Source organism: Stutzerimonas degradans (assembly GCF_024448505.1).
GTDB classification, from domain to species: domain Bacteria; phylum Pseudomonadota; class Gammaproteobacteria; order Pseudomonadales; family Pseudomonadaceae; genus Stutzerimonas; species Stutzerimonas degradans.
The window spans coordinates 167,635-221,452 of the sequence record NZ_JAMOHV010000001.1 but is presented as its reverse complement, the minus strand read 5'-3'; the positions used below and the strand labels follow the sequence as shown (position 1 = coordinate 221,452).

Here is a 53,818-nt window from a genome sequence, read left to right as displayed (position 1 = left end):
CCTGCCTCGGCGGCATGGTCGGCGACAAGCCAGTGAAGACGCTGATGGCCGCGCTGATGGGCCTGGCGCTGGCCACGGTGGGCGTGGATTCGACCACCGGTGTCTACCGTTTCACCTTCGACAGCGTCAGCCTGTCCGACGGCATCCAGTTCGTCATCGTGGTGATCGGCTTCTTCAGCGTCAGCGAGATCCTGCTGATGCTGGAGAAGACCCACAGCGGCCAGCAGGTGGTCAAGGCCAGCGGGCGGCTGCTGTTCAACTTCAAGGAATTCTGCCTGACCTTCTGGACCATGCTGCGCAGCGCCGTGGCCGGCTTCATCATTGGTACGCTGCCGGGCGCCGGGGCGACCATCGCCAGCGCCATGACCTACATGAGCGAGAAGCGCATGGCCGGTGCCAAGGGCCGCTTCGGTGATGGCGACCTGCGCGGCCTGGCGGCGCCGGAAGCGGCCAACAACGCCTCGGCCTGCGGCTCGCTGATCCCCATGCTGACCCTCGGCGTGCCGGGTTCGGGCACCACCGCGGTGATGATCGGCGCGCTGACGCTGTACAACATCACCCCCGGCCCGCTGCTGTTCGAACAGCAGCCGGACGTGGTCTGGGGCCTGATCGCTTCGCTGTTCATCGGCAACGTGATCCTGCTGGTGATGAACATCCCGCTGGTCGGCCTGTTCTCGCGCATGCTCGCCGTGCCGAACTGGGTGCTGGTGCCGGCGATCACGGTGATCAGCATGGTCGGCGTCTACTCTGTGCACAGCACCACCTTCGACCTGGTGCTGATGGTCGGCCTCGGTGTGTTCGGTTACCTGCTGCGCAAGCTGGACTTCCCGCTGTCGGCGCTGATCCTCGGCTTCGTGCTCGGAGAGATGATGGAAGACAACCTGCGCCGTGCGCTGTCGATCTCCAACGGCGAGCTGGGCATCCTCTGGGGCAGCCCGATCACCCTGGCGTTGTGGGCGCTGACCGTGGCGATGCTCGGTATGCCGGCGCTGCGCTGGTACCTCAAGCGCCGCCGCGGCAGCGTGATCGAGGCGCAGGCCTGACATGCGCCAGCGGCTGCCGGCCTGGTGGGCGACGCCGCTGATCGGTGCCGTCGGCGGCTGGCTGGCGAGCCTGGCCGGCTGGCCGCTGCCGTGGATGGTCGGCTCGCTGCTGGCAGTGATCGCGGTGCGCTGCAGCGGCTGGCTGGTGGCAGAGATGCCGCGCGGGCGTCAGGCCGGGCAATGGATCGTCGCCAGCGCCATCGGCCTGCACTTCACCGGCGAGGTGCTGGGCGAGGTGCTGGCGCACTTCGGCGCGATCCTCGCCGGCGCGCTCGGCACCCTGGCGCTGAGCCTGATCGGCATGTTCATTCTCTCGCGCGGCGGCTGCGACCGCGCCACCGCCTACTTCGCCAGCATGCCGGGCGGTGCCAGCGAGATGGTCAACCTCGCCAGCCGCCACGCCGCCAACCCCGGCCGCGTCGCCGCCGCGCACAGCCTGCGCATGCTGCTGGTGGTGCTGGTGATTCCGGCGTTCTTCACCTGGAGCCTGCCGCCGGTCCAGCCACCTGCGCCGCTGCCGGTCGACGGGTTCTGGCTGGCCGTGCTGCTGCCCGCCGGCGGTCTGCTGGCGCTGCTCTGGCGGCGGTGCGGCCAGCCCAACCCGTGGATGCTCGGCCCGCTGACCGCCTGCGCGCTGGCCAGCTCCGGATTCGACCTGCACGTCGGCCTGCCGGACGGCTTGGGGCAGGTCGGCCAATGGCTGATCGGCTCGTCGCTGGCCTGCCACTTCGATCGCGCGTTCTTCCGCACTGCGCCGCTGTTTCTGTTGCGCGTGCTGCTGTTCACGCTGACGGCCATGCTGGTCGCCGTGGCGCTGGCCGCCGGGCTCGGCTGGGCGACGGCGCTGGATGAGACTTCGCTGATGCTGGGGATGATGCCCGGCGGCATCACCGAGCTGTGCCTGACCGCCGAGGCGCTGCAGCTGTCGGTGGCGCTGGTAACTGCGGTGCAGGTGCTCAGGCTGTTTCTGGTGATGTTTCTCGCCGAGCCGTTGTTTCGGCTCTGGCAACGAGCCACGCTTTAGCCCGCCGCCAGGCGGGCTCTTTTTTGGCACCAAGCGCAGTCATTGCGTTTGCCACCGATGCGGTTTCAGCCGAAGAACCAGTAGCACACCAGAATCGCCGCGATCACACCGGCCAGATCCGCCAGCAGCGCACAGCCCACCGCATGCCGCGCGCGCTGGATGCCGACGGCGCCGAAGTACACCGCCAGCACATAGAAGGTCGTCTCGGTGCTGCCCTGCACCGTCGCCGCGACCAGCGCCGGGAAGCTATCGACGCCGTGGTTCTGCATGGTTTCGATCAGCATGGCGCGCGCCGCAGAGCCGGAGAACGGCTTGACCAATGCGGTCGGCAGCGCATCGACGAAACGGGTGTCCCAGCCCAGCGTCTCGACCAGCCAGCGAATGCCGTCCAGGCCGAAATCCAGGGCGCCGGATGCGCGCAGCGCACCGACCGCCACCAGCATGGCGACCAGATACGGCAGCAGGCTCTTGGCCACGTCGAAGCCTTCCTTCGCGCCTTCGACGAAGCTCTCGTAGACCGGCACCTTGCGCAGCGCGCCGACCACCACGAAGACCACGATCAGGCCGAACAGCGTGAGGTTGCCCAGCAGCGAGGACAGCGACGCCAGCGCGGTCGCCGACAGGCTCGCCAGCAGCGCCATGAATGCGCCGAGCAGCAGCGCACCGGGAATCAGGTAGGCCAGCACCACCGGGTCCCACAGGCGCAGGCGCTGCATCAGCGCCACCGACAGCAGCCCGACCAGAGTCGAGGCGCTGGTGGCGAGCAGGATCGGCAGGAACACCAGAGTCGGGTCCTCGGCACCCTGCTGCACGCGGTACATGAAGATCGACACCGGCAGCAGTGTCAGCGACGAGGCGTTGAGCACCAGAAAGAGAATCTGCGCGTTGCTCGCCGTGGTGCTCGACGGGTTGAGCTCCTGCAGCGAGCGCATCGCCTTGAGGCCGATGGGCGTGGCGGCGTTGTCCAGCCCCAGGCCGTTGGCGGCGAAGTTGAGGGTGATCAGCCCCAGCGCCGGATGCCCGGCCGGCACCTCGGGCATCAGTCGACGGAACAGCGGGCCGAGCAGCCGCGCCAGCAGTTCCACCAGTCCGGCCTGCTCGGCAATGCGCAGAAAGCCCAGCCACAGCGTCAGCGTGCCGAACAGAAGAATCATCACTTCCACGGCCAGCCTGGCCATTGCGAACAGGCTTTCCACCAGCGCGGCGAACACCGCCGGATCGCCGCCAAGCAGCCAGCGCGCCAGGGCGGCGGCGGCGGCAACCAGGAAAAAGCCCAGCCAGAGGCCGTTGAGCATGTGCATCCCCCTCTTTCGACAGGCAGCGATGATAGCCGCGTCATGCCGGGAGGATAGAGCGACAGCGAGGGAAAAATCCGCGAAGTGGACAAAGCGACGATAGGGCCGCGCGCCGGAGCGATGACCATGCTCCGGCGCGCAGCACCAGCCGAACCCGGACCGTTGCCGAAGGTACTCCCTGTACCCCTGGGTCACGCCGCCATGCAGAGCAACCCGTCCCCCTGGTTCACCCCTTGTCGGGGCTGCTTCCCTCGGCGCCGAGCGTTGCGTCGGCGCCGCTGTTGAGGCGCGCTACGCGCACCTCGAAAGAACTCTGGCGTCCTGTGCCGTTTCCGCTCCTCGGTGTGGAGCCGCCCGCTACGGGCGGCTTCATCCCGTCAGACGCGCGGACCGCGTCCTCGCCCGAAGATCAGCGATGCCACGAACAGCACCAGGAAGACCACAAACAGGATCTTGGCGATACCTGTAGCGGTGCCTGCGATGCCACCGAAGCCCAGTACCGCGGCGATGATGGCGATGATCAGGAAAGTGATAGCCCAACTCAGCATGGTGCGACTCCTCTCGGTTCAGGATCGGTTCTCGACGGACCGGCCAGGGCACGATCAACTACGAGTTTTTTCTACGCATCCCTGCCGGTTCGCCTGCAAACTCCCTGCTTCAGAAGACCCAGCGCTGCTCCGAGCGCGGCTGGTGCAAGTCGAGTGATTGCGGTGCCCGGCCGGTCAGCGTGATCTCACTAGGTTGAGCGTCATACAGCTGGATTCGTTCCGCGGCGTCCGGCTGCTGCTGGCTGAGCGGTTCGTCCATCGGCTGTTTGGCTCCCATGATCAAGGTCACCACTGCGGCGCCAAGCAATCCTTTGCTGGCCAGGGACAAGCGGGCTTCGCGGTTCATCCTCAACTCCTTCTAAGCATGTCGTAGGCGATTTGCCCTAGACATTGCAGCCCGCGTGCCAGCCTCACATCAAAAAATAATCCTTTATATTCAATAACTTATAAACAGCAAACGAGAATCCTTCCCTTGATTTTGCACGAGCCGCCTCGCCGACCCGTGCGTTTTGCATGATCGGCTCCGCTCAGGAGCGCGCCTCCTGCAACTGGCGCATGCGCGCATGGCAGGCACGCAGCTTCGGCAGTTCCACCGCCAGCAGCGCGCGCACGTCCGGCTGGGCATCCGGCAGCGCATCCTCAAACACGCGCAGGATGCGCTCCTCGGTCTGCAACAGCTGCTCGACATAGGCACCATCGGCATTGCCCAGGTGTGCGCGGGCATCGGTGTACAGCTCGTTCAGGCGCCCGGTGAGCGTGCCGCCCTGCGCCGGCTGCTCGTGGCAGGCCGCCACCTTGACCGCCAGCGCCTGGATTACCTGAGTCTTGGCCTGTGCCATATCGCGGAACAGATGCTGCAGATCGACATCCTTTACTTCGTCGATCGCATGCTGGTAGAAACGCTGCCCGTCGCGGGTTATCTCGATCAGTTCATTGAGTTGCTGCGTGGCTGGATTCATGGCGGATTGCTCCTGTGACCGGCGCCGGGCGTCGGTGAAAGATGATCGATCGCAGGCCACGTACCGGCGCTGCCGCGCCGCCTGCGTCCTCTAAATCAGAGGCTGGCGCCCGCCGCCCGTTCCGCGCCACACCGGCTGCCGGAACGACGACGGCGCACCGTGCAACTTGCAAGACTTTTCATAGACTAAAGAACTCGCCTTCGGCACCGCACGGGCGCGTCCCGCCAGTGCCGCTTGCCGCATCAATATCGCGACCCGGAAGGAGCATTCATGGAGCAAACGACGGACACGGGTGGGCGAATCCTGCTGGTGGATGACGAAGCAGCGATTTTGCGGACCTTCCGCTACTGCCTGGAGGATCGCGGTTATACCGTGATGACCGCCGCCAGCGCCGCGCAGGCGGAGGCGATCCTGCAACGCCAGGTGTTCGACCTGTGCTTCCTCGACCTGCGCCTGGGCGAGGACAACGGCCTCGACGTGCTGCAGCAGATGCGCACGCTGGCGCCGTGGATGCGCGTGGTGATCGTCACCGCGCATTCGGCCGTGGACACCGCGGTCGACGCGATGCAGGCCGGCGCCGCCGACTATCTGCTCAAGCCCTGCAGCCCCGAGCAGCTGCGACTGTCGGCGGCCAAGCAGCTGGAAGTCCGGCAGATGGCCGCGCGCCTGGAAGCGCTGGAAGGCGAGATGCAGAAGCGCAGCGATGCGCTCGGCTCGCATAGCCCGGCGATGATGGCGGTGCTGGAGACGGCGCGGCAGGTCGCCGACACCGACGCCAACATTCTCATCCTCGGCGAATCCGGCACCAGCAAGGGCGAACTGGCGCGCGCCATCCATACCTGGAGCCGGCGTGCGAAGAAGGCGTTCGTCACCATCAACTGCCCGTCGCTGTCGGCCGAGCTGATGGAGAGCGAGCTGTTCGGCCACAACCGCGGCGCCTTCACCGGCGCCACCGAGAGCACCCTCGGGCGGGTCAACCAGGCCGACGGCGGCACGCTGTTTCTCGACGAGATCGGCGATTTCCCGCTGGCGCTGCAGCCCAAGCTGCTGCGTTTCATCCAGGACAAGGAATACGAACGCGTCGGCGACCCGGTGACCCGCCGCGCCGACGTGCGCATCCTCGCGGCGACCAACCTCAACCTCGAGGAGATGGTGCGCGAGGGCAAGTTCCGCGAGGACCTGCTCTACCGCCTCAACGTCATCACGCTCAACCTGCCGCCCATGCGTGAGCGCCCGGAAGACATCCTCGCCCTGGCCGAGCGTTTCCTCGCCTCCTTCGTCAAGAGCTACGGGCGCCCGGCACGCGGCTTCAGCGACGCCGCACTCGCCGCGCTCAAGGCCTACCGCTGGCCGGGCAACGTGCGTGAGCTGCGCAACGTGATCGAGCGCGCCAGCATCATCTGTCCGCAGGCGATGATCGAGGTCAGCCACCTCGGCCTCGGCGAACAGGCCACCGGCAACGCGCCGCGCATCGGCGAGCCGCTGAGTCTGGAGGCCCTGGAGAAGGCGCACATCGCCGGCGTGCTGAGTACCAGCGATACCCTCGAGCAGGCCGCGCGGATCCTCGGCATCGACGCCTCGACGCTCTACCGCAAGCGCAAGCAGTACGGTCTATGAAGCTGCAGATGAAGCTGAGAACCCGGCTGTTCCTGGGTTTCTCGGCGCTGATGACGGTAGCGCTGCTCGGCCTGCTGCTGGCGCTGGTCAGCGTCATGCAGATGGCCAAGAGCCAGGAGCACCTGATCCGCGACAACTTCGGCATCATCGAAATCAACCAGCAGCTGCGCCAGGCGCTCGGCAACCACCTGATCATTCTGCTGCGCGACCACCGCGATCACGAGTCGCTGGGCGCGGCGCGTGCGGCTTTCCAGTCGTCGCTGGAACGCGGCATGCAGAGCGCGCGCAACGACGACGACCGTCAGGCCTTCCAGAGCATCGCCAGCGCCTACGCGAGCTTCCTGCTGGTGCTGGATGCGCCGCGCAGCGAGGGCTGGACGCTGCTGGAGGAAAACGAGCTGAGCCAGGCCTTCAATCAGGTCCGCACCCTGATGGTGGACATGCAGCAGAGCGCCTACGCGACAATCCGCGACACCGAGGTACGCAGCCGCGAACGCGCCATGCTGCTGGCCGGCCTGCTCGGCCTGACCGGCATCGCCGTACTGCTGATCGGCTTCATCACCGCGCACAGCTTCGCCCGGCGCCTCGGCACGCCGATCGAGCAGCTGTCGGCAGCCGCCGACCAGATCGGGCGCGGCGACTTCGGCATCGAACTGCCGACCTCGCCCATCGCCGAGCTGTCGTCGTTGAGCCGACGCTTCGGCCTGATGGCGCAGGCGTTGTTCCAGTTCAAGCAGACCAACGTGCAGGCCTTGATGAACGGCCAGCAGCGCCTGCAGGCACTGCTCGACAGCATCGACGACGGCCTGCTGATCATCGACCGCCACGGCTGCCTGGAGCACGCCAACCCGGTCGCTCAGCGCCAGCTGGCCTGGGAAGGCGAGCATCTGGGCCGCAGCCTGGGCGAAGCGCTCGGCTACCCGGAACTGGACGAGGCCGCGCGCCTGGTGCTCAGCGACAAGCCGCTCGCCGGGCCGCCGCAGGATCTGGTGATCGAGGCCGATGGCGAACGCCGACTGCTGGCCTGGCGCATGAGCCCGGTCAACCACCACGACGGCAGCATCAGCGGCGCTGTGATGGTGCTGCACGACGTCACCGACCAGCGCACCTTCGAGCGCGTGCGCAACGAATTCGTGCTGCGCGCCTCCCACGAGCTGCGCACGCCGGTGACCGGCATGCAGATGGCCTTCAGCCTGCTGCGCGAACGTCTGCACTACCCGCCCAACAATCGCGAATCCGACCTGCTGAGCACCGTGCACGAGGAAATGCAGCGGCTGGTACGGCTGATCAACGACCTGCTGAATTTCTCGCGCTACCAGAGCGGCCAGCAGAAGCTGGAGCTAGAGTCGTGCGACGTTCCGCAGCTGCTCGAAGACGCGCGCCAGCGCTTCGTGGTCGCCGCTGCCGAGCACCATGTCGAGCTTAAGCTGGAGCTGCAGCAGCCGCTGCCCAGCCTGCTGCTCGATCGCCAGCAGATCGAGCGGCTGCTCGACAACCTGCTGAGCAACGCCCTACGCCATACGCCGGAGGGTGGCGAGGTGCGCCTGCTGGCACGCCATCACGGCGAGCGGATGATCATCAGCGTGGAGGACAACGGCGAGGGTATTCCCTACAGCCAGCAGGCGCGGATCTTCGAGCCGTTCGTGCAGATCGGCCGCCGCCGCGGCGGTGCCGGGCTCGGCCTGGCGCTGTGCAAGGAGATCGCCCAGCTGCATGGCGGGCGCATCGGCGTGCATTCGCGCATCGGCCACGGCACGATCTTCTACATCGCCCTGCCGATCTGACGGTCGGCTTCAGCGCGTACCGTTAAGCACCTGCAGCAGCGCGGCGGTTTCGGCGTCCGGCTCGCCGTCGTAGCGCGTCGGGCGGTACTTCATCTGGAACGCCGCGAGCACGTTGCGCGTCGCCTCATCCAGCTCACCGTGGCGCGGCACCTTGTAGCCCTGCAGCTCCAGCGCCAGCTGGAACCAGGCGATATCCGGCGGCGCCGCGGCAAACGCCGCACGCTGCGCCGCCACCGCCGCGGCATCCGGCCAGGGCACCAGGCCGGCATCGGCCAGGCGCTTCCAGGGGAACAGCGGGCCGGGATCGACCTTGCGCTGCGCCGCGATGTCGCTGTGGCCGACGATGGCACCGGGCTTGAGCCCGTGGCGCTGCATGATGTCCTTGAGCAGCAGCACCAGCGCGTCGATCTGTTCATCCGTATACGGATACCAGAGGCGCCGGCCATCCTCGCCCTCGACGTAGCCGCGATTGACCAGTTCGATGCCGATGGAGCTGGAGTTCAGCCAGGTGCGCCCGTTCCACTCGCTCTGCCCGGCATGCCAGGCCCGGCGATCCTCGTCGACCAGGCGATAGATGGTCGCCGGCGCGGCGCCGATCAGGTAGTGGCTGCTCACTTCGCCCTCGGTCAGCAGCGCCAGCGAATGCTCCAGACCGCTGGAGGTGTAGTGCAGCACGATGACCTGCACCCGGCTGTCCTGGCCGACCGCGCGGTAGCGGTCGTCGATCTGCGGCCCGCTGGCGCAGCCGGCCAGCAGCAGGAAGAGCGCGACAAGGCTGATGATTCTCATGGGGGACCTCGGGTCGACGGCTGGGTGATCCGCGGCGGCGCGCGAGGGCGCGATTATACGCAGCGGCGACGAGCGCTCACAGACCGCCCGGTCAGCCACGCTCGACGCGGTTGCGCCCGGCGTCCTTCGCGCGGTAGAGCGCCAGGTCGGCGCGCTCGAAGACCTGCTCGGGCGTGTCGCCGGCTGCGAACGCGCTCATGCCCGCCGAGACGGTGATCTGCACCCGCTCGCCCTTGAAATGGAACGGGCAGACGTCGATGCCGCTGCGCAGCGCTTCGAGCACCTGCAGCCCGGCCTCGGGCGCGGTAGACGGCAGCAGCAGCACGAACTCCTCGCCGCCGAAACGGGCGATGAAGTCGGTGGCGCGCAGACGCTTGCGCAATTCCCCGCCGATGATCTTCAGCACCCGATCACCGGCCAGGTGGCCATAGCTGTCGTTGATCCGCTTGAAGTGGTCGACGTCCACCACGGCGAGCAGCAGCTCACCGCCATAGCGCTCCCAGCGCGCCGCCTCCAGCGCCAGCCGTTCGTTCCAGGCCGTGCGATTCGGCAGGCCGGTGAGGCCGTCGAGCAGGGCCTTCTGCCGCTGCTCCTCGAGATGACCACGCAGGCCCTGCGCCGCCTGTTCCAGGCTGCCGACACGACCGACCAGCTCCTGCAGACGCGCGCCCAGCGCCTGCTCGTGCTGGCTGCGCTGCTGCTGATATTCGCCGACGGTATGCAGCAGGCCATCCAGCCGCGCCTCGACCACGCGCTTGAGGCTGGCCAGATCGGTGGCCTCGCGCATGCTGCTCTGCAGCACGTCGACCTGTTCGCGCAGCTCGTGGTCCAGCGCCTCGGCAGTCCGGCGCGCCTCGGCATGGCCGTCATGCGCAGCGTAGAGGTTCTGCTGCATGGTCACCAGCCGCTCGCTGAGCGTCTTCAGGTAGCTTTCGAACTCGCGCTGGTCCTGATCGCTGGCTGCCAGCAACAGGCTCGCCAGATCGTCCAGCACCGGAACCAGCTCGTACCAGTTCAGACCGTGGCGAATGCGCTCATGCAGCGCCTCGGCCCGCGCCTGTTGCGCTTCACCCAGGCGCAGGCTGCCAACCAGCCCGCGCAGCGCCGCCTCGATACGCTCGGCCACCTGGCTGTACGGTGGCTCCGGCGAATCGGCCAAGGCTGGCTCGCAGTCGCCCGCCGGAGCATCGCTGGACGGAACGTCGCCCTCCAGCTCATACGCCGACAGCGGCGTCGACTGATCCGCTTGCGCCTGATCCGCCTGCGGCGGCACCTCGGCAGCGACCGGCGGCGCGGACACGGGCGTACTGTCCTCGGCGTCCAGCGCCACGCTCTCGCGGCCAGCGAACAGGCGGCGCAGAAAACCACCGCCGGGATTGTCGGCGACAAGCGGCGCGCCGAGGGCCTGACGCTGCAGCTCGCCCAGTTCGCCGAGCAGCGCCGGTAGTTCGCGCGCGCGACCGATGCGCTGTTCGAGCTTGCGGGCGAAGCGCTTCAGGCGCCGGCGCACGTCCGCCGGTGGCGACATCGCCAGCAACGGGTTCACCAGTCCGTGCAGCGCCTCGATCAGATGCCGAGTGCGTTCCTGGCGCTGGCGATCCGAATCCAGCACGGCCTTCTCCAGGCGCGGCACCAGCGTGCTGAGGCCGTCGTCGAAATCGCCGTCGCGCAACACCTCGCGCATCTGCCGCAGGCAGTTTTCCACCGCCGGATCGGCACCTTCGACCGCCATGCTGCTGCGTACCAGGCTGCGTCGCAGCAGATCGACGCGCTGCTCCCAGCGCTGCTCGATCTGCTCCTGCTGTTCGAGCAGGCGCAGGTATTTTTCCTTCCAGCGTTCGGTCTCGACACTCACGACGACGGCTCCAGCGTGGCCGGCAGCGCGTTGCCGTTGAGCGCCTCGGGCAGACGGATTTCCATCGCCACCGGCAGGTGATCGGAAATCGGCAACGGCAACACCTCGACACGCTCGAGGGCGAGGCTCGGGCTGAGCAGGATGTGGTCCAGGCAGCGCTGCGGCCGCCAGCTGGGAAAGGTCGCCTCGACCTGCGGTGCGAGCAGGCCGAGATCGCGCAGCGGGGAATTTTCCAGCAGATCGTTGGCATGGGTGTTCATGTCACCCATCAGCACCTGATGCCGATACCCGCCGATCAGCTCGCGAATGTAGGCCAGCTGACGCACGCGCGTGCGCCCGCCCAGCGCCAGATGCATCATCACCACCACCAGCGCATCCTCGCCCTCGCCGAAACGCAGCAGGATCGCACCGCGGCCGGACGGACCGGGCAGCGGATGGTCCTCCAGCTGCTGCGGGGCAAGACGGCTGAGCACGCCATTGCTGTGCTGGGCGAAGCGCCCGAGGTTGCGGTTGAGCTGCTGGTACCAGTACGGAAAGGCGCCGAGCTGCGCCAGGTGCTCGACCTGATTGATGTAGCCGGAGCGCAGGCTGCCACCGTCGACCTCCTGCAGCGCGACCAGATCGTAGCGACCGATCAGCTCGCCGATGCGCTGCAGGTTCAGCGCCCGCCCCGGATGCGGCAGCAGATGCTGCCAGCTGCGGGTCAGGTAGTGATGGTAACGCTCGGTGCGGATCCCGACCTGGATATTGAAGCTCAGCAGGCGTAGTCGTCCGTCCAGCGGCAGACCGCTCTGCGGCGCGCAGTGCACGTTGGTCTGCGGCTGCCCTGCAGCAGCCGGACGCGACGGATACAAGCGCCGCAGCATCGTCGGTTACCGTGCGGCGCGTTCTTTTTCGATGAGGAAATCAGCCACGTCCAGCGCGCCCTGCGGCCCACCAGCCGAGCCGAGATCGAAACGGTACTTGCCGTTGACGATCAGCACCGGTACGCCGCTGATCTGGTAGGCCATGCCCAGCTTCTTGGCCTGTTCGACGCGGCTCTTCACGCCGAAGGAGTTGTACGCCTTGAGAAAGGCATCCTTGTCGACTCCCTGGCCAGCGAGGAACTCAGCCATTTCTTCGGGCGTCGCGAGCTTCTTGCGCTCCTGGTGATAGGCGGCGAACACCGCGTCATGCACCTGTTTTTCCACGCCCATCGATTCGAGCGCAAGGAACAGTTGTCCATGGGTGTTCCAGATGCCGCCGAACATGGCGGGGATGCGCCGGAAGGCGACATCGGCCGGAAGCTTCTCGACCCACGGGTTGATCACCGGCTCGAACTGGTAGCAGTGCGGGCAGCCATACCAGAACAGCTCGACCACCTCGATCTTGCCCGGCTCGGCGACCGGCACCGGGCTGCTCAGCACCTCGTACTCCTTGCCCGCCTGGTAGTCGGCGGCCACGGCAGGCAGGCCGAACAGGCTGGCGGCAGCAAGGACGGCGGAAATGACGAGTTTGCGCATGGAGGACTCCTGTAAAACGTCTGGCAAGGCATGACAGGCTGCCGCAAAACGACAGGTCTCACCAGCGTTTTGCGCCTTCACCTGCAGCGGTGAATGGCTATTCTAGCGGCGCCGTAACGAAAAAAAGGCGACCGACCTTACGGCCGGGCGCCTTTTCAGCAGATCACCTGTCAGCAGGCGATCAGTGCAGGCCCTGGATGTAGCTCGACAGCGCCTGAATGTCCTTGTTGCTCAGCTTGGCCGCGATACCACGCATGATCATGGTGTCGCCGTCGTTGGTGCGGTTGCCTTCGCGGAAGTCGGTCAGCTGCTTGGCGGTATAGGCGGCATGCTGGCCACCCAGTTGCGGGAAGCCGGCCAGATCGTTACCCACACCGTTCGGTGCGTGGCAACCGGTGCACGCCGGCATGCCCAGGTCCAGCTTGCCGCCGCGGAACAGTTTTTCGCCCTGCGCTACCAGCGCCGGATCGGCCATGCCGACGGTCGGTTTCTGGCTGGAGAAGTAGGCGGCGATGTCGGCCAGGTCCTGATCGCTCAGCGGATCGAGCATGGCGGTCATTTCCAGTACCTTGCGGCCAACGCCCTCAGCCGCACCCGGAGTGCTGCCAGCCTTGATGTCCTGCATCTGTTTGAGCAGGTAGCGCTCACCCTGGCCGGCGAGTTTCGGGAAGTTCGGGGCCGGGCTGTTGCCGTCCACTCCGTGGCAGGCGCCACAAACGGCAGCTTTGCTCTGACCCGCTTTGGCGTCTCCAGCCGCGTGGGCCATACCGGTGATGCCAAGGGTCAACAGCAGACTCACGAGTACTTTGTTCATCAGCTCATCCAACTACGGCTAGGGGTTATAAGGAAATCGATCGGTCGGGCCGCTCGCGTCCGTGGACTACGGCGACGCTCGTTATGCATGGCGCGCCAGATTCCCGATGGGATAAGACCAAAGCGCACATAAAATCTGCGGCATTATATACTCCCGTTCCTGAAACGGAAACGAACCATTGCCGCACCCCCCGCGCACGCACCGGACCGCCCATGCTCCCCAAGAACCCGATTCTCGGCCTCTGCCAGCAAGCCACCTTCATGATCAGCGCCGCCAAGGTCGATCAGTGCCCGGCCGACGAGGGGCTGGAAGTCGCCTTCGCCGGTCGCTCGAACGCCGGCAAGTCCAGCGCGCTGAACACCCTGACCCATGCCAATCTGGCGCGCACCTCAAAGACGCCGGGACGCACGCAGCTGCTCAACTTCTTCCGCCTCGACGACGAGCGTCGTCTGGTCGACCTGCCCGGCTACGGCTATGCCAAGGTACCGATTCCGCTCAAGCAGCACTGGCAACGCCATCTGGAAGCCTACCTGGGCAGCCGCGAGAGCCTGGCCGGGGTATTCCTGATGATGGATATCCGCCATCCGCTGACCGAGTTCGACCGCATGATGCTGGACTGGTCGAGCGCCAGTCAGATGCCGCTGCACATCCTGCTGACCAAGTCCGACAAGCTCGCCTTCGGCGCCGCCAAGACCGCCCTGCTGACGATCCAGCATGACGTGCGCAAGCAGTGGGGCGACGCGGTGAGCGTGCAGCTGTTCTCCGCACCCAAGCGCCAGGGCGTGGAACAGGCGCAGCAGGTGCTGGCCGACTGGCTGGGACTGCTCGAGGAACAGCCCGAAGCCTGAAACCGCTGCCGGCCGCATGCGCACAAAAAAGCCCCGACAAGGCGGGGCTTGTGCGACCGGCGAAGCGGTTCAGGCGTCGCAGGACGCCTGATAGGCCGCCGCGTCGAGCAGCTTGTCCAGTTCCGCCTTGTCGCTGGGCCGCAGACGGAAGAACCAGCTGCCGTACGGATCGCTGTTGACCTGCTCGGGCGAATCGGCCAGCGCCTCGTTGATCGCGATCACCTCGCCGGAAACCGGCGCATAGATGTCCGACGCCGCCTTCACCGATTCCACCACGCCGGCTTCCTGGCCCGCCGCAAGCTGGCCGCCGACTTCCGGCAGCTCGACGTAGACCACGTCGCCCAACGCCTGCTGGGCATGATCGGAGATACCGACGGTGACGCTGCCATCCGCTTCGAGGCGGGCCCACTCATGGCTGGCGGCGTAACGCAGGTCGCTTGGGATTTCGCTCATTCGTATTGTCCTCGAGGCTGTCCAGTGCAGACACGCTAAGCCATCGCGCGAAGCGGTCGCCAGAATTTACACCAGTACCTTGCCGTTGCGCACGAAGGTCGGCTGCACGACGCGCACCGGATACCATTTGCCGCGGATTTCCACTTCCGCACGCTCTCCGGTGGCCGCGGGAACGCGTGCGAGCGCGATCGACTTGCCAAGCGTAGGCGAAAAACTGCCGCTGGTGATCTCGCCGTCACCCACCCCAGTCACCCGCACCACCTGATGGGCGCGCAGCACACCACGCTCCTCCATGACCAGGCCGACCAGCCGCGGCAGGTCATCGCTGGACTTCTGCCGTTCGAGCGCAGCGCGCCCGACGAACTCGCGCGCCGTCGGCTCCCAGGCGATGGTCCAGCCGAGGTTCGACGACAGCGGCGAAACCTCCTCACTCATGTCCTGACCGTACAGATTCAGGCCCGCTTCCAGGCGCAGGGTGTCCCGCGCGCCCAGGCCGATCGGTGGAATGCCGGCGCCGACCAGCTCGGTGAAGAAGCCGGTGATCTGCTCGGCCGGCAGGATGATCTCCAGGCCGTCCTCGCCGGTGTAGCCGGTGCGCGCGATGAACCAGTCGCCCTGGACCAGGCCGTGAAATGGCTTGAGATCCTGAATCAGCGCGGCACGCGGCTGATCGACCAGCTCGGCGGTACGCGCGCGCGCATGCGGGCCCTGGATCGCCAGCATCGCCAGCTCGGCGCGCTCGCGAATTTCCACATGGAATCCATCGGCCTGCGCGTGCAGCCAGGCCAGGTCCTTGTCGTGCGTGCTGGCATTGACTACCAGGCGGTAACCCCAGTCGGTGAGGTAGACGATCAGGTCGTCGACCACACCGCCACGCTCATTGAGCATGGTGCTGTACAGCGCCCGACCGACGTGCCGCAGGCGCGCCACGTCGTTGGCCAGCAGTCGCTGCAGATAGAGCATGGCCTGCGGCCCGGCGACATCGATGACGGTCATGTGCGAGACATCGAACACTCCGCACTCACGCCGCACCTGCTGATGTTCCTCGACCTGTGAGCCGTAATGCAGCGGCATGTCCCAGCCGCCGAAATCGACCATCTTGGCGCCGAGCGCAAGGTGCTGAGCGTAGAGGGGAGTACGCTGACCCATAGGTTTCTCCTTCCGGGCAGGTCGCCGAAACGGCCTTGTAAAGCCTGACTGAGCCGGTTGCGCAGCGAGCTGCCGGCGTTCGAATGGCGCGCATTGTAGCCCCAAGGTTGTGACAGGTCACGGCAGCCCGACGCCGTGTCGGGCGTGCGCGCGAACGCCCGGCAGGACGGCGTTCTAGCCCCTGGCCGAGCGGCGGATCAGCAGGATCACCGGCAGCAGGCCGACCAGCACCAGCGTCAACGCCGGCAGCGCGGCGCGCGCCCACTCGCCCTCGCTGGTCATCTCGAAGACGCGCACTGCCAGGGTGTCCCAGCCGAACGGACGCATCAGCAGCGTTGCCGGCATTTCCTTGAGTACGTCGACGAACACCAGCAGCGCGGCACTCAGCGTGCCGGGCAGCAGCAGTGGCAAATAGACTCGCAGGAACAGCCCCGGACCACCTACGCCGAGGCTGCGCGACGCCTGCGGCAGCGACGGACGAATGCGCGCCAGACTGCTTTCCAGCGGGCCGAAGGCCACCGCCATGAAGCGCACCAGATAGGCCAGCAGCAACGCGCCGAGGCTGCCGAGCAGCACCGGCTTGCCGGCACCGCCCAGCCAGTCGGACAGCGGAATCACCAGATGCCGATCCAGATAGCTGAACGCCAGCATGATCGCCACCGCCAGTACCGAGCCCGGCAGCGCGTAACCCAGATTGGCCAGCCCGACAGCCGTGCGAACCGCGCGTACCGGCGCCTGGCGGCGGGCGAACGCCAGCAGCAGCGCGGTGCTGACGATGATCAGCGCGGCCAGGCCGCCGAGGTAGAGTGTGTGCAGAATCAGCCCGGTGTAACGCTCGTCGAGATCGAAGCGGCCGCGCTGCCAGAACCACGCCAGCAACTGCAGCACCGGGACGACGAACGCACAGAGGAACACCAGCCCGCACCAGGCGCTGGCGGCGAATGCCTTGAAACCGCGCAGCGGATACAGCGCCACCGTGCTGGCGCGCTCACTCGCCGGGCGCGCCGCACCGCGGGCGCGGCGTTCGCCATAGAGCACCAGCATCACCGCCAGCAGCAGCAGACTGGCCAGCTGGGTGGCGCTGGTCAGGCTGAAGAAGCCGTACCAGGTCTTGTAGATTGCGGTGGTGAAGGTATCGAAGTTGAACACCGAGACCGCACCGAAATCGGCCAGTGTTTCCATCACCGCCAGCGCCAGCCCGGCCCCGATCGCCGGGCGCGCCATCGGCAACGCCACAGTCCAGAAGGCTCGCCAGGGCGACTGGCCAAGCACCCGCGCCGCCTCCATCAGGCCGCGTCCCTGGGCGAGAAACGCTGAGCGCGCCAGCAGGTAGACATAGGGATAGAACACCAGCACCAGCACCACGATTACTCCGCCGGTGGAACGCACCCGCGGAAATCGAATGCCGCTGCCGAACCATTCGCGCGCCAGCGTCTGCACCGGTCCGGCGAAGTCGAGCAGGCCGATGAAGACGAACGCCAGCACATAGGCGGGAATCGCGAAGGGCAGCATCAGCGCCCAGTCCAGCCAGCGCCGCCCGGGGAATTCGCAAAGCGAGGTCAACCAGGCCAGGCTGACGCCCAGTACCGTCACACCGGCGCCGACGCCGAGCAGCAGCGTCAGCGTATTGCCCAGCAGCCGCGGCATCTGGGTATCCCACAGGTGCGACCAGATCTCCCGGTCGATGTCATGCCAGCTGAACAGCAGAACGCTCAGCGGCAGCAGCACCAGCGCCGCGACGGCGAAGGTGATCGGATACCAGCGGTGCTCGACGGAGTGGGACACGCAAGCCTCGGATGGGGAAAAGACAACGCCCCGGATCAACCGGGGCGTCGAGTATAACCGTAGCGGCGAGGCGGACGGCTCGTGCGGCCTGATCTCAGCCGCGCACCGCCCGCGCCGTACCGCGCGGCAACATTACCGCCAGCCGGCGCGGTCCATCAGTTTGATCGCCTCGGCCTGACGCTTGCCGGCCACTTCGACCGGAATGCTGTCGGCCTTGAACTCGCCCCAGGCGGCCACCTCGGCGGACGGCTTCACCTGCGGGTTGGCCGGGTATTCCATGTTGATGTCGGCGAAGATGCTCTGCGCCTCGGCGCCGGTCATCCACTCCACCAGCTTGCGCGCCGCGTCCGGGTTCGGCGCGTACTTGGTCAGGCCGATGCCGGAGAGGTTCACGTGCACGCCGCGATCCTGCTGGTTCGGCCAGAACAGCTTGGCCTTGAGCGCCGGATTCTCCTGGTGCAGGCGGCCGTAGTAATAGGTGTTGACGATGCCGACATCGCACTGGCCGGCGTCGATGGCCTGGATCAGCGCGGTGTCATCGGCGAAGACGTCGGTCGCCAGATTGTCGACCCAGCCCTTGATGATCTGCTCGGTCTTCTCGGCGCCGTGCGTCTCGATCAGCGTGGCGGTCAGCGACTGGTTGTAGACCTTCTTGCTGGTACGCAGACACAGACGGCCGTCCCACTTGTCGTCAGCCAGGGCTTCGTAGGTGGTCAGCTCGCCGTCCTTGACCCGCTCCGGCGAGTAGACGATGGTGCGCGCGCGCAGCGAAAGGCCGGTCCAGGCATCGTTGGACGAGCGGTACTGCGACGGGATGTTCTGCTTGACCACCGCGGAATTCAGCGGCTGCAGCAGACCCATTTCCTCGGCCTGCCAGAGGTTGCCACCATCGACAGTGAGCAGCAGGTCCGCCGGCGTGTTCTCGCCTTCGGCCTTGATCCGGGCCATCAGCGGCGCTTCCTTGTCGGTGATGAACTTCACCGCGACGCCACTCTGCTTGGTGTAGGCGTCGAACACGGGCTTGATCAGCTCGTCGATGCGCGACGAGTAGACCACCACTTCATCGGCAGCCTGGACAGCGCTCGACAGCGCAGTGAGTGCCAGCGCGGCGAGTAAACCTTTGCTTACCTGCATGAATCAGCCTCTTGTTTGGTCCGGATAGAGGCCGAATAGTAGTGACTCCCATTTAGTTTCTCAATGCGACAATGCGCGCATGTAGCTTTTCGTTACTCCTTGCGCGCTCAGCAGCGTGCCAGCTGCGGAAGATCGCCACTCAGGCCCAGCGCCTGACGCACGAACAGCGCCTTGACCTCCGGCAGTGCTTCGGCGCTCTTCAGCCCGGCATTGCGCAGCCAGCGCAGCGGCAGCTGATCGGTCTGGAACAAGCGCTCGAATCCTTCCATCGCCGCCATCATCGTCAGGTTGTGCGGCATGCGCCGGCGCTCGAAACGGCTGAGCACGCGCAGATCGGCCGGTCGCTCGCCGCGCGCCAGCGCCGCCTGCAGCACCTCGGCCAGCACGGCGGCATCCAGCAGGCCGAGGTTCACCCCCTGGCCGGCCAGCGGATGGATGGTGTGCGCGGCATCGCCGATCAACGCCAGCCCGGCGCGCACGTAACGCTTGGCATGCCGCTGACGCAGCGGAATGCATAGCCGCGGGTCGACTTCCTGCACCTCGCCCAGACGCTGTTCGAAAGCCCGTCCCAGCGCCGCACGGAAGGTTTCGTCATCGAGCGCCATCAGGCGCCTGGCCTCGTCCTCGGTGGCCGACCAGACGATCGAACACCAGTGCTCGTCGCCGTCCCGCTGTAACGGCAGGAACGCCAGCGGCCCGTTGTCGGTGAAGCGCTGCCAGGCGGTACGCTGGTGCGCCTCGGCGCAGCGCACGCTGGTGACGATGGCATGGTGAAAGTAATCCCACTCGCGCGTCTCGCAGCCGGCCAAACGGCGCACCGCCGAATTCGCACCGTCGGCAGCGACCACCAGCGGCGCGCGCAGCTGTCGGCCATCGCTGAAGGTGAGCTGCCAGCCGTCCTCGACCTCGTGCAGTTGCTCCAGTCGCGCGTCGGCGATCAGCTCGGCTGTGCCGCGTGCCTGCAGCGCTTCGAGCAGGGCATCCTGCACCACGCGGTTCTCGACGATATGGCCAAGTACCTCGGCATGCACGGTCGCCGCGCTGAAATGAATCTGCCCGGTGCCCGAGCCATCCCACACGCGCATGTCGCCGTAGGGACTGGCGCGCCGTGCGGCAATGCCGGGCCAGGCGCCGACGCGTTCGAGGATGCGCTGGCTGGCGGCGGAGAGCGCACTGACCCGCGGTTCGAACGCGCCCTGCGCATCGAACGGCGCCAGCGTCAGCGGGCCGGCATCGGCAATCGCGACCTTCAGCCCGCTGCCTTCAAGCGCCAGGGCCAGCGTGCTGCCGACCATTCCCGCGCCGACGATGATCAGATCCGCTTGCATCGCTACTCTCCCGGGCTGCCGCGGCTGCGGCGTGAATCTAGGTGGAATGACAGGACCGCCGCGTGCGACCTAGCCGACGCGCGTGCCCAGCCCCATCGCCTGACGGGCGAACCAGTGCTTGGCTGGGGGCAGCAGGTCGAGCCCGAGCAGGCCGAGGCCCCGCCCGGTGGACATCAGCGCAGCCGAGTCGCCGAACAGCCGGGTGACCTGATCGGAGAAACCGACGGTCAGCAGCTGGTCGCGCTGCTGGCGCTCGGCATAGCCGCGCAGCACCGCGAGATCACCGAGCTCAGCCGGGCTGGCGAGCAACGCGGCGCTCAGTGCATCCACATCGCGCAGTGACAGGTTGTAGCCCTGTCCGGCAATCGGGTGCAGGCTGTGCGCGGCATTGCCCAGCACCACCAGTCCGGCACGCACCTGCTCCTCGGCCTCGACCAGCGCCAGCGGATACAGATGCCGCGTACCGACCTGGCGGAACGCGCCGAGGCGATAGCCGAAGGCCTGCTGCAACTCGGCGAGGAACTGCACTTCGGGCAGTGCCGCCAACCGCGCCGCCTCTGCCGGCGGGCGCGTCCAGACCAGCGCACAGCGGTTGTCGCGCACCGGCAGCAGCGCCATCGGGCCGTCCGCGGTGAAACGCTCGAAGGCCAGCCCGTCATGCGCGCGCGCCGGACTGACATTGGCGATCAGCGCGCTCTGCCCGTAGGAACGACGCTCGACATGGATGCCCAGCTGCTCGCGCAGACCGGAGCGGCCGCCGTCGGCCAGCACCGCCAGCGCGCAATCCAGCTCTCGTCCGTCGGCCAGCGTCAGGCGATAGCCGCCGTCGGTCGGCTGCAGCTTCTGCACCTCGGCCGGGCAGTCACGCAGCACCACCCGTTCGTCCAGTGCGTGCCACAGGCAATGGCCGATCCAGGCGTTCTCGACCACATAGCCCAGCGCCTCCACGCCCTCGTCGACGGCATCCAGTCGCGCGGCAGCGAAGCGCCCACGCTCGGATACGTGGATCCGGCGGATCGGCTCGGCACGCTCGGCGATCCGCGGCCACACGCCAAGCCGCTGATAGATCAGTCGAGTGCCCCAGGACAGCGCAGTGGAACGCGCGTCATAGCTCGGCTGGTATTCGTGCCCCGGCTGAAACGGCTCGATCAGGTGAATCCGCCAGCCCCGCTCGCGCGCACCATCCTGCAACGCCAGCGCCAGGCTGGCGCCGACCAGGCCGCCGCCGATGATCGCCAGGGTCTGCATGTCAGGCGACCTGCTCGCGCGCGGCGGCCATCAGCGCCTCGATCTCGGCGACGCTCTTCGGCACGCCGGTGGTGAGAATCTCGCAGCCGGTCTGGGTGACCACCACGTCATCCTCGATGCGCACGCCGATGCCGCGCCACTTCTTGGCCACGTTCTGGTTGTCGGTGGCAATGTAGATGCCCGGCTCCACGGTCATCGCCATGCCCGCTTCGAGCACGCGCCACTCGCCGCCGATCTTGTAGTCGCCGACGTCGTGCACATCCATGCCCAGCCAGTGGCCGGCGCGATGCATATAGAAAGGTTTGTAGGCCTCGCTGGCGATCAGTTCGTCGACCTCGCCCTGCAACAACCCCAGCTCCACCAGCCCGGCGGTGATCACCCGCACCGTGGCTTCGTGCGCCTCGTTCCAGTGCTTGCCGGGTGCGATGTGCTTGAAGGCTTCTTCGTTGGCCTTCAGCACCAGCTCGTAGATCGCCTTCTGCTCGGGCGAGAACTTGCCGCTGACCGGGAAGGTGCGGGTGATGTCGCTGGCGTAGCAGTCGATCTCACAGCCGGCATCGATCAGCACCAGATCGCCGTCCTTGAGCGGCGCATCGTTCTCGCGGTAATGCAGGATGCAGGCGTTCCTGCCAGCGGCGACGATGCTGCCGTAGGCCTGCATCTTCGCTCCACCTTTGCGGAACTCGTAGTCCAGTTCGGCTTCAAGGTGGTATTCGAACAGCCCGGCGCGGCTGGCCTGCATCGCACGAATGTGCGCACGCGCGGAAATCTCCGCGGCGTGCTTCATCACCTTCACTTCGTTGCTCGACTTGTACAGGCGCATGTCGTGCAGCAGGTGATCGAGCGCGACGAACTCGCTCGGCGGCTGCGCGCCTTGGCGGGCCTTGGCGCGGATGGTCTTGATCCACTCCATGAGCCGGTGATCGAAGGCCTCGTTGGTGCCGATGGCGTAGTAGACGCGCTCGCGCCCTTCGATCAGGCCAGGGAGGATGTCGTCGATATCGCCGATGGGGAAAGCGTCGTCGGCGCCGTAGGTCTTGATGGCGCCGTCCTGACCGGCGCGCAGGCCGTCCCACAGCTCACGCTCGGGATCGCGCTCGCGGCAGAACAGCACGTATTCGCCGTGCTCACGCCCCGGGATCAGGGCGATCACCGCCTCCGGCTCGGGAAAGCCGGAGAGGTACTGGAAATCACTGTCCTGGCGGTAGACATGCTCGACATCGCGGTTGCGGATATACATCGGCGCGGCGGGCAGGATGGCGATGCTGTTGGGTTCCATCTGCGCCATCAGCGCCGTGCGCCGACGGGCGAATTCCGACTTCGGGATGCGGGTCATGGGGCGGGAGACTTCCTCAGTGCAGGGACGGTTTGGCCGCCGGTTCGAGCGGCTTGGCGCATTCGGTGAACAGCAATACGGGGGCGACGCGCAGGTACTCCATGACCTCCATGTAATCGCTCTCGCCTTCTTCGGACTCTTCCAGGGCATCCTGGATCTGCGCGATGGCGGACAGATCCTGCAGCACCTCCATCGCTTCGGCGCTCAAGGCGCGATCACCGGCGATCAGCCCGAAGCCAGCGAGAAAGCCCTGGCACCACTGCCCCAGAGCCACCGCACGCTCGGCCAGCGGTGCGTCGTCGTTGGGCAGCAGCAGCACGACGGCGATGTCCTCGCCGGCCAGCTCGCCCTTGACCATCTCCTGCAGGCCGATCAGCGCCTGCCGCACACTGCCTTCGGGCATCTCGCCAAGCAGATCGGCGGCATCAGCCAGCCAGGGATCGACCGCGAAGTCGGCGCCGGCGCAACTGCGCCCCAGCAGCAGGCCGTGCAGTTCGGCGGGGGAAACGGCTTGGGCGCTGCCCGCCAGCAAGGTGGCGAAGGCGGCGTAGGGGGAATTCTGAATCGACATGGGCGGCTAGGCGCACGGGGGCGCAATGACTAGAATGAAGGCCTCGTATCCTAGCACCGGCGGCCGAGACAAGACCATCGGCGCCCGCAGGAACCAGCCCCGCGCGCCATAGGAAGCCCATGGAAGACGCCGATCTGCGATTGCTGACCGCCAAGCTGGAACAACTGCTCCAGCGCATCGAGCAACTCAAGGCACAGAACCACCTGCTGCTGGCCAACGAGCGGGCCTGGCGCGAAGAGCGCGCTCATCTGATCGAAAAGAACGAATTGGCTCGATTGAAGGTCGAATCGATGATTTCGCGCCTGAAAGCCCTGGAGCAGGACTCATGACCCAGCCGAACACCACCACCGTGCACATCATGGACAAGGAATATTGCATTTCCTGTCCGGCCGAAGAACGCAGCAATCTGGAAAACGCCGCGCGCTATCTGGATCGCAAGATGCGCGAGATTCGCAGCAGCGGCAAAGTCATCGGCGCCGACCGCGTGGCGGTGATGGCCGCGCTGAACATCACCCACGAACTGCTGCATCGCAATGATCGCCTGGACGCCGAAGCCAGCAGCGCCCGCGAGCATGTGCGCATGCTGCTGGAGCGCGTGGACAGCGCCCTGGCCGCCGACCCGAATCCCGGCAGCTGATGAACGGTCGACAGATTGAGGTATAATCCGCGCCACTCCCTGGCATGTTTGCCAGTCGGCGATGACCCTCTCCCGATAAGCAATACCACGGAGGCTACAAGTGGGACCGGTGTGCATGTCCGCCTGACGGAAAGCCTGAAGGTTCTCTGTAGTCGCCACCTTGAACTCTCGGGTTCAAGGGCCTACGCCGGCAGCGGCATGCTGGGGAGTCATTTTTCATGATCGCAGCGGAAGGCCTCACACGCGCCGCGCTGCGCCGCAAATTGCGTGAAGCACGCCGGGCGCTTTCGCCCGCCGAGCAACGCCTCGCCGCCCGCCGCCTGTACCGCCAACTGGCCCAGCATCCGCTGTTTCGCCGAGCGCGGCATATTGCGCTGTATCTGCCCAACGATGGCGAGATCGACCCTCGACCGCTGCTGCGCGAAGCCCAGCGCCGCGGCAAGGCGACCTACCTGCCGATACTCAATCCCTGGCCACGGACGCGCATGGTGTTTCAGCAGGTAAGTGCCGGCGAACAGCTCAAGCCGAACCGTTTCGGCATTGCCGAACCACGACACTGCGCCAAACGACAGCGCGCCGCGTGGACGCTCGATCTGTTGCTGATGCCGCTGGTGGGGTTCGACGAGAGCGGTGGGCGCCTCGGAATGGGCGGCGGGTTTTACGATCGCAGCCTGGCGTATCGCTCTAGGCGCAAAAAAAGTCACAAACCGACCCTATTGGGCCTTGCGCATGAGTGTCAGAAGGTGGATCGGCTGACGCTGGCCAGCTGGGATGTGCCGCTACAGGCCACGGTGACGGACCGGCGCTGGTACGCGCGATGAGCTTTCCTGCGCCGCATCCGTGCGGCGCATTCTTCAGCGACTCTGTTGCTGGACGACAGGCGCGACGCTGGCGTCGCTCTGGCGTTCCCAGAGGCTCTGCGTGTAGCCCGTGGTGACCACGCCGAGTCCGAAGATAAGTACCAATACCCAAAGAATGTCTGGCTTGCGCTTCATCTGATCGCCTCCCCCTGCCAGGCGAATCTGCCGTCGAGTTGACGTGCTTTATCGTTCTAGAGCCCGATACGCCACTCAACAGCCGCGGCATTTTCCGTTAAGCATCGAGCGGGCGCAAACCTGCGTTGCCACCGACCGTAGGGGAAATTTGCCATCATGGCCTTATCGAACCGCCGAGGGGAGAGCAAACTCCATGCCGTATTGGTTGATGAAGTCCGAACCGGATGAATTTTCCATCCTTGATCTCGAAAAACAGCACCAGGCGCGCTGGGATGGCGTGCGCAACTACCAGGCGCGCAACTTCCTGCGCGCGATGGCCGAAGGCGACCTGTTCTTCTTCTACCATTCCAGCTGCGCGGTGCCGGCAATCGCCGGCATCGGCCGCATTGTCCGCCCGGCCTATGCCGATCCGACGGCGCTGCAACCCGACAGCCCTTATTTCGACGCCAAGGCCAGCGCGGAGAAGAATGCCTGGAGCGCGGTCGACGTCGCCTTCGTCGAGCGTTTCGCCACGCCGGTCACGCTGCCCCGGCTCAAGGCTGAGGCCGCACTTGCACAACTGCCGCTGGTACAAAAGGGCAGCCGGCTTTCGGTCATGCCGGTCAGCCCCGCCGAATGGGCCGCCGTACTCGCACTGCGTTGAGCACGCGGTTCACTGGATGATCAGGTTGTTGAACAACAGGTCCTCCACCAGCGGCTGCCCCTCCTCCTGAGTGAGAACCTCGCGCACCTGCTTCAATGCTTCTTGGCGCAGTTTTTCCTTGGCCTCGACGCTGCCGAGGCTCTCATCGGTCTGCTGCGAAAAGAGCATGACCAGCTGATTGCGGATCAGCGGTTCATGATGCTTGACCTTGTCCTCGGCCTCCTTGCTGGCGATGCGCAACGCGACGTCGGCCTTGTAGTACTTGAGCCGCTCGCCGGAACCATAGTTACCGACCATCGCCGGTACCAGCGCGTAATAGAGCGTTTGCGGACCTGCCTCTTCGGCAGCGGGGGAATTGGCCATGGCCGGCGCGGCCAGCGTCAGGGCGATGAAAAGAAACAGAATGCGCTTCACGGTGCTGCTCCGCAGGAATCGGTCGCCAGCATAACCAGACCCCGGCCTCGACCCAAGCCCCCGCTTATACGCCGGCATTACAGGGGGCGATGCTCGTTGTACCCCGGTACTAGCCTTCTAGACTGCATGGCGCGGTAACCGCGACTACGCGGCGCTGCGCGCGCCATCCGCTCATCACGAAGGAAATCCGATGAAAGCTGTCCTGTGCAAAAGCTTCGGCCCGGCCGAGAACCTGGTCGTCGAGGAAGTCGCCAGCCCGACGCCCAAACCCAACGAGATCCTCCTCGACGTCCACGCTGCCAGCGTCAATTTCCCCGACACCCTGATCATCGAAGGCAAATACCAGTTCAAGCCCCCGCTGCCGTTCTCACCCGGCGGCGAGGCGGCCGGCGTGGTTGCCGCGATTGGCGCCAAGGTCAGCCATCTAAAGGTCGGCGACCGGGTCATGGGACTGACCGGCTGGGGCAGCTTCGCCGAGCAGGTGGCGGTACCGGCGTACAACGTACTGCCGATTCCGGCGCAGATGGATTTCGCCACCGCGGCCGCCTTCGGCATGACCTACGGCACCTCGATGCATGCACTCAAGCAGCGCGCCAACCTGCAACCAGGCGAAACCCTGCTGGTGCTCGGTGCGGCCGGCGGTGTTGGCCTGGCGGCGGTAGAGATCGGCAAGGCAATGGGTGCCCGAGTGATTGCCGCCGCTTCCAGCGCCGAGAAACTGGACGTGGCGAAGCAGGCCGGCGCCGACGAACTGATCAACTACAGCGCCGAGAGCCTGCGCGACCGACTGAAGGAGCTGACCGGTGGTCAGGGCGTGGACGTAATCTACGATCCGGTCGGCGGCAAGCTGTTCGAGGAGGCGTTTCGCAGCATTGCCTGGAACGGCCGCATGCTGGTGGTGGGGTTCGCCGCTGGTGGCGATATTCCGGCGCTGCCGGCCAACCTGCCGCTGCTCAAGGGTGCGGCGCTGGTCGGTGTGTTCTGGGGCGCGTTCGCCCAGCGTCAACCGCAGGACAACGCCGCCAACTTCGAACAACTGTTTGCCTGGCATGCCGAAGGCCGACTGCGGCCCCTGATCTCGCAACGCTTTGCCCTGGAGCAGACCGCCGAGGCGATTGCCCAGCTCGGGCAGCGCAAGGCGATGGGCAAGCTGGTGGTGCAAGTCCGCTGACGGGCCGGCAGCGGACGAGAGTGGCTGGCCTGCTGGCGAGCCACTCCGCCCATGCGGCAACGGATCAGTGCTGGGCCTGTCCGGCCTCTTGCTGCATGCGCGCCATTTCCTGGGCGTAGAGCGCATCGAAGTTCACCGGAGCCAGCATCAGCGCCGGGAACGAGCCGCGGGTGACCAGGCTGTCCAGGGTTTCACGGGCGTAGGGGAACAGGATGTTCGGGCAGAAGGCACCGAGCGTGTGGCTCATGGACGCGGCGTCCAGGCCCTTGATCAGGAAGATGCCGGCCTGCTGCACTTCGGCGATGAAGGCGACTTCTTCGCCGGTCTTGACGGTGACCGAGAGCGTCAGCACCACTTCATGGAAATCGCCTTCCAGCGCCTTCTGCCGGGTGTTCAGGTCCAGCGAGACGCCGGGATTCCACTCCTGGCGGAAGATTTCCGGGCTCTTCGGCGCCTCGAACGAAAGGTCGCGAACATAGATGCGCTGCAGGGAGAATTGCGGTCCCTGCTCGTTCTGCGCCGCAGCGCCGTTGTTTGCTTGTTCGGTCATATCTGAGCCTTCTGTTGTGCGTGTCGTATTAGAGGTGCCTGGGGGCGGTCACGCCTGCAGCAACGGATCGAGCCGGCCGGCGCGCTCCAGCGCAACGAGGTCGTCACAGCCACCGATGTGCCGCTCGCCGATCCAGATCTGCGGCACCGATGTACGCCCGGCCTTGCTGGCCATCTCGGCGCGCAGCGTCGGGTTGCCGTCGACGGGAATTTCTTCGTAGGCCACGTTCTTGCTGTCCAGCAACGCCTTGGCGCGCAGGCAGTACGGGCACCAGGCGGCGGTATAGATGACGACGTTGGGCATGTTCACTTGACCACGGGGAGGTTGTCGCCGCGCCAGCTGGAAATCCCTCCCGCCAGCTTGACGGCAGTGAAGCCCGCCTTCTGTAGCTCACGGCAGGCCGTTCCGGCGTGCTGGCCCATAGCATCGACCACAATGAGCGTCTTGGCCTTGTGCTTTTCCAGCTCGCTGGTGCGGCTGACCAGCTTGTCGTGCGGAATGTTCAATGCATCGACGATGTGGCCGGTGTCGAACTCCTTCTTCGGCCGCACGTCCAACACCACGCCTTCGCCACTGTTGACCAGCGCGGTCAGCTCGCGGGTACTCAGGCTCTTGCCACCCTTGCGGGCCTCGGTAATGGCCAGCAGGACCAGCAGCGCCACGAAGATCGAGACGAGTACATAGTGGTTAGAGGCAAATTCAATCAGGTTAGCGAGCATCAACAGGTACCCAGGCGATAAAATGCGGGCCAGTATACACAGGCCCCCAGCCCGGCTGAACCCTGCCCAATCGTGACCTCGGCCCGGCCAGCCAGTAGACTGGCGGCCTTTTTTACCCCGCCCTTCGCAAGGAGCCCGAACGCATGTCTGCCGTGCCTACCGCCGTGCCCAAACCCCTGGTTCTGATCATTCTCGACGGCTTCGGACACAGCGACAGTCCCGAGTTCAACGCCATTCATGCGGCCAACACCCCGGTCTACGATCGTCTGCGCGCCACCCAGCCGCACGGCCTGATCTCCGGCAGCGGCATGGACGTCGGCCTGCCGGACGGACAGATGGGCAATTCCGAGGTCGGCCACATGAACCTCGGTGCTGGCCGCGTGGTGTATCAGGATTTCACCCGCGTCACTAAGGCGATCCGCGACGGCGAATTTTTCGCCAATCCGACCATCTGCAGCGCGGTAGACAAGGCGGTCGCCGCCGGTAAAGCGGTGCACATCCTCGGCCTGCTTTCCGACGGCGGCGTGCACAGCCATCAGGATCATCTGGTCGCGATGGCCGAACTGGCGGCCCAGCGCGGCGCCGAGAAAATCTACCTGCACGCCTTCCTCGACGGTCGCGACACGCCGCCGAAAAGCGCCCAGAGTTCGATCGAACTGCTCGACGCAACCTTCGCCCGCCTCGGCAAGGGCCGCATCGCCAGCCTGGTCGGGCGCTACTTCGCGATGGATCGTGACAATCGCTGGGACCGCGTCGAGCAGGCCTATCGGCTGATCGTCGATGGCGTGGCCGAATACCGCGCCACCTCTGCCGTGGACGGCCTGAACGCCGCCTACGCGCGCGGCGAAAGCGACGAGTTCGTCAAGGCCACCGCCATCGGCGAAGCGGTACGCGTGGAGGACGGCGATGCCGTGGTGTTCATGAACTTCCGCGCCGACCGCGCACGCGAGCTGACCCGTACCTTCGTCGAGCCCGATTTCAAGGAGTTCCAGCGCGCCCGCGTGCCGCAGCTGGCCGGCTTCGTCATGCTGACCCAGTACGCCGCGAGCATTCCGGCGCCGGCTGCCTTCGCTCCGGAAGCGCTGACCAATGTGCTCGGCGAATACCTGGCCAAGAACGGCAAGACCCAGCTGCGCATCGCCGAGACCGAGAAGTACGCACACGTGACCTTCTTCTTCTCCGGCGGCCGCGAGGAGCCGTTCGAGGGCGAGGAGCGCATCCTGATCCCGTCGCCGCAGGTCGCCACCTATGACCTGCAACCGCAGATGAGCGCACCGGAAGTCACCGACCGCATCGTCGACGCCATCGAGAACCAGCGTTACGACGTCATCATCGTCAACTACGCCAACGGCGACATGGTCGGTCATACCGGCGTGTTCGGCGCCGCGGTCAAGGCAGTCGAATGCCTCGACCACTGCGTCGGACGCATCGTCGCCGCGCTGGACAAGGTCGGCGGCGAAGCGCTGCTGACCGCCGACCACGGCAACGTCGAGCAGATGGAAGACGCCATGACCGGCCAGGCGCACACCGCGCATACCTGCGAGCCGGTGCCGTTCATCTATATAGGCAAGCGCCACGTTCGCATTCGCGAAGGCGGTGTGCTGGCCGATGTGGCGCCGACCATGCTGACTATGCTGGACATGCCGGTGCCGGCGGAGATGACCGGACGCTCTATCGTCGAACTGAACGACTGAAGGCGGCCAGCGGCGCGCGCACGGTCCGCCCGCCGCTCCGCTCGTCCACCTTTGCCTGCGGTTGCAGCTTGCAGCTTGCAACCGCTTTTTTCGGCATACTACGCCGGTCATAACGCTCGGTTGACGCCCTCCCATGCCTCGCTCCCTTCTCGTTCTCGCCCTCCTCTGCCTGCTCGGCACGGCTAACGCCGACGAACGCGCCGCCGCGCGCCAGCAGATCGAAGCCGCGCGCCAGGACATCGCCGAACTGCAGAAGCTGCTCAAGCAGATCGAGCAGGAAAAATCCGGCGTGCAGAGGCAGCTCAAGACCACCGAGAGCGAGATGGGCGAGCTGGAAAAGCAGGTCGATACCCTGCAGCAGGAAATCGACCGCAGCGAGGCGGAGCTGGACCGGCTCAACGAAGAGAAAACCACGCTCGAAGGCGCGCGCCTCGAGCAGCAGCGCCTGATCGGCACCCAGGCCCGCGCCGCCTACCAGAACGGTCGTCAGGAATACCTCAAGCTGCTGCTGAACCAACAGAACCCGGAAAAATTCAGCCGCACCCTCACCTATTACGACTACCTGAACAAGGCCCGTTTCGAGCAGGTGGCGAACTTCAACGAGACGCTGCGCCAGCTGGCCAACGTCGAAGCCGGTATCGAGGAGCAGCGCTCCAAGCTGGCGCAACAGCAGGACGGCCTGCGCGAACGGCGCGACCAACTGGCCGAAGTGCGCAAGGAGCGCCAGCAGGCGCTCGCCAAACTCAGCAGCGATTTTTCCACCCGCGAACAGAAGTTGCAGGCCCGCCGACAGGAACAGGCGCAGCTGGAACGCGTGCTCAAGACCATCGAGGAAACCCTGGCACGACAGGCGCGCGAGGCCGAGCAGGCCCGCCAGCGTGCGCTGCTTGCCGAACGCGAGCGCCAGCAGCAACAGCGTCAGGCCGGCGTGAAGGTCACCCCCGGCCCGCTGGTTTCCAGCAGCGGTGCCAGCTTCGGCGGCCCGTTCGCCAAGGCCAAGGGCAAGCTGCCGTGGCCGGTCGACGGCCGTTTGGTCGCCCGTTACGGCACTCCGCGCGGCGGCGACGCTCGAACCAAATGGGATGGCGTACTGATTGGCGCCGCCGTCGGCAGCCAGGTGCGCGCCGTGCATGGCGGCCGCGTGGTCTTTGCCGACTGGCTGCGCGGTGCCGGCCTGCTGGTGATTCTCGACCACGGCAACGGCTACCTGACGCTGTACGGACATAACCAGAGCCTGCTCAAGGACGCTGGTGATATCGTCAAGGCCGGCGAGCCGATCGCCACCGTGGGAACCAGTGGCGGCCAGGAAGCGGCCGCGCTGTATTTCGCCATCCGCCAGCAAGGCCGCCCCAGCGACCCCGCTCAATGGTGCCGCGCGCAAGGTTAGCGCCGCCCTCACAATTGGAGTTCGACATGCTGCACCTGCGCCGTTTCGCCCAACCCTCCACGCTCGCCCTGGCCGTAGTGCTGGGGCTGCACGGCAGCGCCTGGGCGCAGCAGCCGGCGGCTGAGCCGGCAGCTCCAGTGGCGCTGGAGGCATCGAAGAACAAGGCGCCGCTGCCACTGGAAGAGCTGCGCACTTTCGCCGAGGTGCTGGACCGCATCAAGGCCGCCTATGTCGAACCGGTCGACGACAAGACGCTGCTGGAAAACGCCATCAAGGGCATGCTCAGCAACCTCGATCCGCATTCGGCCTATCTCGAGCCCGAGGCCTTCGCCGAACTGCAGGAAAGCACCAGCGGCGAGTTCGGTGGTCTGGGTATCGAGGTGGGCCAGGAGGATGGCCTGATCAAGGTCGTCTCGCCGATCGACGATACCCCGGCCTCGCGCGCCGGCATCGAGGCCGGCGACCTGATCGTCAAGATCGATGGCAAGCCGACCAAGGGCCTGTCGATGATGGACGCCGTCGCGCTGATGCGCGGCAAGCCCGGCAGCAGCATCACCCTGACCCTGGTGCGCGAGGCCGGGCGGCCGTTTGACGTCAAGCTGACGCGCGCGGTGATCAAGGTGCAGAGCGTCAAGAGCCAGCTGCTCGAACCCGGCTATGGCTACCTGCGCATCACCCAGTTCCAGATCAACACCGGCGAGGAAGTCGGCAAGGCGCTGGCGCGCCTGAAGAAGGCCAACGACGGTAAGAAGCTCAGCGGTCTGGTGCTCGACCTGCGCAACAACCCCGGCGGGGTGCTGCAGGCGGCTGTCGAGGTGTCCGACCACTTCCTCACCAAGGGCCTGATCGTCTACACCAAGGGCCGCATCGCCAATTCCGAACTGCGCTTCAATGCCGATCCGGCCGATGCCAGCGAGCATGTGCCGCTGGTGGTGCTGATCAATGGCGGCAGCGCCTCGGCCTCGGAGATCGTCGCCGGCGCGCTGCAGGATCACAAGCGCGGCGTGGTGATGGGCACCGACAGCTTCGGCAAGGGCTCGGTGCAGACCGTGCTGCCGCTGAACAACGACCGCGCCCTGAAGCTGACCACCGCGCTGTACTTTACCCCCAACGGCCGTTCCATCCAGGCCCAGGGCATCGTGCCGGACATCGAGGTCGCGCGTGCCAAGCTGACCCGCGAGCAGGCCGGCGACAATCTGCGCGAGGCGGATCTGGCCGGCCACCTGGGTAACGGCAACGGCGGCCCGGATCGTCCGAGCAGCACGCAGGTGGTCAGCGATTCGCCACGCCCGCAGGACGATGATTATCAGCTGGGCCAGGCGCTCAACCTGCTCAAGGGACTGAACCTCACCCGCGGTCAATGACCGGCGCCTGCCGTCGCACCGCACTGCGCCTGGGCCTGCTGCTCGGCCTGCTGAGCAGCGCGGCGCTGGCCGGCGGTCTAGCAGACGCCACGCCCGCAACCGCCGCCAGGCCGGCGCGGCTGAGCCTGATCATCGACGATCTCGGCCAGCATCCCGCGCGCGATCGCCGCGTTCTGGCGCTGCCGGGGCCGGTGGCGCTGGCGATCCTGCCGGATACCCGTCACGCCACCAGCCTCGCCGAACAGGCCCACCGCGCCGGCAAGACCGTGCTGCTGCACTTGCCGATGGCGCCCGCCAACGGTCGCTTCGCCTGGCAGCCAAACCTGCCGCGCGCCGAGCTCCAGAGCCGACTGCAGGCGGCACTGCTGGCGGTGCCATACGCCAGCGGCGTGAACAATCACATGGGCAGCGTCATGACCACGCAGCCGCAGGCGATGACCGAGCTGATGCGCGAACTGCAGCGGCGCCATCTGTTCTTTCTCGACAGCCGCACCAGCCCACGCACCGTCGCCGCCGCCAGCGCCCAGCGCGAGCAGCTGGCAAGCCTGTCGCGCGACGTCTTCCTCGATGACGATGCCAGCCCGGAGGCGGTTGCCGAACGCTTCCAGACGGCGATCGCTCTGGCGCGTCGACAGGGCTCGGTGGTGCTCATCGGCCATCCGTACGACAGCACGCTGGCACTGCTGGAGCGCGAGCTACCTCGTCTGGCCGCGCTCGGTATCGAGTGGATCGATATCGGCCAGATGATCGCCATCCGCGGCAACCGGGCGGTGGCGGCCCACGGCAGAGGTGGGATTTATCGCTGAGCCCTGCGCAAAAGCGGTGAAGTCGACGTGCTGCCAGCCCAGCCTGCGTATAACCTAGGCCGGCATCCGGTCGGAGCGACCGGAGCACGACTCTGCCGCAGGGAAACGCATGGATATTCAATGGTGGTACTGGATCGTCGCGGGCGCCGTGCTGATTCTCATGGAATTGGTGGTGCCCTCGTTCTTCATTCTCTGGTTCGGCGTCGGCGCGCTGCTAGTCGCGCTGGCGATGTGGCTGCTGCCCGATCTTTCGCTGACCGCGCAGATCGCGCTGTGGAGCGGCGCGTCACTGGTGATGGTTGCGCTCTGGTTCAAGCTGTTCGCCGGCGCCCGGCTGAAGACGCAGTCCGGCACCGCGCAGGGCGAGGTCATCGGTGAGGTAGGTCTGCTGGTCAGCGCAGTCGCCCCCTTCCAGCATGGCAAGGTGCGCTTCCAGAAGCCGATCCTCGGCAGCGAGCAGTGGAACTGCATGGCCGATGAAGCGATTCCCGCCGGCGAGCGGGTGCGCATCGTCGCCTTCGACGGCAACAGCGTGAAAGTCGCCCGGGCCTGACGCGGCTCGCGGTGCAAGCGGAACAACTCACTCAACAAGGAAGCTGTTTATGACACCCGGTCTGATCACTGCGATCGTCGTTGTGGTACTCGTCCTCACCACCATCGCCAAGGGCGTACGCCTGGTTCCGCAGGGCGACGAATGGATCGTCGAGCGCCTGGGCCGTTATCAGCGCACGCTGATCCCCGGCCTCAACATCCTCATCCCGTACATGGACAACGTCGCCTACAAGCTGGTGACCAAGGACCAGATTCTCGACATCGAGCAGCAGGAGGTGATCACCAAGGACAACGCGGTGATCCTTACCAATGCGCTGTGCTTCGTGAAGGTCACCGATCCGGTTAAGGCGGTCTACGGCGTCACCGATTACAAGTCGGCGATCTCCAACCTGACCAAGACCACCCTGCGCCAGATCATCGGCGAGATGGAGCTGGACGAGGCGCTGTCCTCGCGCGACATCATCAAGGCCAAGCTGCGCGACAGCATGGCCGAGCAGGCTGGCGACTGGGGGCTGACGGTCAAGGGCATCGAGATTCAGGACATCTCGCCGTCCGAATCCATGCAGCGCGCGATGGAGATGCAGGCGGCTGCCGAGCGCGAGCGCAAGGCCACCGTCACCCGCGCCGAAGGTGCCAAACAGGCGGCGATCCTCGAGGCCGAAGCCCGCCTGGAGTCGGCCAAGCGCGACGCCTCGGCGCAGGTGGAACTGGCTACCGCCTCGGCCACGGCGATCCGGCTGGTTGCCGAAACCATCGGCAGCGACAGCGGACCGATGATGTATCTGCTCGGCGAGAAGTACATCGCCTCGCTGGAGAGTCTTGCCGGCAGCGGCAACGCCAAAATGGTGGTGCTGCCGGCCGACCTGCAGGCGACGCTGGGCGGGCTGCTCGGCAAGGCCAAGCTGTAACACCGGGGCGCCTGCGCGGCGCCCCTCGGTTGCTATTGCAGGTAACGCGCGTTGATCGCCTCGACCACGCCCTCGGCGCGCATCTGATCCAGAGCCTGCTGCAGTTGCTGCACGATCTGCTCGTCGGTCTGCTTGTTCAGCGCCAGATAAAGCTCGGCGCTTTCGAAGCGCAGCACGCGCTTGAGCCCGGTGACGCCGTCCTGCCGCGCCAGGAAGCGTCCGGCCGGATCGCCGGTGGCCCAGAGGTCGATCTTGCCGTCCATCAGCTTGCGGACGTTTTCCTGGTCGCGTAGCGCCAGCTCCGGCTGCAGCCCCTGCGCTTGCAGATGCTCGCCGATCGCATCGCCTTTGTAGGCGCCCACACGGTACTGACGGACCTGTTCCAGACTGGTCACACTGATCGGGCTGTCGCCCCGTGCCAGCAGCACCCAATCGTCCGGACCGATCGGGCCGACCCACTTGAACAGCGCCTCGCGCTCGGGCAAGCGCGCGGTGACGAATACCCCATAGTTGGCCTGCTCCAGCGCCATGCCGTAGATCCGTTCCCAAGGGAAACGCAGCGTCAGCGTGTACTCGATGCCGGCACGCTTGAACATTTCGCGCACGATGTCGGCGGCGATGCCGGTGATGTGCTCGTCACGGGCGAAGTTCTTGCCGTCGTCCGCCATGTTGTAGGGCGGGAAGTTTTCCGTCAGCAGGTCGATCTTCGCCGGCGTCTGGGCATGGGCTTGCACGGCGCCGAACAGCAGCGCCGCGGCCGCGAGGGAAATGACAGCTCTGAACATGCGTGAATCCTCTTTTTTTGTGCTTATCCGCATTACCGCGGACGTGTCCATGTATCGAGAGCGAGGCCTTTCGCTCGGTAGCACGCCGCGATCAGCGCATCACGATGCCGCGGGCGGCAAGGTAGGCCTTGGCTTCCGGGATGGTGTATTCGCCGAAGTGGAAGATGCTCGCGGCCAGCACCGCATCGGCCTTGCCCTCGAGGATGCCGTCGGCCAGGTGCTGCAGGTTGCCGACGCCACCGGAGGCGATCACCGGGATGCACAGCGCTTCGCTGATGGCGCGGGTTACGCCCAGGTCGTAGCCGCTCTTCACGCCGTCCTGGTCCATGCTGGTGAGCAGGATCTCGCCGGCGCCCAGGGCTTCCATCTTCTTCGCCCATTCCACCGCGTCCAGCCCGGTGGGCTTGCGTCCGCCGTGGGTGAAGATCTCCCAACGACCGGGCTCGCCCGGCGCGGAGACCTTCTTGGCGTCAATGGCAACGACGATGCACTGCGAGCCGAAACGGTCCGCAGCCTCGCCGACGAAGTCCGGGTTGAACACCGCGGCGGTGTTGATCGAAACCTTGTCGGCACCGGCGTTGAGCAGATTGCGGATGTCCTGCACGGTACGCACGCCACCACCCACGGTCAGCGGGATGAACACCTGGCTGGCCATGCGCTCGACGGTATGCAGGGTGGTGTCGCGGTTGTCGACGCTGGCGGTGATGTCGAGGAAGGTAATCTCGTCGGCGCCCTGCTCATCGTAGCGGCGGGCGATCTCCACCGGATCGCCGGCGTCGCGGATGTTCTCGAACTGGACGCCCTTGACCACGCGGCCGTTGTCCACGTCGAGGCAGGGAATGATGCGTTTAGCCAGGGCCATGGTCGATCTCTCTCGTAGGGTGGACAACCGTGCAGCGTTGTCCACCGGGTCACCGGACGCATGGTGGACAAGCGAAGCGTTGTCCACCCTACGGCTTATTCGTCCTTGGTCTTCAGGTCGCAGAGCGCCTGCGCCTCGGCCACATCCAGCGTGCCTTCGTAGATGGCGCGGCCGGTAATGGCGCCGATGATGCCCGGGTTGCGGGTGTCGAGCAGCTTCTGGATGTCACCGATGTTGTGAATGCCGCCGGAGGCAATCACCGGGATGCGGCTGGCATTGGCCAGGGCCACGGTCGCCTCGACGTTGCAGCCCTGCATCATGCCGTCCTTGGCGATGTCGGTGTAGACGATCGCCGAGACGCCATCGGCCTCGAAGCGGCGGGCCAGATCGGTGGCCTGCACGCTGGAGACTTCCGCCCAGCCATCAGTGGCGACGAAGCCGTCCTTGGCATCCAGACCGACGATCACCTTGCCCGGGAAGGCCTTACACGCCTCGCTGACGAACTCCGGCTGCTTGACCGCCTTTGTGCCGATGATCACGTAGCTGACGCCGGCGCGTACGTAGTGCTCGATGGTTTCCAGGGTGCGGATACCGCCGCCGATCTGGATCGGCAGGTTCGGGTAACGCTTGGCGATGGCTGTGACCACCTCGCCGTTGACCGGCTGGCCTTCGAAGGCGCCGTTGAGGTCGACCAGATGCAGGCGGCGGCAGCCGGCCTGGACCCACTTGGCAGCCATGGCCACCGGGTCGTCGGAGAACACCGTGGCGTCGTCCATCAGGCCCTGGCGCAGACGTACGCAGGCGCCGTCCTTGAGATCGATAGCGGGGATAATCAGCATGGCTTGAACCTGTTCAAATCAAGTGTCGGTTAAGGGTCAGCTCTTCTCGAGCGCCCACAAGTCGCTTTCGATGCTCTCGAACCGTTCCTTCAGGTGGCTCTGCACGTCGAAGATCGCCTTGTTGTAATACAGCGGCGCGATTTCCCGGGCGAACAGATCGAGCACTTCCTGCGCCTCGAACGAGCCCAGCTCGAGTTCGAACCGCTCTTGCAGAAAGCGCTTGATGACCTGTTGCGCCGCCTGCTCCTGAGCGGCATCCAGCGTCAGGACCGGCGGCCTGCCCTTGGCCCGGCTCATTACCAGCGGCCATCCCAGGCGGCGAAGTTCTGCAGCAGCTGCAGGCCGTGGGTGTGGCTCTTCTCCGGGTGGAACTGCACGGCGAAGCGCGGGCCATCGGCCAGCGCGGCGGCGAAGTCCTTGCCGTAATGGCCGCGACCGACCACCTGGCGCGGATTGCCGGCCTCGATGTAATAGCTGTGCACGAAGTAGAAGCGGGCGTTGTCCGGGATGTTGTGCCAGAGCGGATGGTCGACCACCTGCCTGACCTCGTTCCAACCCATGTGCGGCACCTTCAGGTGCTCGCCGTCCTCGTGCAGGTCCTTGCCGAAGAAGCGCACCTGACCGGGGAACAGACCGATGCAATCGACGCCGTCGTTCTCCTCGCTGCGCTCCATCAGCGCCTGCATGCCGACGCAGATGCCGAGGAACGGACGGTCCTGGCTGACTTCGCGGACCAGTTCGTCGAAGCCCAGACGGCGAATCTCGGCCATGCAGTCACGAATCGCGCCGACGCCGGGAAACACCACGCGGTCGGCTTCACGGATGACCTGCGCATCGCTGGTGATCAGCACGCGGCCAGCGCCGACGTGCTCCAGCGCCTTGGCCACCGAGTGCAGGTTGCCCATGCCGTAGTCGATGACGGCGACGGTCTGCATTACAGGCACCCTTTGGTGGACGGCATCTGCCCGGCCATGCGCGGATCGAGCTCGATGGCCATGCGCAGCGCGCGGCCGAAGGCCTTGAACACGGTTTCGATCTGGTGGTGGGTGTTGGTGCCGCGCAGGTTGTCGATGTGCAGGGTCACCAGCGCGTGATTGACGAAGCCCTGGAAGAATTCCTGGAACAGGTCGACGTCGAACTTGCCGACCACCGCGCGGGTGTAGGGCACGTTCATGGTCAGACCGGGACGCCCGGAGAAGTCGATCACCACGCGCGACAGCGCCTCGTCCAGCGGCACGTAGGAATGCCCGTAGCGGGTCATGCCTTTCTTGTCGCCGATGGCCTTGGCGAAAGCTTGGCCGAGGGTGATGCCGACGTCCTCCACGGTATGGTGGTCGTCGATGTGCAGGTCGCCGTTGCACTCGATATCCAGGTCGATCAGCCCGTGACGGGCGATCTGGTCGAGCATGTGCTCGAGGAAGGGCACGCCGATGGCGAAGCGCGCCTTGCCGGTGCCATCCAGATTGATGGTGACCTTGACCTGGGTTTCCAGGGTGTTGCGCTCTACGCAAGCCGTACGTTCGGACATCCAACAGCTCCGCTGATCGTGGGGCGAAAAGGGCTGCATTATAGGCCCAAATGCCGCAGCGGGGATATGCCGCGCCGTGCGGCCCGCTGCCTTCGGCGGTATGCTTGGCGTCACTCCGCCAGCAGTCGTCAGGTCAACATGCCCGTCTACGTCGAAACCGTTACCCAACCCAGCCCGCAGGATCGCAGCGACCTGGCGAAGATCTATGCCGACGCCCCGGCCTGGCTGCTCACCCCCCATGCCAGTGCCGAAGCGCTGATCGAGTCGGCGCTGGCCGACGGCAGCCTGATCGCCGGGCGCTTCAACGATCGCCTGCTCGGCGCCGCCGTGCTGCAGCGTGGAGACAGCGTCTGGCGCCTGTCGCACCTGTGCGTGCGCAAGCTCACCCGCCAGCGCGGCGTCGGCCGCCGGCTGCTGGAAGAAACCCAGCGCCTGGCAGCGCAAGCCGGCAAGCCGCTGCGCCTGGCAGCACCCGCCGGCCACCTGGAGGCCAGCGCACTGGCGGCGCGTCTGCACCTGCCGCTGGACCCGCTCTGACCGGACGCGGAACCCGCTCCCGGTCAGCCACTCCAAAGCCGACCGTGCGCCGAACGTGGCGCTGGCACAGGGCTATACTTCGCCTCTTTTCAGAACGCTCTAATACAAGGATTGGTCCATGAAATCGCTCGGCAAAATCCTGGGTCTGGTCATTCTCGGGCTGTTGCTGATCGTCGTGGCGGCAGGGTTCGCCCTGACCCACCTGTTCGATCCCAACGACTACAAGGACGAAATCCGCCAGCTGGCGCGCGACAAGGCCGGCCTGGAACTCACCATCAACGGCGACATCGGCTGGAGCCTGTTCCCCTGGCTGGGCCTGGAGTTGCACGAGACCACGTTGGCGAGCACACAGACGCCCGACCAGCCGCTTGCCGACCTGCGCATGCTCGGCCTCTCGGTGCGCGTACTGCCGCTGCTGCAGCGCGAAGTGCAGATGAGCGACATCACCGTCAACGGCCTCAACCTGACCCTCAGTCGCGACCAGCAGGGCCGCGGCAACTGGGAAGGCATCGGCCAGCCGCCAGCACAGCCCGCCACCCCCCAGCCGGCACCGGCCGTCGCGACGCCGGCCGAGCCAGCCGAGCCCGCTGCGGGCAAAAGCGGCAAACCGCTCAAGCTGGACATCGACAGCCTCACCGTCAGCGACGCCCGGGTCACCTATCAGGATGCCCGCAGCGGCCAGCAGTACAGCGCCGAAAGCATCGAACTGAGTACCGGCGCGATCCGCGAAGGCAGTGCCATCCCGCTCAAGCTCAATGCCTTCTTCGGCAGCAACAAGCCGGTGATGCGCGCCCGTACCGAACTGCAGGGCGCGCTGCGCTTCGACAACCAGCTCAAGCGTTACCAGCTCGAAGACTTGCGCCTGAGCGGCGAGGCCTCGGGTGAGCCGCTGCAGGGCAAGACCCTGAACTTCAGCGCCCAGGGTCAGCTGCTGGTCGACCGCGCCGCGCAGGTCGCCGAATGGAACGGCCTCAAGTTCACCGCCAACGAGCTGCGCGGACTCGGCGAACTGAAGGTACGTGACCTGGACGGCCAGCCCAAGCTCGGCGGCGCGCTGACGGTGGCGCAATTCAACCTGCGCCAGTTCCTCGAAGGCATCGGCCAGCCGCTGCCGGTCACGGCCGATAGCGGCGCACTGAGCAAGATCGAGCTAATGAGCCGCCTGACCGGCAGCCAGAACAGCCTGATCCTCGAAGAGGCCACCCTGAAGCTGGACGACAGTACTTTCACCGGCACCCTCGGCCTCAGCGACTTCGCGCGTCAGGCCCTGCGTGTGGAACTCAAGGGCGATCGCCTCGACCTCGACCGCTACCTGCCGCCGGTTGCCAAGGAAACCGCACAGGACACCGCGCGCCAGGGCGAAGTGAAGGCCAGCGAGGCCGCGGCGCTTGGCAACGGCACCACGCCGTTGCCAGACAAACCGACCCAGCACGCCTGGAGCAGTGAAAAGCTGCTGCCGATCGAGCGCCTGCGCAGCCTGGACGGCAACCTCGATCTCAGCGTCGGCAGCCTCACCCTGCGCAAGCTGCCGCTGGAGAACTTCGTGCTCAAGGCGCGCGGCAAGGGCGGCCTGCTCGACTTGCAGACGCTGCGCGGCAATCTCTTTGGCGGCCGGGTGGAAAGCGCGGCGAGCCTCGATGTTCGCCCGGCGCTTGCGCAACTGAGTATGCAGATGCAGCTCAGCAGCATACCGGTCGAACGCCTGCTGGAAAGCCAGGGCGAGAAAGTCACGCTCAAGGGCCAGCTCAACCTCGACAGCGACCTGCACACGCAGGGCAACAGCCAGAAGGACTGGATCGACAACCTCAACGGCAAGGCCGGCTTCCTCGTCGACAACGGCGTGCTGGTCGATGCCAACCTCGAACAGCAGCTGTGCCGCGCCATCGCCACCCTCAACCGCAAGCCGTTGACCAGCGAGCCACGCAGCAAGGACACACCGTTCCGCGAGCTGCGCGGCAACCTGAGCGTACGCGACGGCGTCGCCAGCAACCCCGACCTCAAGGCCAGCATTCCCGGCCTGACGGTCAACGGCAACGGCGATGTCGACCTGCGCGTGCTGGGCATGGACTACCGCGTCGGCATCCTCGTCGAGGGCGACAAGGGCGCCATGCCGGACCCCGCCTGCCAGGTTAACGAGCGCTACGTAGGCATCGAGTGGCCGCTGCGTTGCCGCGGCCCGCTGGAGCTGGGCGCCAAGGCCTGCCGCTTCGACAAGGACGCATTGGGCAAGGTCGCCGGAAAGCTGGCCGGCGAGAAGCTCAACGAGAAGATCGAGGAGAAGCTCGGCGACAAGGTCAGCCCGGAACTCAAGGACGCGCTCAAGGGCCTGTTCAAACGATGAGTCCCGAGCAGTTCGGCGCGGCGGTCCTCGACTGGTTCGACCGCCACGGCCGCAAGGATCTGCCCTGGCAGCAGGGCATCACGCCGTACCGGGTGTGGGTGTCGGAGATCATGCTGCAGCAGACCCAGGTCAGCACCGTGCTCGGCTACTTCGACCGTTTCATGGAAGCGCTGCCCACCGTCGAAGCGCTGGCCGCCGCCGGCGAGGACGAAGTGCTGCACCTGTGGACCGGCCTCGGCTACTACAGCCGCGCACGCAATCTGCACAAGACCGCCAAGCGCATCGTGGCCGAACATGGCGGCGTATTTCCGGCCGATGTCGACCAGCTCGCCGAGCTCCCCGGCATCGGCCGTTCCACCGCCGGAGCCATCGCCAGCATCAGCATGGGCCTGCGCGCGCCGATTCTCGACGGTAACGTCAAGCGCGTGTTGGCGCGCTATGTCGCGCAGGATGGGTATCCCGGCGAGCCGAAGGTTGCGCGTCAGCTGTGGGAAGTCGCCGAGCGCTTTACCCCACAGCAACGGGTCAACCACTACACCCAGGCGATGATGGACCTCGGTGCCACGCTGTGCACCCGCAGCAAGCCGAGCTGCCTGCTTTGTCCGCTGAAGGACGGCTGTCGTGCCCACCTGCTCGGACGTGAAACCGCGTTCCCGGTGCCCAAACCGCGCAAGGCGCTGCCGCAGAAGCGCACCCTGATGCCACTGTTGGCCAGCCGCGAGGGTGCCATCCTGCTCTACCGGCGCCCGCCCAGCGGACTCTGGGGCGGCCTCTGGAGCCTGCCGGAGCTGGGCGGTCTGGCCGCCCTCGACACGCTGGCCGAACGCCACGCACTGCAGCTCGGCGAGCGTCGCGAGCTGCCCGGGCTGACGCACACGTTCAGCCACTTCCAGCTCGCCATCGAACCCTGGCTGATCGAGGTCAAGTCCGCCGCCGGCGCCGTGGCCGAGGCCGACTGGCTCTGGTATAACCTCGCCACCCCGCCACGCGTCGGCCTTGCCGCGCCGGTGAAGAAACTGCTCAAGCGCGCCAGCGCCGAATTGAACGCAGGAGAAATGCCATGACCCGCACCGTGATGTGCCGCAAGTACCAGCAAGAACTCCCCGGCCTCGAGCGCCCGCCGTATCCGGGCGCCAAGGGCGAAGAGATCTATAACAACATCTCCCGCAAAGCCTGGGACGACTGGCAGAAACACCAGACCATGCTGATCAACGAGCGCCGGCTGAACATGATGAACGCCGAAGACCGCAAGTTCCTCCAGGGCGAGATGGACAAGTTCTTCTCTGGCGAGGATTACGCCAAGGCCGAAGGCTACGTGCCCCCGAGCGAATAACCCGGCGCAACCGCCAATCCATGCATCGCGACGCTAAGCGCCCGTCCAGGTTAAATTTTTTCCTGGGCGCGCTTGACAGGCAAAAGCCAAATCCGTCTAATAGCGCCCCGTTGCCCAGGTAGCTCAGTCGGTAGAGCAGGGGATTGAAAATCCCCGTGTCGGCGGTTCGATTCCGTCCCTGGGCACCACCTTTCGTTTTCAGGTGGTGCCAGCATCACCCGAAAGCCCACAAGAAACCCGCCTAGTGCGGGTTTTTTGTTGCCCGCGATTTATGCCTCTTCCTCCGCCGCTTCGCCGTTCTGCACCGTAAGCGGCTCCGCCGCGGTCTTGCCGCAACACAGAAATGCGAAATGTAAACGTATGTTAATGACATTGATTTGCATTTGATTTAAATTCCCGCCCCGATCTCGCCCACAACACCAACATCGGGAGCGTCCCCTTCGTGTATCGCCAATCCTGTCTGTGCCTGTCCATCTCGCTTGCGAGCCTGTCGCTCTGCTCGTTGCCGGCTGTTGCCGAAGAGGCAACCGAGCTCGAAGCGATCACCATCAGCGCGACGCGGGCGCGCAGCGAAGCCGGCAAGACGCCGCAGAAGATCACCGTGATCAGCCGTGAGCAGATCGAGCAGCAGCTGGCGATCACCTCCGACCACGGCGCCGTGCTGAGCAATCTGATTCCCTCCTACTCGCCCAGCCGGCAGAAGATGAGCAGCGCCGGCGAAACCTTCCGCGGCCGCTCGGCGCTGATCCTCATCGATGGCGTACCGCAGTCCACGCCGCTGCGCGACAGCCAGCGCGACGGTTATGTCATCGATCTGTCGATGGTCGAACGCATCGAAGTGATTCACGGCGCCAGTGCCGAGCACGGCCTCGGCGCCACCGGCGGGATCATCAACTACGTCACGCGGCGACCGGTCAGCGGCACGCTGCGCCAGCACGCGGGCATCAGTTTTACCGCACCCACCGATTACCAGTCCGAGGGTCTGGGGCACAAGCTCGACTACCGCGTGGAGGGCACGCAGGGCAACTTCGACTACCTGGCCTCCGCCAGCTGGCAGAGCCAGGGCATGTTCTACGACGCCAACGGCGACCTGATCGGCGTCGACGACACCCAGGGCGACGTGATGGATTCGACCAGCCACGACCTGCTACTCAAGCTCGGCTACTGGCTGGATGACAACCAGAACATCGGCCTGATGGTCAACCGCTACCAGGTCGAGGGCGAACACGAGTACGTCAACGTTCCGGGCAATGCCAACGCCGGCATTCCGGCCACCTCGCGCAAGGGCGACCCGCTGGGCAAGGCGCCGCAGAACGAGGTGCTGGCGACCAGCCTGTCCTACAAACACGCCGACCTCTACGGCAACGAACTCGGCCTGCAGCTGTACTCCCAGCGCTTTCGCGGCCGTTTCGGCGGTGGTTACAACGGCACCTTCCAGGACACCAGCATCGCCCCGGCCGGCAAGCTGTTCGACCAGTCGCAGAACGAGTCGGACAAGTACGGTGGCAAGCTGACCCTGAGCCGCGACGGCCTGCTGGACAATCACCTCAAGCTCACCGGCGGCCTCGACGTGCTGCAGGACACCACCAGCCAGCAGCTGATCCTCACCGATCGCGAGTGGGTGCCGGAGACGGTGTTCCGCAACTACGCACCCTTCCTGCAGGCGGAAGTTCGCCTCTTGGAACAACTGACCTTGTTCACCGGCGTGCGCCACGAGTTCGCCGAGCTTGAGGTCGACAGCTTCCGAACCATCGCCTCGACCAACCCGGCGCTGGGCGGCGTGGATGTCGAAGGCGGCCAGCCGAACTTCGAGGAAACGCTCTACAACGCCGGCCTGGTCTGGCAGATGAACGATTGGGCGCAGCTGTTCGGCAACTATTCCGAGGGCTTCGGCATGCCGGATGTCGGCCGCGTGCTGCGTGGCATCGGCACACCGGGCACGCGCGTGGACAATTTCCTCGACCTGCAGCCGATCGTCACCGAGAACCGCGAGATCGGCCTACGTCTGAAACACGGCCCGTTCGATGCCGAAATCAGTTACTACGAATCGGATGCCGACCTTGGCTCGCGCCTGGACAGCGTCGGCGGCGTCTACCAGATTCGCCGCGAACGCACCGAGATCGACGGCATCGAGTTCACCGGCGGCTGGCAGATCAACGACGCCCACCGCATGACCCTCACCTACGCGCAGGTCAACGGCCAGTCCGATACCGATGGCGACGGCGATGTCGATACCGATCTGGATGGCGCCAACATCTCGCCGGATCGCTACGGCCTCAGCTGGCAGGCCAACTGGAACGACCGGCTGCACAGCCTGCTGCAGGCCAACCACTACGCCAGCCGTGGGTTCGACCAGGCCGGGCTGAATTTCGACGGCTATACGCTGGTGGATGCGTCCGTCGGCTATCGTCTGCCGGTCGGCGAGGTCAGCCTCGGTATCGAAAACCTGCTCGATCGCGACTACCTGACCTACTACTCGCAGGCAGCCAACACCGGCTCGGACGTGACCCGTAACGGCCGCGTATTCAACGGTCGCGGGCGCACGCTCACGCTCGGCTATCAGGTCAGCTTCTGATTGCGCGGGGCTCCTCGATGAACACCACCCGCCAGGCCGGGACGGGCGGCCATCCGCGCGCTCGCCTGCTGCTGCGCCTGTGCGCGGCGCTCGGCGGTGGCTATCTATGCACCGTTGCGCTAGCCGCCGCTGCCGCACTGCTCGCCACGTTGCTCGGCATGCCGCGCAGCGAGGCGGTGTACCTGGGCAGCCTGCTCGCCCTGCCGCTGTACCTGGCGCTGTTGCTGTGGAGCTTCTGCGAGCCACGGCTGTGGCGCCTGTATGCGCTGCTGCTGGGCGGCACCGGCGGCGGTCTGCTGCTGCAGGCGCTGCTGAACGCCGCGCCTGCGGGTGGTCGCTGAGATGGAAGCGGGCGGCGGCGTGCGTCGCTCCATGACCTGGCTGCACAGCTGGGCCGGCGTGCTGCTCGGCGGCGTGCTGCTGGTGATTTTCTGGACCGGCTCGCTGTCGCTGTTCGACCGCGAAATCGACCGCTGGATGCAGCCGGCGACCCGCCTGCCCGCGCCACCGGTGGCGCTGTCACTGGATCGTCTGCTGCACGGCGAGGCCGAATCGTTGATCGCGACAGCACCGGCATGGACACTCAGCCTGCCGACGGCGCGCACGCCGACGCTGCAGCTGGACTACCAGGACCCCGTGCAGGGGCCGGTACGTCGGCATATCGATCCGCGCACCGGCGCACTGCTGCCCGACGAGGGCAGCTGGGCCGGTACGCGCTTCCTCTTCCCGTTCCACTTCAGCCTGCATCTGCGCTGGCGCGACCTCGGCTACTGGCTGGTGGGCGCGGCGGGCATGGGCATGCTGATGCTGCTGGTCTCCGGTGTGGTGGCGCATCGCAAGCTGATCGCCGAATTCTTCACCTTCCGGCCGCGCAAGCGCCTGCAGCGCAGCCTGCTCGATCTGCACAACCTCACCGGCGTGCTGGTGCTGCCGTTCCACTTCCTCATCAGCCTGTCCGGGCTGGCGATCTTCTGTCTGATCTACTTTCCCGGCGTGGCGCAGAGCCTCTATCCCGAGGATCGCACGCAGCTGCAGGCCGAGGCGCTCGGTAGCTACGCCCGCCCGGCCAGCGGCGTGGCGGCGCCGCTGGGTTCGCTGGATGCCATGCTGCGCCAGGCCGCGCAGCGCTGGGAGCAGGACGGGCAGCCCGGCGCGGCCTACCAGCTGCGCGTCTGGCATCCGGGCGATCGCGCCGCGTTCGTCGAGATCCGCCGCTCGTTCGCCCGTGAGGTGAGCATGAACGTCGATCGGCTGGTCTTCGACGGCGTCACCGGCGCATTGCTGCAGCAGCACCGCACGCCGCCGGTAGTAGGCGTGCAGCGCTTTCTCACCGGCCTGCATTTCGTCCAGTTCGAGCACTGGACGCTGCGCTGGCTGTACTTCGCCGGTGGCCTCGGCGGCTGCCTGCTGATCGGCAGCGGCCTGCTGTTCTGGACCGGTGCCCGACGCGCCCGCCACGCGCGCCAGGGACGCCGCGGCGCTTGGCTGGTCGAGGCGCTCACGGTCGCCGCCTGCGTCGGGCTGGTGATTGCGACGCTGGCCTTCTTCGTCGCCAATCGCCTGCTGCCGGTGGATATCGTCGCGCCGCCACGCCGCGCAACGCTGGAAGTTCAGGCGTTCTTCGGCGCCTGGCTGCTAGCCCTGGCGCATGCCGCGTGGCGACCGGCGCAGGCCTGGCGCGAGCAGCTGCAGCTGGCCGCGGGCCTGGCGCTGCTGGCGGTGCTGCTGAACGGGCTGACCACCGGTGACCACCTGCTGCGCAGCCTGAGCACCGGCCCGGCGGCGGTCGCCGGCATGGACCTGATGTTGCTGGCGCTGGCGGGGCTCTGCCTGCTCGGCGCGCGGCGCCTGCAGCGGTCCGCGCAGCCCATACCCAGGGAGCGAGCGATTGGCTGATCTCTGGCCGGCGCTGCTGGCCTTCCTGCTCACCTACCTGGCTTTCGCCCGGCTGGCGCTGGCGCAGCCGGTACACCGGCAGGCGGTCGCCCCCGGCGCCTCACCTGCGCGCTACACGCGGGCGACCAGCGCTACGTTGCTGGGCAGCAGTCTGGTGCTGCTGCTGGTGACCGAAGGCGGCGGTTTCGGCACCCTGCTCTGGCTGCTGCTGCTGAGCGCGGCGGCGTTCTGCGTGGCCCAGACGCTGAGCTGGAGGCCACATTGGCTGCGCTGGCTGCTGCGAACAGGCACCGAGCATGCCGACGCCAACGAACTGCGCTAGGCTGCTGCAACGAGCCGGGCAGAATGCCTTCACCGCCTCGTTGCCCCCCGGCACCCGCAGTCCGTTGTGCAAGCAGGAGCGCACCTTGTCGTCATCCCCCACGAAATCGCTGTGCGCGCTGGCGCTGATCGTGCTGACGAATCCGGCCGGCGCCTGGGAATTCGTCACCGAAGACTTTCCGCCGTTCACCTACCCTGCCGCCTCCGTCGGGCAGCGCGCGGCCTCGGCCGATACTGGCGGCGTGGCGGCGGCCGGTCCGTTCGTCGACATCGTCCAGGCCGTCTGCGCGCGGCTGCACCGCGATTGCCCGATCAGCGTATACCCGTGGCGCCGCGCGCTGGCGCTGGCCGAAGAGGGCAAGGTGGACGGCATCTTCACGGTGATCCACTCGCCGCGCCGCGAGCACGCCTTCCATATCACCCGCATGCTCACCACCTCGCGCTACAGCGTGTACGCCCCCCGCTCCAGCACGTTCGTCTACCACCAGCCGCAGGACATGGCCGGCAAGACCATCGGCGTCTATGGCCCCTCAGGTACCTCGTTCGCCCTGCGCGAGCGCCTGCAGCAAGTGCCCGGCGTCTCGATCCGACTGGTCGCGGACAACCGCCGCCTGTTGCGCATGCTCGAAGCCGGACGTTTCGGCAGTCAGGGGCTGGCGGTGCTCAATCAGGACGTGGCCTGGCACCTGATCGAAACCGAACGGCTCGATCAGCTGCGCGAGGTCGGCGAGCTGCAACCGGTGTCCTACGGCATCGGCCTGTCCCGCCAACGGGTCAGCACGGCGCAGTTCGAAGCCTTCGAGGCGCAGCTCGAGGCGCTTATCGCCGACGGCACGGTGCCGGCGATCCTGCGTCGCTACCAGCTCGAAGCGGCGTTCTGAAGCGACCCACTGCAACGCCACAGCACGGCGATGCAGGCAAATGGACACTTTTACGCCCGCATAGCCGGCCAGTTGGCCATTCTTCGCGCTTGGCGCATGCCCCGGTGCGTGCTAGGTTTGCGCCTCGCCAGGAGGGCGAGCAGCCGGCCGGAGCGCAATCATCCCGAATACCCCCGACCTGGCGGTTTCCGCCAGCCCGCAAGAGGTTCCCGCATGGCCGAGGCCATCCCCGCACTGGAAATCCGCAACCTGCACAAGCGCTACGGCGATCTGGAAGTGCTCAAAGGCATCTCGCTGACCGCTCATGATGGCGACGTGATTTCCATCCTCGGCTCTTCAGGCTCCGGCAAGTCGACCTTCCTGCGCTGCATCAACCTGCTGGAAAACCCCCACGAGGGCGAGATTCTGGTCGCCGGCGAGCAACTCAAGCTCAAGCGCGACAAGCACGGCGATCTGGTCGCCGCCGATGGCAAGCAGCTAAACCGCATCCGCAGCGAGCTGGGCTTCGTGTTCCAGAACTTCAACCTCTGGCCGCACATGACCATCCTCGACAACATCATCGAGGCGCCGCGCCGGGTGCTCGGCCAGAGCAAGGCCGAAGCCACTGAGGTGGCCGAGGCGCTGCTGGCCAAGGTCGGTATCGCCGACAAGCGCCACGTCTATCCGAACCAGCTTTCCGGCGGCCAGCAGCAGCGCGCGGCCATAGCCCGCACCCTGGCGATGCAGCCGAAGGTAATCCTGTTCGACGAGCCCACCTCCGCGCTCGACCCGGAAATGGTCCAGGAAGTGCTCAGCGTTATCCGCTCGCTCGCCGAAGAAGGGCGCACCATGCTGCTCGTCACCCACGAGATGAATTTCGCCAAGCAGGTCTCCAGCGAAGTGGTTTTCCTCCATCAGGGCCTGGTCGAGGAGCAGGGCACGCCCGAGCAGGTATTTGACAATCCGCAATCGACGCGCTGTAAACAATTCATGTCCAGCCATCGCTAAGGGAGCAACACCGCATGAAAAGCTATAAGAAGATCCTGCTGACCGCCGCTGCCTCGCTGATCATCGGCACCCAGGCATTCGCCGCGGAAAAACTGCGCATCGGCACCGAAGGCGCCTACCCGCCCTTCAACCTGATCGACGCCAGCGGCCAGGCGGTGGGCTTCGACCTGGACATCGCCCATGCGCTGTGCGCCAAGATGAAGGTCGAGTGCGAAGTGGTCACCTCCGACTGGGACGGCATCATTCCGGCGCTGAACGCCGGCAAGTTCGACTTCCTCGCCGCTTCCATGTCGGTCACCGAGGAGCGCAAGCAGGCCGTCGACTTCACCGACCATTACTACACCAACAAGCTGCAGTTCGTGGCGCCCAAGTCGGTGGACTTCAAGACCGACAAGGACTACCTCGACGGCAAGGTGATCGGTGCCCAGCGCGCCACCATCGCCGGCACCTGGCTGGAAGACAACATGGACGGCGTGGTCGAGATCAAGCTCTACGACACCCAGGAAAACGCCTACCTCGACCTCGCCTCCGGTCGCGTCGACGGCATCCTCGCCGACACCTTCGTGCAGTGGGAATGGCTCAAGAGCGATGCCGGCAAGGACTTCGAGTTCAAGGGCGAGCCGGTATTCGATGACGACAAGATCGCCATCGCCGTGCGCAAGGACAACGACGCACTGCGCGAGCGGCTGAACAAGGCGCTGGCCGAGATCATCGCCGACGGCACCTACAAGCAGATCAACGACAAGTATTTCCCGTTCAGCATCTACTGATCCAACCGAACCGAAGCCCGGACGTCATGCGCATGACGGACCGGGCTTCGGTGTTTGAGCCCATATGATTCCCGACCTTCACGGATTCGGTCCGGCCCTCGTCGCCGGTACCTGGATGACCATCCAACTGGCCCTCGCCTCCCTGGCGCTCGGGCTGGTGCTCGGCCTGCTCGGCGCCCTCGCCAAGACTTCGCCCTACAGCGCGCTGCGCTGGCTCGGCGGCACCTATTCGACCATCGTGCGTGGCGTGCCCGAGCTGCTCTGGGTGCTGCTGATCTACTTCGGCACCATCAACCTGATTCGCTGGATCGGCCAGCTGTTCGGCATCGAAAACCTCGCCCTCAGCCCGTTCGCCGCCGGCACCATCGCCCTCGGCCTGTGTTTCGGCGCTTACGCCACGGAAGTCTTCCGCGGCGCGCTGCTGGCCATTCCCAAGGGTCATCGCGAGGCCGGACTGGCGCTGGGCCTGGACAAGCGGCGTATCTTCCTGCGCCTGATCCTGCCGCAGATGTGGCGCCTGGCTCTGCCGGGGCTGGGCAACCTGTTCATGATCCTGATGAAGGACACCGCGCTGGTCTCGGTGATCGGCCTGGAGGAAATCATGCGCCGCTCGCAGATCGCCGTGACCGCCAGCAAGGAGCCGTTCACCTTCTTCCTCGTCGCCGCCTTCATCTACCTGTGCCTGACCGTCGTCGCGATGATCGGCATGCATTTTCTGGAAAAACGCGCCGGCCGCGGCTTCGTCAGGAGTGCCGCATGAGCTGGGAAGTCTTCATCAAATGGCTGCCGAGCTTCGCGGAAGCAGCCTGGCTGACCCTGCAACTGGTCGGCGTGTCGGTCATCGCCGGGCTGATCCTCGCCCTGCCGCTGGGCATCGCCCGCTCGTCGCGCCACCTGGCGGTGCGCGCCCTGCCCTATGGCTACATCTTCTTCTTCCGCGGCACGCCGCTGCTGGTGCAGCTGTTTCTGGTCTATTACGGCGCGGCGCAGTTCGACGTGGTGCGCCAGAGTGCGCTCTGGCCGTATCTGCGCGATCCGTACTGGTGCGCGATCATCACCATGACGCTGCATACCGCCGCCTATATCGCCGAAATCATCCGCGGCGCGATCCAGAACGTGCCGCCGGGCGAGGTCGAGGCGGCGCGCGCGCTGGGCATGTCGCGCAGCCAGGCGCTGTGGCACATCATCCTGCCGCGCGCCACGCGCATCGGCCTGCCGGCCTACAGCAACGAAGTGATCCTTATGCTCAAGGCCAGCGCGCTGGCCAGCACCATCACCCTGCTCGAGCTGACCGGCATGGCGCGCAAGATCGCCGCGCGCACCTACCTGCACGAGGAGATGTTCCTCACCGCGGGTCTGATCTATCTGCTGATCGCCTTCGTGCTGATGCAGGGCTTCAAACTGCTGGAGCGCTGGCTGCGCGTCGACGCCTGCCAAGGCCGCTGAGTCTGCCGGGCGGCGCCGCGGCTCAGTCGTCGCTGACGCGTTCCAGCGCCGCCAGCCGTTGCAGCAGGAAACGCCGCTCCGGCTCCAGCCGCACGCTCTGCAGCGCCATGCGATAGGCCTGCCGGGCTTCGGCGTGACGCCCGAGGCGACACAGCAGATCGGCGCGTGCGGCAGGCAGCAAGTGGTAGTCGGGCAATGCGCCGCGCGCGTGCAGCTCATCGAGCAGCGCCAACCCAGCCCCCGGTCCGCGATGCATGGCCAGCGCCACGGCACGGTTCAGTTCGATCACCGGTGACGGGCTGAGCTGCAGCAAGAGGTCATACAGCCGGACGATCTGCGCCCAGTCGGTTTGCGCCGCGTTCGGCGCCTCGGCATGCACCGCCGCGATCGCCGCCTGCAGCCCGTAGCAGCCCGGGCGCCGCGAGGCCAGTGCGCGCTGCACCAGCTGCACGCCTTCGGCGATCTGCACGGCATCCCAAAGGCGGCGATCCTGCTCGTCGAGCCGTACCAGCTCACCCGTCGCATCGGTGCGCGCGGCCCGCCGCGCATCGTGCAACAGCATCAGCGCCAGCAGGCCGCACACTTCCGCTTCCGGCAGCAGCTCGACCAGCAGCCGGCCAAGACGAATCGCCTCGCGGCACAGGTCCGCGCGCGTCAGCTGCGCTCCGGCGGACGCCGCATAGCCCTCGTTGAACACCAGGTAAAGCACCTGCAGCACGCTGTCGAGGCGCTCGGCCAGGGCTGAGCGCTCCGGTACCTGATAGGCAATCTGTGCATCGCGGATCTTCGCCTTGGCGCGCACGATACGCTGGGCGATGGTCGCCGGCGGCACCAGAAAGGCGCGGGCGATCTCCTCGGTGCCGAGGTCGCATACCGTGCGCAGGGTCAGCGCGACGCGCGCATCGGCGGGGAGCGCCGGATGGCAGCAGGTGAAGATCAGTCGCAGGCGGTCGTCCTGCAGCGCATCGGGATCGTCCACCTCGGCGCTCTCCTCCAGCTGTACGGCGAGCAATCGCAACGCCTGATCGTCACGGGAGCGGCGGCGCAGCGCGTCGATGGCCTTGAAGCGTCCGGCGGAAACCAGCCAGGCGCGCGGATTGGCCGGCACGCCGTCGCGCGGCCACTGCTGTACCGCCGCCGCGAAGGCCTCGTGCAGGGCTTCCTCGGCGCGGTCGAAATCGCCCAGCAGGCGGATCAGCGTCGCCAGCACCCGCCGCGACTCGGCGCGATAGATCGCCTCGACCGCCGCCGGCCCGCCCTCGGCGTCGCGCATGCTCAGCGCTGCGGCAGCTGGCGCAGCGGGCGTACCTCGACGCAGCCGAGGCTTGCCGGCGGAATCTGCGCGGCGATGGCCTCGGCTTCGTGCTGATCGGCCGCCTCGATCAGGTAGAAGCCGGCCAGTTGCTCGCGCGTCTCCGCAAACGGACCGTCGACCACCGTGGTCACACCGTCGCGCACGCGCACCGTGCGGGCGGTGCGGACCGACTGCAGCGGCTCGCCGGCCAGCATGTGGCCGCTGGCACGCAGTGCTTCACCGCAGGCGATGCAGCGCGCCACGAGCGCCTGCCACTGCTCATCGCTCAGTTCGTCGACCCGCTGTTCGTCGTAATAGATCAGGCACAGGTATTTCATCGTCGCTCTCCGGCTGTCGCCACCGCAGCAAAGCTAGCAGGCGACAGTCGGCGTGACGCCGCAGAGCGACGAACACCGTGCGCGGCTCAGCCGCCCGGCTGTTCTGCGTCCATGCACACCTGGCCGGTCTGCATGTCGAAGGGCATCGAGAAATGCTCGTGGA

Annotated in this window: 60 protein-coding genes, 1 tRNA gene and 1 other RNA gene (2 of these 62 running past the window's edge); 31 read left to right on the top strand and 31 right to left on the bottom strand. The window is 66.3% G+C overall.

The window, feature by feature from the left end; all coding sequences use genetic code 11:
• Both NAV27_RS01120 and NAV27_RS01115 read left to right on the top strand, forming a co-directional pair.
• A protein-coding gene (locus NAV27_RS01120; RefSeq protein ID WP_102828041.1) for a tripartite tricarboxylate transporter permease crosses the window boundary here: on the top strand, positions 1-1,043 show its 3' portion. Its footprint begins 472 nt before the window's first position; the window shows 1,043 of its 1,515 coding nt (coding positions 473-1,515); its start codon lies beyond the left edge, outside the window; its stop codon occupies positions 1,041-1,043.
• 1 nt (position 1,044) lies between these two features.
• Positions 1,045-2,067, top strand: a complete 1,023-nt coding sequence (locus NAV27_RS01115) for an AbrB family transcriptional regulator (protein WP_102828042.1) — start codon at positions 1,045-1,047, stop codon at positions 2,065-2,067.
• Positions 2,068-2,132: 65 nt separating this feature from the next.
• Here NAV27_RS01115 and NAV27_RS01110 read toward each other — a convergent pair whose 3' ends face one another.
• The 4 genes from NAV27_RS01110 to NAV27_RS01095 form a co-directional block, all read right to left on the bottom strand.
• Positions 2,133-3,362 carry a nucleoside recognition domain-containing protein gene (locus NAV27_RS01110; RefSeq protein WP_003286803.1) on the bottom strand — a complete coding sequence of 410 codons (1,230 nt, stop codon included), beginning with the start codon at positions 3,360-3,362 and terminating at the stop codon, positions 2,133-2,135.
• A gap of 377 nt (positions 3,363-3,739) precedes the next feature.
• Positions 3,740-3,910, bottom strand: a complete 171-nt coding sequence (locus NAV27_RS01105; RefSeq protein ID WP_003282841.1) for a DUF1328 domain-containing protein — start codon at positions 3,908-3,910, stop codon at positions 3,740-3,742.
• Between the two features lie 109 nt (positions 3,911-4,019).
• Positions 4,020-4,256 (bottom strand): hypothetical protein, encoded by a 237-nt coding sequence (locus NAV27_RS01100; RefSeq protein ID WP_003286804.1) that lies wholly within the window; start codon positions 4,254-4,256, stop codon positions 4,020-4,022.
• Positions 4,257-4,437: 181 nt separating this feature from the next.
• Positions 4,438-4,869, bottom strand: coding sequence for a ferritin-like domain-containing protein (locus NAV27_RS01095; RefSeq protein ID WP_102828043.1), 432 nt, complete (start codon positions 4,867-4,869; stop codon positions 4,438-4,440).
• 270 nt (positions 4,870-5,139) lie between these two features.
• Here NAV27_RS01095 and algB point away from each other — a divergent pair, with 270 nt between their 5' ends.
• On the top strand, positions 5,140-6,486 hold the full coding sequence (gene algB / locus NAV27_RS01090) for a sigma-54-dependent response regulator transcription factor AlgB (RefSeq protein ID WP_102828044.1): 1,347 nt from the start codon (positions 5,140-5,142) through the stop codon (positions 6,484-6,486).
• Positions 6,483-8,270, top strand: a complete 1,788-nt coding sequence (locus NAV27_RS01085; protein WP_102828045.1) for a KinB sensor domain-containing domain — start codon at positions 6,483-6,485, stop codon at positions 8,268-8,270. Before algB ends, NAV27_RS01085 begins: the two co-directional genes overlap by 4 nt.
• A gap of 9 nt (positions 8,271-8,279) precedes the next feature.
• On the opposite strand, the gene NAV27_RS01080 is transcribed toward NAV27_RS01085, so the two are convergent.
• The 5 genes from NAV27_RS01080 to NAV27_RS01060 form a co-directional block, all read right to left on the bottom strand.
• Positions 8,280-9,059, bottom strand: coding sequence for an N-acetylmuramoyl-L-alanine amidase (locus NAV27_RS01080; protein WP_102828046.1), 780 nt, complete (start codon positions 9,057-9,059; stop codon positions 8,280-8,282).
• Between the two features lie 91 nt (positions 9,060-9,150).
• Positions 9,151-10,914, bottom strand: coding sequence for a GGDEF domain-containing protein (locus NAV27_RS01075; protein ID WP_102828047.1), 1,764 nt, complete (start codon positions 10,912-10,914; stop codon positions 9,151-9,153).
• Complete coding sequence (locus NAV27_RS01070; RefSeq protein ID WP_008569341.1) at positions 10,911-11,780, bottom strand: endonuclease/exonuclease/phosphatase family protein; 870 nt, start codon at positions 11,778-11,780, stop codon at positions 10,911-10,913. Before NAV27_RS01070 ends, NAV27_RS01075 begins: the two co-directional genes overlap by 4 nt.
• Before the next feature lie 6 nt (positions 11,781-11,786).
• Positions 11,787-12,416 carry a thiol:disulfide interchange protein DsbA/DsbL gene (locus NAV27_RS01065; protein ID WP_054093936.1) on the bottom strand — a complete coding sequence of 210 codons (630 nt, stop codon included), beginning with the start codon at positions 12,414-12,416 and terminating at the stop codon, positions 11,787-11,789.
• Positions 12,417-12,597: 181 nt separating this feature from the next.
• Positions 12,598-13,230 (bottom strand): c-type cytochrome, encoded by a 633-nt coding sequence (locus tag NAV27_RS01060; protein ID WP_008569338.1) that lies wholly within the window; start codon positions 13,228-13,230, stop codon positions 12,598-12,600.
• Between the two features lie 212 nt (positions 13,231-13,442).
• Between NAV27_RS01060 and yihA the strand changes: the two genes are divergently transcribed.
• Entirely contained in the window at positions 13,443-14,078 is a 636-nt protein-coding gene (gene yihA, locus NAV27_RS01055) for a ribosome biogenesis GTP-binding protein YihA/YsxC (RefSeq protein WP_008569336.1), read from the top strand.
• 69 nt (positions 14,079-14,147) lie between these two features.
• Here the strand turns inward: yihA and gcvH are convergent, their stop codons facing one another.
• The 8 genes from gcvH to NAV27_RS01015 all read right to left on the bottom strand — a co-directional run bounded on the left by gcvH (position 14,148) and on the right by NAV27_RS01015 (position 23,082).
• The gene (gene gcvH, locus NAV27_RS01050) at positions 14,148-14,531 is read right to left on the bottom strand and encodes a glycine cleavage system protein GcvH (RefSeq protein ID WP_008569335.1); all 384 of its coding nucleotides are present in this window, start codon (positions 14,529-14,531) and stop codon (positions 14,148-14,150) included.
• A gap of 66 nt (positions 14,532-14,597) precedes the next feature.
• Positions 14,598-15,680, bottom strand: coding sequence for a glycine cleavage system aminomethyltransferase GcvT (gcvT, locus tag NAV27_RS01045; RefSeq protein ID WP_102828048.1), 1,083 nt, complete (start codon positions 15,678-15,680; stop codon positions 14,598-14,600).
• 174 nt (positions 15,681-15,854) lie between these two features.
• Complete coding sequence (locus NAV27_RS01040) at positions 15,855-17,465, bottom strand: ABC transporter permease (RefSeq protein WP_102828049.1); 1,611 nt, start codon at positions 17,463-17,465, stop codon at positions 15,855-15,857.
• A gap of 132 nt (positions 17,466-17,597) precedes the next feature.
• Positions 17,598-18,599 carry an extracellular solute-binding protein gene (locus NAV27_RS01035; RefSeq protein WP_008569332.1) on the bottom strand — a complete coding sequence of 334 codons (1,002 nt, stop codon included), beginning with the start codon at positions 18,597-18,599 and terminating at the stop codon, positions 17,598-17,600.
• A 107-nt stretch (positions 18,600-18,706) separates the two neighbouring features.
• The gene (locus NAV27_RS01030) at positions 18,707-19,927 is read right to left on the bottom strand and encodes a 2-octaprenyl-3-methyl-6-methoxy-1,4-benzoquinol hydroxylase (RefSeq protein WP_102828050.1); all 1,221 of its coding nucleotides are present in this window, start codon (positions 19,925-19,927) and stop codon (positions 18,707-18,709) included.
• 69 nt (positions 19,928-19,996) lie between these two features.
• On the bottom strand, positions 19,997-21,175 hold the full coding sequence (gene ubiH / locus NAV27_RS01025; protein ID WP_102828051.1) for a 2-octaprenyl-6-methoxyphenyl hydroxylase: 1,179 nt from the start codon (positions 21,173-21,175) through the stop codon (positions 19,997-19,999).
• 1 nt (position 21,176) lies between these two features.
• Positions 21,177-22,511, bottom strand: coding sequence for a Xaa-Pro aminopeptidase (gene pepP / locus NAV27_RS01020; RefSeq protein WP_102828052.1), 1,335 nt, complete (start codon positions 22,509-22,511; stop codon positions 21,177-21,179).
• 16 nt (positions 22,512-22,527) lie between these two features.
• Positions 22,528-23,082: a YecA/YgfB family protein gene (locus tag NAV27_RS01015; protein WP_054093931.1), complete on the bottom strand. Its 555-nt coding sequence runs from the start codon at positions 23,080-23,082 to the stop codon at positions 22,528-22,530.
• A 119-nt stretch (positions 23,083-23,201) separates the two neighbouring features.
• Here NAV27_RS01015 and NAV27_RS01010 point away from each other — a divergent pair, with 119 nt between their 5' ends.
• The 4 genes from NAV27_RS01010 to NAV27_RS00995 all read left to right on the top strand — a co-directional run bounded on the left by NAV27_RS01010 (position 23,202) and on the right by NAV27_RS00995 (position 24,540).
• Positions 23,202-23,411 carry a TIGR02449 family protein gene (locus tag NAV27_RS01010; RefSeq protein WP_008569326.1) on the top strand — a complete coding sequence of 70 codons (210 nt, stop codon included), beginning with the start codon at positions 23,202-23,204 and terminating at the stop codon, positions 23,409-23,411.
• The gene (locus NAV27_RS01005) at positions 23,408-23,719 is read left to right on the top strand and encodes a cell division protein ZapA (RefSeq protein ID WP_008569325.1); all 312 of its coding nucleotides are present in this window, start codon (positions 23,408-23,410) and stop codon (positions 23,717-23,719) included. The genes NAV27_RS01010 and NAV27_RS01005 overlap by 4 nt, the downstream gene beginning before the upstream one ends.
• Before the next feature lie 33 nt (positions 23,720-23,752).
• A non-coding RNA gene (gene ssrS, locus NAV27_RS01000) (6S RNA) lies at positions 23,753-23,931 on the top strand.
• Positions 23,932-23,937: 6 nt separating this feature from the next.
• Complete coding sequence (locus tag NAV27_RS00995; protein ID WP_102828053.1) at positions 23,938-24,540, top strand: 5-formyltetrahydrofolate cyclo-ligase; 603 nt, start codon at positions 23,938-23,940, stop codon at positions 24,538-24,540.
• Positions 24,541-24,573: 33 nt separating this feature from the next.
• Here the strand turns inward: NAV27_RS00995 and NAV27_RS00990 are convergent, their stop codons facing one another.
• A complete protein-coding gene (locus NAV27_RS00990; RefSeq protein WP_008569323.1) occupies positions 24,574-24,714 on the bottom strand; it encodes a hypothetical protein in 141 nt (46 codons plus the stop codon).
• A 193-nt stretch (positions 24,715-24,907) separates the two neighbouring features.
• Between NAV27_RS00990 and NAV27_RS00985 the strand changes: the two genes are divergently transcribed.
• Complete coding sequence (locus NAV27_RS00985; RefSeq protein ID WP_102828054.1) at positions 24,908-25,357, top strand: EVE domain-containing protein; 450 nt, start codon at positions 24,908-24,910, stop codon at positions 25,355-25,357.
• Between the two features lie 9 nt (positions 25,358-25,366).
• On the opposite strand, the gene NAV27_RS00980 is transcribed toward NAV27_RS00985, so the two are convergent.
• A complete protein-coding gene (locus NAV27_RS00980; protein ID WP_008569321.1) occupies positions 25,367-25,771 on the bottom strand; it encodes a flagellar basal body-associated protein FliL in 405 nt (134 codons plus the stop codon).
• Positions 25,772-25,961: 190 nt separating this feature from the next.
• Here NAV27_RS00980 and NAV27_RS00975 point away from each other — a divergent pair, with 190 nt between their 5' ends.
• Positions 25,962-26,942 (top strand): NADPH:quinone oxidoreductase family protein, encoded by a 981-nt coding sequence (locus NAV27_RS00975; RefSeq protein WP_102828055.1) that lies wholly within the window; start codon positions 25,962-25,964, stop codon positions 26,940-26,942.
• A 64-nt stretch (positions 26,943-27,006) separates the two neighbouring features.
• On the opposite strand, the gene secB is transcribed toward NAV27_RS00975, so the two are convergent.
• The 3 genes from secB to NAV27_RS00960 are packed head-to-tail and all read right to left on the bottom strand — an operon-like array spanning position 27,007 to position 28,211.
• Complete coding sequence (secB, locus tag NAV27_RS00970; RefSeq protein WP_102828056.1) at positions 27,007-27,492, bottom strand: protein-export chaperone SecB; 486 nt, start codon at positions 27,490-27,492, stop codon at positions 27,007-27,009.
• A gap of 48 nt (positions 27,493-27,540) precedes the next feature.
• Complete coding sequence (gene grxC, locus NAV27_RS00965) at positions 27,541-27,795, bottom strand: glutaredoxin 3 (protein ID WP_102828057.1); 255 nt, start codon at positions 27,793-27,795, stop codon at positions 27,541-27,543.
• Between the two features lie 2 nt (positions 27,796-27,797).
• On the bottom strand, positions 27,798-28,211 hold the full coding sequence (locus tag NAV27_RS00960) for a rhodanese-like domain-containing protein (protein WP_102828058.1): 414 nt from the start codon (positions 28,209-28,211) through the stop codon (positions 27,798-27,800).
• 143 nt (positions 28,212-28,354) lie between these two features.
• On the opposite strand from NAV27_RS00960, the gene gpmI reads away from it, so the two are divergent.
• The 6 genes from gpmI to NAV27_RS00930 all read left to right on the top strand — a co-directional run bounded on the left by gpmI (position 28,355) and on the right by NAV27_RS00930 (position 34,922).
• Positions 28,355-29,905: a 2,3-bisphosphoglycerate-independent phosphoglycerate mutase gene (gene gpmI, locus NAV27_RS00955; protein ID WP_102828059.1), complete on the top strand. Its 1,551-nt coding sequence runs from the start codon at positions 28,355-28,357 to the stop codon at positions 29,903-29,905.
• 133 nt (positions 29,906-30,038) lie between these two features.
• A complete protein-coding gene (locus NAV27_RS00950; protein ID WP_102828060.1) occupies positions 30,039-31,292 on the top strand; it encodes a murein hydrolase activator EnvC family protein in 1,254 nt (417 codons plus the stop codon).
• Positions 31,293-31,318: 26 nt separating this feature from the next.
• Positions 31,319-32,656, top strand: coding sequence for a S41 family peptidase (locus tag NAV27_RS00945; protein ID WP_102828061.1), 1,338 nt, complete (start codon positions 31,319-31,321; stop codon positions 32,654-32,656).
• Positions 32,653-33,462, top strand: a complete 810-nt coding sequence (locus NAV27_RS00940) for a divergent polysaccharide deacetylase family protein (RefSeq protein WP_102828062.1) — start codon at positions 32,653-32,655, stop codon at positions 33,460-33,462. The genes NAV27_RS00945 and NAV27_RS00940 overlap by 4 nt, the downstream gene beginning before the upstream one ends.
• 109 nt (positions 33,463-33,571) lie before the next feature.
• Complete coding sequence (locus NAV27_RS00935) at positions 33,572-34,015, top strand: NfeD family protein (RefSeq protein ID WP_043295210.1); 444 nt, start codon at positions 33,572-33,574, stop codon at positions 34,013-34,015.
• A gap of 64 nt (positions 34,016-34,079) precedes the next feature.
• Complete coding sequence (locus NAV27_RS00930) at positions 34,080-34,922, top strand: SPFH domain-containing protein (protein WP_369805884.1); 843 nt, start codon at positions 34,080-34,082, stop codon at positions 34,920-34,922.
• 32 nt (positions 34,923-34,954) lie between these two features.
• On the opposite strand, the gene NAV27_RS00925 is transcribed toward NAV27_RS00930, so the two are convergent.
• From NAV27_RS00925 to hisB, 6 genes are all read right to left on the bottom strand, one after another.
• Positions 34,955-35,707 (bottom strand): substrate-binding periplasmic protein, encoded by a 753-nt coding sequence (locus NAV27_RS00925; RefSeq protein WP_077682287.1) that lies wholly within the window; start codon positions 35,705-35,707, stop codon positions 34,955-34,957.
• Between the two features lie 91 nt (positions 35,708-35,798).
• Entirely contained in the window at positions 35,799-36,569 is a 771-nt protein-coding gene (gene hisF / locus NAV27_RS00920; protein WP_008569309.1) for an imidazole glycerol phosphate synthase subunit HisF, read from the bottom strand.
• A gap of 95 nt (positions 36,570-36,664) precedes the next feature.
• Positions 36,665-37,408, bottom strand: a complete 744-nt coding sequence (gene hisA, locus NAV27_RS00915) for a 1-(5-phosphoribosyl)-5-[(5-phosphoribosylamino)methylideneamino]imidazole-4-carboxamide isomerase (RefSeq protein ID WP_102828064.1) — start codon at positions 37,406-37,408, stop codon at positions 36,665-36,667.
• 36 nt (positions 37,409-37,444) lie between these two features.
• Positions 37,445-37,705 carry a DUF2164 domain-containing protein gene (locus NAV27_RS00910; protein WP_054093920.1) on the bottom strand — a complete coding sequence of 87 codons (261 nt, stop codon included), beginning with the start codon at positions 37,703-37,705 and terminating at the stop codon, positions 37,445-37,447.
• Positions 37,705-38,343 (bottom strand): imidazole glycerol phosphate synthase subunit HisH, encoded by a 639-nt coding sequence (gene hisH, locus NAV27_RS00905; protein WP_054093919.1) that lies wholly within the window; start codon positions 38,341-38,343, stop codon positions 37,705-37,707. Before hisH ends, NAV27_RS00910 begins: the two co-directional genes overlap by 1 nt.
• Positions 38,343-38,936, bottom strand: coding sequence for an imidazoleglycerol-phosphate dehydratase HisB (hisB, locus tag NAV27_RS00900; RefSeq protein WP_043295197.1), 594 nt, complete (start codon positions 38,934-38,936; stop codon positions 38,343-38,345). The genes hisH and hisB overlap by 1 nt, the downstream gene beginning before the upstream one ends.
• A gap of 138 nt (positions 38,937-39,074) precedes the next feature.
• On the opposite strand from hisB, the gene NAV27_RS00895 reads away from it, so the two are divergent.
• The 14 genes from NAV27_RS00895 (at position 39,075) to NAV27_RS00830 (ending at position 52,023) form a co-directional block, all read left to right on the top strand.
• A complete protein-coding gene (locus NAV27_RS00895) occupies positions 39,075-39,473 on the top strand; it encodes an acetyl-CoA sensor PanZ family protein (protein WP_043295195.1) in 399 nt (132 codons plus the stop codon).
• 118 nt (positions 39,474-39,591) lie between these two features.
• The gene (locus NAV27_RS00890; RefSeq protein WP_102828065.1) at positions 39,592-41,814 is read left to right on the top strand and encodes an AsmA family protein; all 2,223 of its coding nucleotides are present in this window, start codon (positions 39,592-39,594) and stop codon (positions 41,812-41,814) included.
• Complete coding sequence (gene mutY / locus NAV27_RS00885; RefSeq protein WP_102828066.1) at positions 41,811-42,878, top strand: A/G-specific adenine glycosylase; 1,068 nt, start codon at positions 41,811-41,813, stop codon at positions 42,876-42,878. Before NAV27_RS00890 ends, mutY begins: the two co-directional genes overlap by 4 nt.
• Entirely contained in the window at positions 42,875-43,147 is a 273-nt protein-coding gene (locus tag NAV27_RS00880) for an oxidative damage protection protein (protein ID WP_043295191.1), read from the top strand. Before mutY ends, NAV27_RS00880 begins: the two co-directional genes overlap by 4 nt.
• Positions 43,148-43,259: 112 nt before the next feature.
• Positions 43,260-43,335: transfer RNA gene (locus NAV27_RS00875), tRNA-Phe, on the top strand.
• A gap of 254 nt (positions 43,336-43,589) precedes the next feature.
• Positions 43,590-45,722, top strand: coding sequence for a TonB-dependent receptor (locus NAV27_RS00870; protein WP_102828067.1), 2,133 nt, complete (start codon positions 43,590-43,592; stop codon positions 45,720-45,722).
• Positions 45,723-45,739: 17 nt separating this feature from the next.
• Positions 45,740-46,063, top strand: coding sequence for a hypothetical protein (locus NAV27_RS00865; protein ID WP_043295187.1), 324 nt, complete (start codon positions 45,740-45,742; stop codon positions 46,061-46,063).
• A gap of 31 nt (positions 46,064-46,094) precedes the next feature.
• A complete protein-coding gene (locus NAV27_RS00860) occupies positions 46,095-47,618 on the top strand; it encodes a PepSY-associated TM helix domain-containing protein (RefSeq protein ID WP_102828268.1) in 1,524 nt (507 codons plus the stop codon).
• Positions 47,611-47,940: a DUF3325 family protein gene (locus tag NAV27_RS00855; RefSeq protein WP_102828068.1), complete on the top strand. Its 330-nt coding sequence runs from the start codon at positions 47,611-47,613 to the stop codon at positions 47,938-47,940. The genes NAV27_RS00860 and NAV27_RS00855 overlap by 8 nt, the downstream gene beginning before the upstream one ends.
• Positions 47,941-48,025: 85 nt before the next feature.
• Positions 48,026-48,820 carry a substrate-binding periplasmic protein gene (locus NAV27_RS00850; protein ID WP_054093915.1) on the top strand — a complete coding sequence of 265 codons (795 nt, stop codon included), beginning with the start codon at positions 48,026-48,028 and terminating at the stop codon, positions 48,818-48,820.
• A 213-nt stretch (positions 48,821-49,033) separates the two neighbouring features.
• Complete coding sequence (locus NAV27_RS00845) at positions 49,034-49,807, top strand: ABC transporter ATP-binding protein (RefSeq protein ID WP_102828069.1); 774 nt, start codon at positions 49,034-49,036, stop codon at positions 49,805-49,807.
• 14 nt (positions 49,808-49,821) lie between these two features.
• A complete protein-coding gene (locus NAV27_RS00840) occupies positions 49,822-50,577 on the top strand; it encodes an ABC transporter substrate-binding protein (RefSeq protein ID WP_043295181.1) in 756 nt (251 codons plus the stop codon).
• A 64-nt stretch (positions 50,578-50,641) separates the two neighbouring features.
• Positions 50,642-51,337: an ABC transporter permease gene (locus NAV27_RS00835; RefSeq protein ID WP_102828070.1), complete on the top strand. Its 696-nt coding sequence runs from the start codon at positions 50,642-50,644 to the stop codon at positions 51,335-51,337.
• Positions 51,334-52,023: an ABC transporter permease gene (locus NAV27_RS00830; protein ID WP_054093912.1), complete on the top strand. Its 690-nt coding sequence runs from the start codon at positions 51,334-51,336 to the stop codon at positions 52,021-52,023. The genes NAV27_RS00835 and NAV27_RS00830 overlap by 4 nt, the downstream gene beginning before the upstream one ends.
• A gap of 22 nt (positions 52,024-52,045) precedes the next feature.
• On the opposite strand, the gene NAV27_RS00825 is transcribed toward NAV27_RS00830, so the two are convergent.
• The 3 genes from NAV27_RS00825 to NAV27_RS00815 all read right to left on the bottom strand — a co-directional run.
• On the bottom strand, positions 52,046-53,296 hold the full coding sequence (locus tag NAV27_RS00825) for an RNA polymerase sigma factor (protein ID WP_102828071.1): 1,251 nt from the start codon (positions 53,294-53,296) through the stop codon (positions 52,046-52,048).
• Positions 53,297-53,298: 2 nt separating this feature from the next.
• Positions 53,299-53,655, bottom strand: a complete 357-nt coding sequence (locus tag NAV27_RS00820; protein WP_008569287.1) for a YciI family protein — start codon at positions 53,653-53,655, stop codon at positions 53,299-53,301.
• A gap of 86 nt (positions 53,656-53,741) precedes the next feature.
• On the bottom strand, positions 53,742-53,818 hold the 3' portion of the coding sequence (locus NAV27_RS00815; protein WP_054093910.1) for a YybH family protein. The gene runs 373 nt beyond the window's last position; only the last 77 of its 450 coding nucleotides appear in the window; the start codon falls outside the window, past its right edge; it ends in the stop codon at positions 53,742-53,744.

What these genes read in the sequence shown, in the direction of transcription:
- hisB (WP_043295197.1), bottom strand. Translation starts at nt 38,936, where the DNA reads ATGTCCGAACGTACGGCTTGCGTAGAGCGCAACACCCTGGAAACCCAG.
- NAV27_RS01035 (WP_008569332.1), bottom strand. Translation starts at nt 18,599, where the DNA reads ATGCAGGTAAGCAAAGGTTTACTCGCCGCGCTGGCACTCACTGCGCTG.
- NAV27_RS00880 (WP_043295191.1), top strand. Translation starts at nt 42,875, where the DNA reads ATGACCCGCACCGTGATGTGCCGCAAGTACCAGCAAGAACTCCCCGGC.
- NAV27_RS00830 (WP_054093912.1), top strand. Translation starts at nt 51,334, where the DNA reads ATGAGCTGGGAAGTCTTCATCAAATGGCTGCCGAGCTTCGCGGAAGCA.
- NAV27_RS01115 (WP_102828042.1), top strand. Translation starts at nt 1,045, where the DNA reads ATGCGCCAGCGGCTGCCGGCCTGGTGGGCGACGCCGCTGATCGGTGCC.
- NAV27_RS00820 (WP_008569287.1), bottom strand. Translation starts at nt 53,655, where the DNA reads ATGAAATACCTGTGCCTGATCTATTACGACGAACAGCGGGTCGACGAA.
- NAV27_RS01110 (WP_003286803.1), bottom strand. Translation starts at nt 3,362, where the DNA reads ATGCTCAACGGCCTCTGGCTGGGCTTTTTCCTGGTTGCCGCCGCCGCC.
- NAV27_RS01070 (WP_008569341.1), bottom strand. Translation starts at nt 11,780, where the DNA reads ATGCTGCGGCGCTTGTATCCGTCGCGTCCGGCTGCTGCAGGGCAGCCG.
- NAV27_RS00910 (WP_054093920.1), bottom strand. Translation starts at nt 37,705, where the DNA reads ATGAGCCGGGCCAAGGGCAGGCCGCCGGTCCTGACGCTGGATGCCGCT.
- NAV27_RS00960 (WP_102828058.1), bottom strand. Translation starts at nt 28,211, where the DNA reads ATGCTCGCTAACCTGATTGAATTTGCCTCTAACCACTATGTACTCGTC.
- NAV27_RS01080 (WP_102828046.1), bottom strand. Translation starts at nt 9,059, where the DNA reads ATGAGAATCATCAGCCTTGTCGCGCTCTTCCTGCTGCTGGCCGGCTGC.
- NAV27_RS01085 (WP_102828045.1), top strand. Translation starts at nt 6,483, where the DNA reads ATGAAGCTGCAGATGAAGCTGAGAACCCGGCTGTTCCTGGGTTTCTCG.
- ubiH (WP_102828051.1), bottom strand. Translation starts at nt 21,175, where the DNA reads ATGCAGACCCTGGCGATCATCGGCGGCGGCCTGGTCGGCGCCAGCCTG.
- gpmI (WP_102828059.1), top strand. Translation starts at nt 28,355, where the DNA reads ATGTCTGCCGTGCCTACCGCCGTGCCCAAACCCCTGGTTCTGATCATT.
- NAV27_RS00950 (WP_102828060.1), top strand. Translation starts at nt 30,039, where the DNA reads ATGCCTCGCTCCCTTCTCGTTCTCGCCCTCCTCTGCCTGCTCGGCACG.
- NAV27_RS00865 (WP_043295187.1), top strand. Translation starts at nt 45,740, where the DNA reads ATGAACACCACCCGCCAGGCCGGGACGGGCGGCCATCCGCGCGCTCGC.
- NAV27_RS01010 (WP_008569326.1), top strand. Translation starts at nt 23,202, where the DNA reads ATGGAAGACGCCGATCTGCGATTGCTGACCGCCAAGCTGGAACAACTG.
- NAV27_RS00925 (WP_077682287.1), bottom strand. Translation starts at nt 35,707, where the DNA reads ATGTTCAGAGCTGTCATTTCCCTCGCGGCCGCGGCGCTGCTGTTCGGC.
- NAV27_RS01060 (WP_008569338.1), bottom strand. Translation starts at nt 13,230, where the DNA reads ATGAACAAAGTACTCGTGAGTCTGCTGTTGACCCTTGGCATCACCGGT.
- mutY (WP_102828066.1), top strand. Translation starts at nt 41,811, where the DNA reads ATGAGTCCCGAGCAGTTCGGCGCGGCGGTCCTCGACTGGTTCGACCGC.
- NAV27_RS00985 (WP_102828054.1), top strand. Translation starts at nt 24,908, where the DNA reads ATGCCGTATTGGTTGATGAAGTCCGAACCGGATGAATTTTCCATCCTT.
- NAV27_RS00995 (WP_102828053.1), top strand. Translation starts at nt 23,938, where the DNA reads ATGATCGCAGCGGAAGGCCTCACACGCGCCGCGCTGCGCCGCAAATTG.
- NAV27_RS00895 (WP_043295195.1), top strand. Translation starts at nt 39,075, where the DNA reads ATGCCCGTCTACGTCGAAACCGTTACCCAACCCAGCCCGCAGGATCGC.
- NAV27_RS00890 (WP_102828065.1), top strand. Translation starts at nt 39,592, where the DNA reads ATGAAATCGCTCGGCAAAATCCTGGGTCTGGTCATTCTCGGGCTGTTG.
- NAV27_RS00945 (WP_102828061.1), top strand. Translation starts at nt 31,319, where the DNA reads ATGCTGCACCTGCGCCGTTTCGCCCAACCCTCCACGCTCGCCCTGGCC.
- NAV27_RS00940 (WP_102828062.1), top strand. Translation starts at nt 32,653, where the DNA reads ATGACCGGCGCCTGCCGTCGCACCGCACTGCGCCTGGGCCTGCTGCTC.
- NAV27_RS00825 (WP_102828071.1), bottom strand. Translation starts at nt 53,296, where the DNA reads ATGCGCGACGCCGAGGGCGGGCCGGCGGCGGTCGAGGCGATCTATCGC.
- NAV27_RS00840 (WP_043295181.1), top strand. Translation starts at nt 49,822, where the DNA reads ATGAAAAGCTATAAGAAGATCCTGCTGACCGCCGCTGCCTCGCTGATC.
- hisA (WP_102828064.1), bottom strand. Translation starts at nt 37,408, where the DNA reads ATGCTGATTATCCCCGCTATCGATCTCAAGGACGGCGCCTGCGTACGT.
- secB (WP_102828056.1), bottom strand. Translation starts at nt 27,492, where the DNA reads ATGACCGAACAAGCAAACAACGGCGCTGCGGCGCAGAACGAGCAGGGA.
- NAV27_RS01065 (WP_054093936.1), bottom strand. Translation starts at nt 12,416, where the DNA reads ATGCGCAAACTCGTCATTTCCGCCGTCCTTGCTGCCGCCAGCCTGTTC.
- NAV27_RS01095 (WP_102828043.1), bottom strand. Translation starts at nt 4,869, where the DNA reads ATGAATCCAGCCACGCAGCAACTCAATGAACTGATCGAGATAACCCGC.
- NAV27_RS00845 (WP_102828069.1), top strand. Translation starts at nt 49,034, where the DNA reads ATGGCCGAGGCCATCCCCGCACTGGAAATCCGCAACCTGCACAAGCGC.
- NAV27_RS01105 (WP_003282841.1), bottom strand. Translation starts at nt 3,910, where the DNA reads ATGCTGAGTTGGGCTATCACTTTCCTGATCATCGCCATCATCGCCGCG.
- gcvH (WP_008569335.1), bottom strand. Translation starts at nt 14,531, where the DNA reads ATGAGCGAAATCCCAAGCGACCTGCGTTACGCCGCCAGCCATGAGTGG.
- NAV27_RS01030 (WP_102828050.1), bottom strand. Translation starts at nt 19,927, where the DNA reads ATGCAAGCGGATCTGATCATCGTCGGCGCGGGAATGGTCGGCAGCACG.
- NAV27_RS01015 (WP_054093931.1), bottom strand. Translation starts at nt 23,082, where the DNA reads ATGTCGATTCAGAATTCCCCCTACGCCGCCTTCGCCACCTTGCTGGCG.
- NAV27_RS00935 (WP_043295210.1), top strand. Translation starts at nt 33,572, where the DNA reads ATGGATATTCAATGGTGGTACTGGATCGTCGCGGGCGCCGTGCTGATT.
- grxC (WP_102828057.1), bottom strand. Translation starts at nt 27,795, where the DNA reads ATGCCCAACGTCGTCATCTATACCGCCGCCTGGTGCCCGTACTGCCTG.
- gcvT (WP_102828048.1), bottom strand. Translation starts at nt 15,680, where the DNA reads ATGGGTCAGCGTACTCCCCTCTACGCTCAGCACCTTGCGCTCGGCGCC.
- NAV27_RS00990 (WP_008569323.1), bottom strand. Translation starts at nt 24,714, where the DNA reads ATGAAGCGCAAGCCAGACATTCTTTGGGTATTGGTACTTATCTTCGGA.
- hisH (WP_054093919.1), bottom strand. Translation starts at nt 38,343, where the DNA reads ATGCAGACCGTCGCCGTCATCGACTACGGCATGGGCAACCTGCACTCG.
- NAV27_RS00835 (WP_102828070.1), top strand. Translation starts at nt 50,642, where the DNA reads ATGATTCCCGACCTTCACGGATTCGGTCCGGCCCTCGTCGCCGGTACC.
- algB (WP_102828044.1), top strand. Translation starts at nt 5,140, where the DNA reads ATGGAGCAAACGACGGACACGGGTGGGCGAATCCTGCTGGTGGATGAC.
- NAV27_RS00975 (WP_102828055.1), top strand. Translation starts at nt 25,962, where the DNA reads ATGAAAGCTGTCCTGTGCAAAAGCTTCGGCCCGGCCGAGAACCTGGTC.
- NAV27_RS01100 (WP_003286804.1), bottom strand. Translation starts at nt 4,256, where the DNA reads ATGAACCGCGAAGCCCGCTTGTCCCTGGCCAGCAAAGGATTGCTTGGC.
- pepP (WP_102828052.1), bottom strand. Translation starts at nt 22,511, where the DNA reads ATGACCCGCATCCCGAAGTCGGAATTCGCCCGTCGGCGCACGGCGCTG.
- NAV27_RS01005 (WP_008569325.1), top strand. Translation starts at nt 23,408, where the DNA reads ATGACCCAGCCGAACACCACCACCGTGCACATCATGGACAAGGAATAT.
- hisF (WP_008569309.1), bottom strand. Translation starts at nt 36,569, where the DNA reads ATGGCCCTGGCTAAACGCATCATTCCCTGCCTCGACGTGGACAACGGC.
- yihA (WP_008569336.1), top strand. Translation starts at nt 13,443, where the DNA reads ATGCTCCCCAAGAACCCGATTCTCGGCCTCTGCCAGCAAGCCACCTTC.
- NAV27_RS00860 (WP_102828268.1), top strand. Translation starts at nt 46,095, where the DNA reads ATGACCTGGCTGCACAGCTGGGCCGGCGTGCTGCTCGGCGGCGTGCTG.